The sequence below is a fragment of the Traorella sp. mt218 genome (assembly GCF_055420025.1).
This window is the reverse complement of record NZ_JBVAYM010000007.1, coordinates 57,514-103,260: the sequence shown is the minus strand read 5'-3', so window position 1 is coordinate 103,260 and position 45,747 is coordinate 57,514. Positions and strand designations below refer to the sequence as shown.

47 protein-coding genes, 6 tRNA genes and 1 riboswitch (1 of these 54 only partly in view) are annotated in these 45,747 nt (G+C 39.6%); of the genes, 39 read left to right on the top strand and 14 right to left on the bottom strand.

The window, feature by feature from the left end; all coding sequences use genetic code 11:
• The 5 genes from ACZYT3_RS05375 to ACZYT3_RS05355 form a co-directional block, all read left to right on the top strand.
• On the top strand, positions 1-323 hold a 323-nt coding region (locus ACZYT3_RS05375; RefSeq protein WP_464087950.1), incomplete at its 5' end, for a hypothetical protein.
• 8 nt (positions 324-331) lie between these two features.
• Positions 332-1,609 carry a PTS sugar transporter subunit IIC gene (locus ACZYT3_RS05370; RefSeq protein ID WP_464087949.1) on the top strand — a complete coding sequence of 426 codons (1,278 nt, stop codon included), beginning with the start codon at positions 332-334 and terminating at the stop codon, positions 1,607-1,609.
• Positions 1,610-1,667: 58 nt separating this feature from the next.
• A complete protein-coding gene (locus ACZYT3_RS05365; protein ID WP_273400919.1) occupies positions 1,668-3,107 on the top strand; it encodes a 6-phospho-beta-glucosidase in 1,440 nt (479 codons plus the stop codon).
• A gap of 70 nt (positions 3,108-3,177) precedes the next feature.
• Positions 3,178-4,392 carry a lactonase family protein gene (locus tag ACZYT3_RS05360; RefSeq protein WP_281627879.1) on the top strand — a complete coding sequence of 405 codons (1,215 nt, stop codon included), beginning with the start codon at positions 3,178-3,180 and terminating at the stop codon, positions 4,390-4,392.
• A 192-nt stretch (positions 4,393-4,584) separates the two neighbouring features.
• Positions 4,585-5,745 carry an MFS transporter gene (locus ACZYT3_RS05355; RefSeq protein ID WP_464087948.1) on the top strand — a complete coding sequence of 387 codons (1,161 nt, stop codon included), beginning with the start codon at positions 4,585-4,587 and terminating at the stop codon, positions 5,743-5,745.
• 182 nt (positions 5,746-5,927) lie between these two features.
• Here ACZYT3_RS05355 and ACZYT3_RS05350 read toward each other — a convergent pair whose 3' ends face one another.
• Genes ACZYT3_RS05350 through ACZYT3_RS05335 form a run of 4 tightly spaced genes read right to left on the bottom strand, consistent with a single transcriptional unit; the run spans position 5,928 to position 9,104 of the window.
• Positions 5,928-6,380: an N-acetyltransferase family protein gene (locus tag ACZYT3_RS05350; protein ID WP_464087947.1), complete on the bottom strand. Its 453-nt coding sequence runs from the start codon at positions 6,378-6,380 to the stop codon at positions 5,928-5,930.
• The gene (locus tag ACZYT3_RS05345; RefSeq protein WP_464087946.1) at positions 6,352-7,146 is read right to left on the bottom strand and encodes an alpha/beta hydrolase; all 795 of its coding nucleotides are present in this window, start codon (positions 7,144-7,146) and stop codon (positions 6,352-6,354) included. Before ACZYT3_RS05345 ends, ACZYT3_RS05350 begins: the two co-directional genes overlap by 29 nt.
• Position 7,147: 1 nt before the next feature.
• A complete protein-coding gene (locus tag ACZYT3_RS05340; RefSeq protein ID WP_464087945.1) occupies positions 7,148-7,900 on the bottom strand; it encodes an esterase family protein in 753 nt (250 codons plus the stop codon).
• 1 nt (position 7,901) lies between these two features.
• Positions 7,902-9,104, bottom strand: coding sequence for an ATP-grasp domain-containing protein (locus tag ACZYT3_RS05335; RefSeq protein WP_464087944.1), 1,203 nt, complete (start codon positions 9,102-9,104; stop codon positions 7,902-7,904).
• A 124-nt stretch (positions 9,105-9,228) separates the two neighbouring features.
• Here ACZYT3_RS05335 and ACZYT3_RS05330 point away from each other — a divergent pair, with 124 nt between their 5' ends.
• The gene (locus tag ACZYT3_RS05330; protein ID WP_464087943.1) at positions 9,229-9,930 is read left to right on the top strand and encodes a copper homeostasis protein CutC; all 702 of its coding nucleotides are present in this window, start codon (positions 9,229-9,231) and stop codon (positions 9,928-9,930) included.
• A 17-nt stretch (positions 9,931-9,947) separates the two neighbouring features.
• On the opposite strand, the gene alr is transcribed toward ACZYT3_RS05330, so the two are convergent.
• On the bottom strand, positions 9,948-11,063 hold the full coding sequence (alr, locus tag ACZYT3_RS05325) for an alanine racemase (RefSeq protein WP_464087942.1): 1,116 nt from the start codon (positions 11,061-11,063) through the stop codon (positions 9,948-9,950).
• Positions 11,064-11,480 (bottom strand): hypothetical protein, encoded by a 417-nt coding sequence (locus tag ACZYT3_RS05320; RefSeq protein ID WP_464087941.1) that lies wholly within the window; start codon positions 11,478-11,480, stop codon positions 11,064-11,066.
• A 206-nt stretch (positions 11,481-11,686) separates the two neighbouring features.
• On the opposite strand from ACZYT3_RS05320, the gene ACZYT3_RS05315 reads away from it, so the two are divergent.
• From ACZYT3_RS05315 to ACZYT3_RS05290, 6 genes are all read left to right on the top strand, one after another.
• Positions 11,687-11,762, top strand: a tRNA-Val gene (locus ACZYT3_RS05315).
• A gap of 7 nt (positions 11,763-11,769) precedes the next feature.
• A tRNA-Thr gene (locus ACZYT3_RS05310) sits at positions 11,770-11,845 on the top strand.
• A 13-nt stretch (positions 11,846-11,858) separates the two neighbouring features.
• Positions 11,859-11,943: transfer RNA gene (locus ACZYT3_RS05305), tRNA-Tyr, on the top strand.
• 9 nt (positions 11,944-11,952) lie between these two features.
• A tRNA-Gln gene (locus ACZYT3_RS05300) sits at positions 11,953-12,028 on the top strand.
• A 16-nt stretch (positions 12,029-12,044) separates the two neighbouring features.
• Positions 12,045-12,120 (top strand) — tRNA-Lys (locus ACZYT3_RS05295).
• 6 nt (positions 12,121-12,126) lie between these two features.
• Positions 12,127-12,200, top strand: a tRNA-Gly gene (locus tag ACZYT3_RS05290).
• Positions 12,201-12,661: 461 nt separating this feature from the next.
• On the opposite strand, the gene ACZYT3_RS05285 is transcribed toward ACZYT3_RS05290, so the two are convergent.
• Positions 12,662-12,856 (bottom strand): hypothetical protein, encoded by a 195-nt coding sequence (locus tag ACZYT3_RS05285; protein WP_464087940.1) that lies wholly within the window; start codon positions 12,854-12,856, stop codon positions 12,662-12,664.
• A 493-nt stretch (positions 12,857-13,349) separates the two neighbouring features.
• On the opposite strand from ACZYT3_RS05285, the gene ACZYT3_RS05280 reads away from it, so the two are divergent.
• Positions 13,350-13,739, top strand: a complete 390-nt coding sequence (locus tag ACZYT3_RS05280; protein WP_464087939.1) for a hypothetical protein — start codon at positions 13,350-13,352, stop codon at positions 13,737-13,739.
• An 86-nt stretch (positions 13,740-13,825) separates the two neighbouring features.
• Here ACZYT3_RS05280 and ACZYT3_RS05275 read toward each other — a convergent pair whose 3' ends face one another.
• A complete protein-coding gene (locus tag ACZYT3_RS05275; protein ID WP_464087938.1) occupies positions 13,826-14,626 on the bottom strand; it encodes a glycerophosphodiester phosphodiesterase family protein in 801 nt (266 codons plus the stop codon).
• The gene (locus ACZYT3_RS05270) at positions 14,623-15,876 is read right to left on the bottom strand and encodes an MFS transporter (RefSeq protein ID WP_464087937.1); all 1,254 of its coding nucleotides are present in this window, start codon (positions 15,874-15,876) and stop codon (positions 14,623-14,625) included. Before ACZYT3_RS05270 ends, ACZYT3_RS05275 begins: the two co-directional genes overlap by 4 nt.
• A 299-nt stretch (positions 15,877-16,175) precedes the next feature.
• On the opposite strand from ACZYT3_RS05270, the gene ACZYT3_RS05265 reads away from it, so the two are divergent.
• Genes ACZYT3_RS05265 through pyrE form a run of 3 tightly spaced genes read left to right on the top strand, consistent with a single transcriptional unit; the run spans position 16,176 to position 18,892 of the window.
• Complete coding sequence (locus ACZYT3_RS05265) at positions 16,176-17,528, top strand: dicarboxylate/amino acid:cation symporter (protein WP_464087936.1); 1,353 nt, start codon at positions 16,176-16,178, stop codon at positions 17,526-17,528.
• A 30-nt stretch (positions 17,529-17,558) separates the two neighbouring features.
• The gene (gene pyrF, locus ACZYT3_RS05260) at positions 17,559-18,266 is read left to right on the top strand and encodes an orotidine-5'-phosphate decarboxylase (protein WP_464087935.1); all 708 of its coding nucleotides are present in this window, start codon (positions 17,559-17,561) and stop codon (positions 18,264-18,266) included.
• Positions 18,263-18,892, top strand: a complete 630-nt coding sequence (gene pyrE, locus ACZYT3_RS05255; protein ID WP_464087934.1) for an orotate phosphoribosyltransferase — start codon at positions 18,263-18,265, stop codon at positions 18,890-18,892. Before pyrF ends, pyrE begins: the two co-directional genes overlap by 4 nt.
• 9 nt (positions 18,893-18,901) lie before the next feature.
• On the opposite strand, the gene ACZYT3_RS05250 is transcribed toward pyrE, so the two are convergent.
• Positions 18,902-19,375, bottom strand: coding sequence for an N-acetyltransferase family protein (locus ACZYT3_RS05250; protein ID WP_464087933.1), 474 nt, complete (start codon positions 19,373-19,375; stop codon positions 18,902-18,904).
• A 143-nt stretch (positions 19,376-19,518) separates the two neighbouring features.
• Between ACZYT3_RS05250 and ACZYT3_RS05245 the strand changes: the two genes are divergently transcribed.
• From ACZYT3_RS05245 to ACZYT3_RS05205, 9 genes are all read left to right on the top strand, one after another.
• Positions 19,519-21,150, top strand: coding sequence for a putative manganese-dependent inorganic diphosphatase (locus ACZYT3_RS05245; protein WP_294561677.1), 1,632 nt, complete (start codon positions 19,519-19,521; stop codon positions 21,148-21,150).
• Between the two features lie 21 nt (positions 21,151-21,171).
• Positions 21,172-21,630, top strand: coding sequence for a ribose 5-phosphate isomerase B (gene rpiB / locus ACZYT3_RS05240; protein WP_464087932.1), 459 nt, complete (start codon positions 21,172-21,174; stop codon positions 21,628-21,630).
• A 36-nt stretch (positions 21,631-21,666) separates the two neighbouring features.
• Complete coding sequence (locus tag ACZYT3_RS05235) at positions 21,667-22,104, top strand: hypothetical protein (RefSeq protein WP_464087931.1); 438 nt, start codon at positions 21,667-21,669, stop codon at positions 22,102-22,104.
• Positions 22,105-22,200: 96 nt separating this feature from the next.
• Complete coding sequence (locus ACZYT3_RS05230; RefSeq protein WP_464087930.1) at positions 22,201-22,863, top strand: TVP38/TMEM64 family protein; 663 nt, start codon at positions 22,201-22,203, stop codon at positions 22,861-22,863.
• A gap of 27 nt (positions 22,864-22,890) precedes the next feature.
• Positions 22,891-23,595, top strand: a complete 705-nt coding sequence (locus ACZYT3_RS05225) for a response regulator transcription factor (RefSeq protein WP_464087929.1) — start codon at positions 22,891-22,893, stop codon at positions 23,593-23,595.
• 7 nt (positions 23,596-23,602) lie between these two features.
• Positions 23,603-25,705 (top strand): sensor histidine kinase, encoded by a 2,103-nt coding sequence (locus tag ACZYT3_RS05220; protein ID WP_464087928.1) that lies wholly within the window; start codon positions 23,603-23,605, stop codon positions 25,703-25,705.
• Positions 25,698-25,868 carry a hypothetical protein gene (locus ACZYT3_RS05215; RefSeq protein WP_294561671.1) on the top strand — a complete coding sequence of 57 codons (171 nt, stop codon included), beginning with the start codon at positions 25,698-25,700 and terminating at the stop codon, positions 25,866-25,868. The genes ACZYT3_RS05220 and ACZYT3_RS05215 overlap by 8 nt, the downstream gene beginning before the upstream one ends.
• 62 nt (positions 25,869-25,930) lie before the next feature.
• Entirely contained in the window at positions 25,931-26,608 is a 678-nt protein-coding gene (locus ACZYT3_RS05210) for a TIGR00266 family protein (protein ID WP_464087927.1), read from the top strand.
• A gap of 77 nt (positions 26,609-26,685) precedes the next feature.
• Positions 26,686-27,849 carry a cation diffusion facilitator family transporter gene (locus ACZYT3_RS05205; protein WP_464087926.1) on the top strand — a complete coding sequence of 388 codons (1,164 nt, stop codon included), beginning with the start codon at positions 26,686-26,688 and terminating at the stop codon, positions 27,847-27,849.
• Here ACZYT3_RS05205 and ACZYT3_RS05200 read toward each other — a convergent pair.
• From ACZYT3_RS05200 to gdhA, 3 genes are all read right to left on the bottom strand, one after another.
• Positions 27,837-28,322, bottom strand: coding sequence for a hypothetical protein (locus tag ACZYT3_RS05200; RefSeq protein WP_294561668.1), 486 nt, complete (start codon positions 28,320-28,322; stop codon positions 27,837-27,839). The genes ACZYT3_RS05205 and ACZYT3_RS05200 overlap by 13 nt on opposite strands.
• Before the next feature lie 18 nt (positions 28,323-28,340).
• The gene (locus ACZYT3_RS05195; protein WP_464087925.1) at positions 28,341-29,267 is read right to left on the bottom strand and encodes an AI-2E family transporter; all 927 of its coding nucleotides are present in this window, start codon (positions 29,265-29,267) and stop codon (positions 28,341-28,343) included.
• Between the two features lie 90 nt (positions 29,268-29,357).
• Entirely contained in the window at positions 29,358-30,692 is a 1,335-nt protein-coding gene (gene gdhA, locus ACZYT3_RS05190) for an NADP-specific glutamate dehydrogenase (RefSeq protein WP_464087924.1), read from the bottom strand.
• A 316-nt stretch (positions 30,693-31,008) separates the two neighbouring features.
• Between gdhA and ACZYT3_RS05185 the strand changes: the two genes are divergently transcribed.
• From ACZYT3_RS05185 to ACZYT3_RS05150, 8 genes are all read left to right on the top strand, one after another.
• A complete protein-coding gene (locus tag ACZYT3_RS05185) occupies positions 31,009-31,749 on the top strand; it encodes a class I SAM-dependent methyltransferase (protein WP_464087923.1) in 741 nt (246 codons plus the stop codon).
• 158 nt (positions 31,750-31,907) lie between these two features.
• Positions 31,908-32,459, top strand: a complete 552-nt coding sequence (gene infC / locus ACZYT3_RS05180) for a translation initiation factor IF-3 (RefSeq protein WP_294561664.1) — start codon at positions 31,908-31,910, stop codon at positions 32,457-32,459.
• 12 nt (positions 32,460-32,471) lie between these two features.
• Positions 32,472-32,666 (top strand): 50S ribosomal protein L35, encoded by a 195-nt coding sequence (rpmI, locus tag ACZYT3_RS05175; RefSeq protein ID WP_071440653.1) that lies wholly within the window; start codon positions 32,472-32,474, stop codon positions 32,664-32,666.
• 11 nt (positions 32,667-32,677) lie between these two features.
• Positions 32,678-33,037 carry a 50S ribosomal protein L20 gene (gene rplT / locus ACZYT3_RS05170; RefSeq protein WP_071440652.1) on the top strand — a complete coding sequence of 120 codons (360 nt, stop codon included), beginning with the start codon at positions 32,678-32,680 and terminating at the stop codon, positions 33,035-33,037.
• Positions 33,038-33,223: 186 nt separating this feature from the next.
• Positions 33,224-33,388: riboswitch (Lysine riboswitch) on the top strand.
• Between the two features lie 61 nt (positions 33,389-33,449).
• Positions 33,450-34,283 (top strand): transporter substrate-binding domain-containing protein, encoded by an 834-nt coding sequence (locus ACZYT3_RS05165; RefSeq protein WP_464087922.1) that lies wholly within the window; start codon positions 33,450-33,452, stop codon positions 34,281-34,283.
• 2 nt (positions 34,284-34,285) lie between these two features.
• Complete coding sequence (locus ACZYT3_RS05160; protein ID WP_294561663.1) at positions 34,286-35,044, top strand: amino acid ABC transporter permease; 759 nt, start codon at positions 34,286-34,288, stop codon at positions 35,042-35,044.
• A 1-nt stretch (position 35,045) separates the two neighbouring features.
• Positions 35,046-35,783: an amino acid ABC transporter ATP-binding protein gene (locus ACZYT3_RS05155; protein WP_294561662.1), complete on the top strand. Its 738-nt coding sequence runs from the start codon at positions 35,046-35,048 to the stop codon at positions 35,781-35,783.
• A gap of 65 nt (positions 35,784-35,848) precedes the next feature.
• Positions 35,849-36,709, top strand: a complete 861-nt coding sequence (locus tag ACZYT3_RS05150) for a tyrosine-type recombinase/integrase (protein ID WP_464087921.1) — start codon at positions 35,849-35,851, stop codon at positions 36,707-36,709.
• Here the strand turns inward: ACZYT3_RS05150 and trhA are convergent.
• Positions 36,706-37,404 carry a PAQR family membrane homeostasis protein TrhA gene (trhA, locus tag ACZYT3_RS05145; protein WP_294561660.1) on the bottom strand — a complete coding sequence of 233 codons (699 nt, stop codon included), beginning with the start codon at positions 37,402-37,404 and terminating at the stop codon, positions 36,706-36,708. The two genes, ACZYT3_RS05150 and trhA, sit on opposite strands and share 4 nt — an antisense overlap.
• Before the next feature lie 288 nt (positions 37,405-37,692).
• Here trhA and ACZYT3_RS05140 point away from each other — a divergent pair, with 288 nt between their 5' ends.
• The 6 genes from ACZYT3_RS05140 to lepA form a co-directional block, all read left to right on the top strand.
• Entirely contained in the window at positions 37,693-40,623 is a 2,931-nt protein-coding gene (locus tag ACZYT3_RS05140) for a chromosome segregation protein SMC (RefSeq protein ID WP_464087920.1), read from the top strand.
• Complete coding sequence (ftsY, locus tag ACZYT3_RS05135) at positions 40,623-41,600, top strand: signal recognition particle-docking protein FtsY (protein ID WP_464087919.1); 978 nt, start codon at positions 40,623-40,625, stop codon at positions 41,598-41,600. The genes ACZYT3_RS05140 and ftsY overlap by 1 nt, the downstream gene beginning before the upstream one ends.
• Positions 41,587-41,898, top strand: coding sequence for a YlxM family DNA-binding protein (ylxM, locus tag ACZYT3_RS05130; RefSeq protein WP_294561657.1), 312 nt, complete (start codon positions 41,587-41,589; stop codon positions 41,896-41,898). The genes ftsY and ylxM overlap by 14 nt, the downstream gene beginning before the upstream one ends.
• 12 nt (positions 41,899-41,910) lie before the next feature.
• Positions 41,911-43,107, top strand: a complete 1,197-nt coding sequence (locus ACZYT3_RS05125) for an acetate kinase (protein ID WP_294561656.1) — start codon at positions 41,911-41,913, stop codon at positions 43,105-43,107.
• A 1-nt stretch (position 43,108) separates the two neighbouring features.
• Entirely contained in the window at positions 43,109-44,038 is a 930-nt protein-coding gene (locus ACZYT3_RS05120) for a DHH family phosphoesterase (RefSeq protein WP_464087918.1), read from the top strand.
• 252 nt (positions 44,039-44,290) lie between these two features.
• A protein-coding gene (gene lepA / locus ACZYT3_RS05115) for a translation elongation factor 4 (protein ID WP_464087917.1) crosses the window boundary here: on the top strand, positions 44,291-45,747 show its 5' portion. The gene runs 346 nt beyond the window's last position; the window shows 1,457 of its 1,803 coding nt (coding positions 1-1,457); its start codon is at positions 44,291-44,293; its stop codon lies off the right edge, out of view.

Sequence of the window (45,747 nt, the reverse complement as noted above, 5' to 3'; positions counted from 1 at the left end):
ATGAAAAAATGTTAAATATTGTTCTGCTTTGCGCCTATGGAGCTAGCACAGGCATGCTCTGTGACAAGATAATAGATGCGGCAAAAAATATGAATATTGATTGTTCGGTCAATGCATATAGTTATGATGATGCTGATAAAGTAGTACCCCTTGCAGATATTGTTCTGTTGGGACCGCAGATGCGAATGAAATTAAGAGAATGTCAGGCTAAATTTGGAAATCAAGGTATTCCATTCATGGTTATAGATATTAAAGATTATGGAAGAATGAATGGTGCTAATGTATTAAAAGCTGCTTTAGCAGAATTAGAAAATAAAAAGTGAGGGAGTATATGAAAAGGAAAGAATATTTTGATAAATTCGAAAATGCTTTAATGTCACTTGGTGATAAAATGTCCAGGTCTAAAGTTTTTTCATCCATCAGTTCAGCTATGCAGGTTGCAATGACTGCTATTATTGTAGGATCATTTGCCTTATTAATACCATCAATCGAAATTGGGAAATGGCAAGAAATTGTTTATAGTATACCTTATCTCGCTGATATTTGCTGGAGATTATTTGATGTAACCGTTGGGTTAGTTTCACTTTATGTTGTGTTTGTACTTGCTTATGTTTACTCGGGAAAAATTGAATTAAAAGAACAAGTCGGTGTAGCTGTATTTTCACTTGTTGTATTCTATATCATTACTCCGTTTGAAGATGGAACAATTCCAATGACTTGGATAGGAACTAAAGGGATGATTGCAGCTATTCTGATTGGAATTTTAGTACCTTTAGCTATTAAATTTTTAGTATCACACAATATTGTAATTAAACTTCCGAATAGTGTGCCAAAGTTTGTACAAGATTCATTTATTTTATTGGTTCCGGCAATTATTATTTTTTCAGTTGTCTGTTTATTAAGCTTAATCGTAGCAAATACTTCATATGGAGATATCCATAATATGATATTTACATTAATTCAAACACCTTTGAAATCAATTGGATTGTCATTGCCTGGTATTTTATTAATTAATATCTTAGTTTCATTGGTATGGTGGTGTGGCATTCATGGCGATGTTGCGGTAAATGCATTAGGTGGACTTCTATCTGTAGCCGAGCTTGAAAATTTAGCAGCAACCCAAGCAGGAACCGAATTACCAAATATTGTTACTTCGACATTTTTCAATTCAGCTAATCCTGGCGGGTATGGACAATTGTTGATTCCAGCAATTATTGCAGTATTATTTTGTAAAAGCAAAGAAATAAAAGCGATTGGAAAATCAGCAATCATTCCAGCTATTTTTACAATTGGTGAGCCGGTACTATTTGGTATGCCGATTATGTTTAATCCATTCTTATTAATTCCAATGTTGATTACAACGTCATTTAATATTATTTATTGGTATGTTTTAATTTCACTTGGTATTGTTGGCCGCTTTGCCGGTTATGGAATTTCTTGGACTTGTCCTCCTATCTTGATGCAACTATTAGGAAGTTCAACTCCAATTAGAGCTGCGATTGCTGCGGCAATTATGATTGTAATTGATATTTTTGTTTGGCTGCCATTCATGAAAGCTGAGGATAAGCAGAAACTTAGTATTGAGCAAGCAGCAACAGAAGAAGAATAGATGTGTTCAGAAAACTGCTTATTTTGAGGTTTATAAAAAATTGAGAGGGAGTGCTTAAATGGGATTGAAGAAAGATTTTTTATGGGGAGGTGCTACAGCTGCTAACCAATGTGAAGGAGCATATAATGTTGATGGAAGAGGATTAGCCAATGTTGATGTAATTCCATTTGGAAAAGATCGACAAATGGTAACTAAAGGGATAAAACATATTTTAGAAATAGATCATGAACATTATTTTCCGGCTCTTAAGGGTATCGATCACTATCACAGATTTAAAGAAGACATTGCTTTATTTAGTGAAATGGGATTTAAAACGTATCGGTTAAGTATTGCTTGGACACGCATTTTTCCTAATGGAGATGAGGAAAAGCCAAATGAAGCCGGTTTAAAATATTATGAAGAATTATTTAAAGAATGTCGTAAATATGATATTGAACCTTTAGTGACTCTTACTCATTTTGACTGTCCGATTTATTTGATAAAAAAATACGGTGGATGGAAAAATCGAATTTTAATTGATTTCTATAAAAAGTTTGCAAAGGTTGTGTTCACACGTTATAAAGGATTAGTTAAATATTGGTTAACATTTAATGAAATTAATATGATTTTACATTTGCCTTTCTTAGGGGCAGGTATACTATTTGAAGAAGATGACCATAAAGAGCAAATTCTTTATCAGTCGGCTCATCATGAATTGGTAGCAAGTGCTTATGCAATTAAAATAGCACATGAAATAGATCCTGACAATATGATCGGATGTATGATGATGGGAGATGCAATATATCCACATACCTGTAATCCTGAGGATGTATTTAAAACCTTAGAAACCAATCGTGATGAATATCTATTTATCGATGTACAAGCCCGTGGATATTATCCGTCCTATGCACTGAAAAAATTTGAGCGAGAAGGAATAAATATTAATATGACAGATGAGGATTCTCGAATTTTGAAAGAAAATCTCGTTGATTTTATTAGTTTTTCTTACTACTCATCTTATGTAGAGAGTGCAAATACAGAAATTTATGACAAGGCTGAAGGAAATTCATCTGGAAAAATGAATAATCCATATCTGAAAAGAAGTGATTGGGGTTGGTCAATTGATCCACTTGGTTTACGCATTAAATTAAATGAATTATATGATCGTTATCAGAAACCTTTATTTATCGTAGAGAACGGTTTCGGAGGAAAAGATGAAATAATAGATGATGGTAATGGATCGTATACAGTTAATGATGACTATCGTATTAATTATTTAAGAGAACATATTAAAGCAATGAAAGATGCTGTAGAAATCGATGGTGTTGATTTAATTGGTTATACATCATGGGGATGTATTGATCTTGTAAGTGCTGGGTCAGGTCAAATGTCGAAACGTTATGGCTACATCTATGTTGATTTAGATGATAGTGGTAATGGTACGATGAATCGATATAAAAAGAAGTCGTTTTATTGGTATAAAAATGTGATCTCAAGTAATGGAGAAAATTTAGATTGATCGAATTTAAATATAAAAATTGTTTAACTGTTATGAAATTATGAAATATTAAAGAAAGGAAATAATAAATATGAAAAAAACAATGGCATTATTTGGAAGCTGGGGATGGTATGGAGAGAATTCAAAACCTGGTATCAATGTGTGTGAATATGATGATGGAAAATTTAAATCAATTAAAGGCTACTATGAAGGAGTGGTTGTAGGATCACCTGTAGTTATTTCTGATAAGGGAATATTATATTTTATCAACGAAACCAGGGATACTGCCGATTTAGCTCGTGAAGGTGGATATGCATATGCAGCTAGATTATGTGGAAAAGAAATCATTCCAATAAATCAGATCAAAACATATTCAACGAATCCTTGTTATTGCGTACTAGATTCAACGCAGCAATATTTAGTGATTGTCCATCATGCTTCTGGTCAAGATTATGCCAGTAAGATTTATAGAGATGAAAATGGCAAAGTTAGAAGTAAAGTTGAATATGATGACGCCGCTGTTGAATTAGTTAAAATTAATGAAGATGGAAGTTTAGGAGAAATTTTAGATTTTCATTATCATGATCCAGCATTTCCGGGAAAGAGATCATTTTTACATGGAGTTTTTAGAATTCCTGACACAGATATTTTTATGGTTGTTGATAAGGGATTGAATAGTGTGTATACATATACTATTAATTATAATCTCGGAAGATTGGTTCTATTAGATGAAGTAGAATTAAAGTATAATGCCGCACCAAAATATTTAACATTCGTACCTGGAAAAAAACTAGCCTATGTTTGTTACGAATTGGATCCATCTGTTGCGATTGTTAAATATGATGATGTAAGTGGTAAACTAGAACATTTAGGTGACTTTCCACTGCAAATTGAAGATCGAATTATGTGTGGCCAGCAGGATTTTGCTTATTCTCCAGTCAAAGATATTATGTATATCATTATGTATGAAATGGGGGAAAATGCCGTTAAAGCAAATGCTGATGTAAAGAAATTGAATAATAGCTGGAGTAATTTTTCTCATAATTGGGGAAAATCAGATACTATAATTGGTGTTTATGATATATCTGATAGTCTAAATCCAAAATTGATCCAATATGTTTCTACTGAAAGACAGGGATGCAGAAGAATGAATCTAACACCTGATAATAAATACATTCTTGCGTTTAATACTTCTTCTAATGAAATTAGTCGATTAAGAATAGAAGAAGATGGTAAATTAACTCTTTTGGATCATCAGGACTGGCATGCTCCTGAAAATGTTACATACTTTGAGTTGGAAGAATAAATAATTGAAAATTTCAGTCTTATTATTAATCTAACATAAAGGCAATGTATTAACATGCATATTATATAATAAAAAATGTTAAACGTTATAACCCTGTAAATGAAATTGGCTGATTTTATCTTATTTTTAGCTGATTATTTACAGGGTATATTTTATTTTTTTAAACTATTCGATATATTAGGAGGTATGTTGATGAAAGAATCACTTTGGACTAAAGATTATATATCAGCTATAATGATTCTAATGCTCTGTCATGTCGGGCCTTATTTATTATTATCTGTAATTACTGTTATTGGCAAGCAACTTACGGGTTCAGATACATATGCAGGTATGCTTGCATCTGTATTCTCACTATTCAGTATGCCAGCATCTTTCATTGGCGTTTGGCTTCTTGATAGAATTGGCTATAAGAAATCGATGTTATTATCAATTTTAATTTTAGTAATTGTTTCGGCTGGATTTATAGTATCGAATTCTTATTGGATATTATTTTTTTTAAGAGGTTTTCAAGGGTTTGGATATGGTATGGCGACAACAATAATTAATACCTATATCGTAAGTTTGGTACATAAAGAAAAATTGGTAGAAGGCGTTGGATATGCATCCTTGACGAATTCTTTAGGTGGAATTATAGGACCGAGCTTAGCTTATACAATTCTTGGTAATCAATATAATAGTTTCTATGAATTATTTATTGTTTTACTTTTGATAGAGTTGGTAACTTTTTTAATGGTATTGTTTACAAAAAATATCGATAATATGAATATGCGTAAAAGAGAAATCAGTTTAAAATCTCATGTTGATTTTTCGATATTGCCAATTATGATTCCTGTTATAGTAGCTTTTTTAAATAGTATGGCGAGTAGCTCTTTATCCTCTTTTTTAACACTTTATGTCGTTGAAATGGGAATTGGTGAAATTGGTTTATATTTTACAATCAATGCTATAGGTTTATTTGTATCTAGGTTTACGATGAAAGCATTAAACGATAAATTAGGTCCGGATAATATTATAAAAATATGTTGTATCATTTTATTTGTATGTATATATGTCATTTCCATTGTTGATACATTATGGCAAATATTAGCTGTTGCTTTTCCAATTGGTTTTGCGACAGGTACAATAGCACCAATTATCAATGTTGATATCATCAATCAAATGCCTGATTCGAAAAGTGGTTTAGCTAATGCTTTATTTTCTTCTTTTGTGGGATTAGGATTTGTATTTGGAGCAACTTTTTGGGGAATGATATCGAATATTTTGTCATATTCATATATGTTTAAATTATCTTCGTTTATATATCTTATTGTTTTAGTACTAATCGGTACTCAAAAAAAGCTTTTTAAATCCTAAAATAAATTATATAATCATATTTTTATATTTATAATTGTTGTGTTTAAAAATAGTTTAATACCACATGCATAAAAAAGAAGTGAATCTTATCTGCTTGCACTTGTAAAAGAAGAAAAGGCAGATGAGATACAATTATTAATGGAAAACTACTTAGAAAAAAATGGATAGCGCTTAGCTGTCCATTATATTTTTTTTCCATAATTATAGCTTTGTATCTCCATGCCATAAGATTCATAAAGATGACGGGCCTCCTCATTAAAACTCCAAACCATCAGCTGCATCCGTTTGGCATCTAAGCGTTTGGCCCGACAGACGGACTCGTCTAATAATGCCTTGGCAACACCTTGATGACGGGCATGCTGGCATACGAACAGATCGCTGATATGTAAGGTCTTATCCTTAAATGCCGGATTTTCAAAGACATTAGCCAGACAATAACCTAAGACATTTTTTTCTTCTTCAGCAATCAGTGCAATTCGGGAATCACCGATACAATTTAAAAATTCTTCATATGAATAAGGATGTTCGGTATTTTTGAAAACATCACCCATCTGTTCTACATGGAGTTTTTGAAGCTCCATGGCCATTTTATCTATAACAGGATAATCACTTTCTTTTATATTCCGTATTTTCATCTTGTTTTCTCCTTTGAATTCCCAGATCATGTAAGAAATTTGGAATTTCTTTTTCCCAGCTGGCTTCATTATGATAACCAAACTCATAACAATGCATATAACATTTTGCACCCTTTTCCGTTAAGATGCGCATGACGCTCAGATTCTCTTCGACTCCTCTTGAAAGAGCCCGTTTCGTACGCCATTCATGGCGTCCAAAGCTGATATAAAAGATGGAATCCTCCAAGTCATCAAGCTTTCTCAAGTCACAGAGCAGACGATCTAAGACATGCTCATAATAAGGGGAAAGGCAAGCGCTTCTTGAATAAATATCGGCATGCATCGCACCTCCGTAAACAGCCATCAAGCCGCCCATCGAGCTGCCTCCAAGATAGGTGTGCTCACGATCACAAAGCGTAGGATAATGAGTATCTATATATTGTTTCAGATCTGTTGTCATCCACTCCAAAAATAGCTTGCCGCTTGCCTTGACATTTCCCCATTCATCATCATTAAAGCTGTAAGGAGAAAACTCACGCAAACGATGGTTGCCTGTATGATTACATTCGATACCGACCACGATACAGCGGACATGATGCTTCGTAAAGTATTGAAGAAGACCCCAGCTCTTTCCATAAGTAGCATCTTCATCTAAAAACAGATTATGTCCGTCAAACATATAAAATACCGGCAGACGTTCATCTTTGTTCAAATGATCCGGAACATAGATGTGCAAGGTACGCATTTTCTTCAGATAAGGAATGAAAATCTCTTCTTTTTTCAACATGTCAGACAAGCCTTTCTACAAAATAAGGAAACTGGATCAACCACCATGGCCAGTCATGATTGACATCTTCTCCCCATAAATCAACCCATGCATCTACCTGCAGGCGTTCAAACTGTTCCTTTAAGATTCGTGCATCTTCTTTCGCCTCATCTTCCCATGCGCCCTGACCACAGCAGATGATGATCTCTCCTTGACGATACTGCTCCACCAAAGGATGATAAGGATGCAAGTGCGGCAGATAATCTACTGGAGAATTATAATAGATCGTTTCATCATTGTAGTTAGGGAAAAAGTAACCGGCATGGAAAAGACCGCTCAAAGACAAACAGCCTCCAAAGATATCCGGTCTTCTCAGATAGAAATTAACCGCATGATAGCCGCCCATGCTGGCACCGCTTAAGATCGGTTTGCCGATATGATCCTCATGGGATAATTCATGATGAATCTGATACATACGAGGAATAAATTCATCACAGATGTAGCTGAACCACTGCTCATGCCACATGATCCGTCCATGATAGTCACCATCAGCACTCCATGTTTCCTCATCAATACTGGACACACAGAAAAGCATGGCTCTGCCACTTTCAATCTTATCGGCAATCGTATCGATCATGCCATTATTTTCAAAATCATAAAATTTGCCATTCTGGCATGGAAAAATAATAAAGGGACGGCCGCTATGTCCATAGACCTTAAATTCCATGTCACGATCTAATTTATATGAATACTCTTTAAAATATTGAATATGCATCTTATATAACCTTCTTTTCTTTCTCTAACGTATAATGTGCAAAAGCAATGGCTTCTTCCTCCGTTACAAAACGTGCCATAAAGGCATCATTTCCCATTGCATTCGTAAAAATTTCCGGCATCCGCTCATACATGACGATATGATCACGGTAACGTTCAAAGATCATCTCATTGGAATGAGCATAGTGATGGGCATCTCGTTTAGCGGCATATACACAGACATAGGGACGCTGATCCGGATCAAAAAAGCCTTTATCATAGCATACCATATCGGCCCAGATCTGATATACGTTGATATCATTGGCATAATTCATCATATCCGGCGTATATCCTCCCGGCGGACGCATATTTACTTCTAAGCCGATGATATCATTTTTCTTTCCCAGACCCTTTTTATCTTCATTTAATCGGAAAAATTCACAATGAAAGAAACGGGAATTAGAATCAAAGGCCTTAATGACCCTTCTTCCGGCATCCTTTAAATCTTCAGGAATGACTTTTTTAGAATAATACCAGGTATCCAGCTGGTCATTGACCAGATTCATGACAGGATCGGGAAAATAATGACTCGTTTCAAAAACGATATCCTTCTTTGAATTACAGATGCCATCATAGGATACGATCGTACCATTCACAAATTCTTCCATGATATAGGGAACAGAAGGAAGCTTATCATAAAAATCTTCCAATTCTTCATCATTTGTCAGTTTATAGGTCGCATAAGCGCCGACACCATTATCGGGCTTTACAACGACCGGATATCCCACTTCTTTGATGAAAGCTTTTGCTTTCTCTAATGTAGAAACCATATGATAACGAGCAACAGGCACCTTTGCCTTTGCATAAAATTCTTTCATCTTGCTTTTAAATTTAATACCATCAATACGATCATTTTTCAAACCGGTATTGATATTGAAATCCTCTCTTAGCTGTGCATCTCTTAAAAGCCAGTATTCATTATTGCTTTCAAGCCAATCAATCTTTCCGTACTTAAAAGAAAAATAGGCACAAGCCCTGAATACCTCATCATAATTTTCTAAACTGTTGACCTTGTAATATTCACATAATGATTGTTTACAAGCATCACTGAGCTGATCATAAGGAGCATCCCCGATTCCAAGGGTAGTGACACCATTATTTCTTAAGCATTGTGTAAAGTTATAATAGGTCTTTGGAAAATTAGGCGATAAAAAAACAAAATTCATGTCGAATCCCCCTTTTGTCATATTTTATCATTAAATAGGAAGTGATTCAATTTCATTTTCATGATATGCGATAAAAGAAAAAAAATAGGGATATTTATAGTATAATAAATAAGGAGGTATCATAATGATTCATGGAATAAAGATAGAAATATGTTGCGGAACGATAGAAGACTGTATCTGTGCAAATGAATTTGAGGTCGATCGTCTTGAATTAAATTGTGCTTTGGAGCTTGGAGGACTGACACCGACAGTAACGACTTTGAAAATGGCAAAGAAGCTGACAAATTTACCCATCTGCTGCATGGTGCGTCCACGTACGGCAGGCTTTGTATATACAGAGCTTCAAATAGAAAATATGATGCAGGATGCGAAAGAGCTTTTATGTGCCCAAGCGGATGGCATTGTATTCGGTTTTTTAAATAAAGATCATACGATCGATATCGAGCATACAAAAAAGATGGTCGAGCTGATCCATTCCTTCCATCGTGAAGCTGTTTTTCATAAAGCTTTTGATGAATGCGAGGACTTAGACAAAGCCCTCCAGACACTGATCAGCTGTGGTGTGGACCGCATATTAAGCGGTGGCGGTAAATGTACGATCGAAGAGGGCAGTCAGATCATTGGTCAGTTATATCAGAAATATAAAGGGAAGATCGAATTGCTTGTCGGCGGTGGCATTACCCCTTCCAATATAAAAGATATTGCGGCAAATGCCCAAAGCGGACAGCTTCATATGACTGCGAAACAAACCTATTATGATGACGGCAATTATGTGGCAGTTGACAGAGAAACATTAAGAAAAGCGTTAAAACAATTAAAGGGATAATAAAAAGGCTTCATGAATCAAAACTCATGAAGCCGGTTGTTTATGACAGCCACCTCTTGCTGGTGATAATAGATTTTTCGTGGAATGCGATCGCTCAAAATACAAAGGATCTCATAAGGTATCGTATGCAGATCTTCAGCCATTTCGCAAATCGGACAATGAGAAGAAATAATTTCAACAGGTGTACCTGCCGGAAAAAAGTGAGGAAGCCTGACCATGCACTGATCCATACAGACTCTGCCCACTACTTCGACCCATTCATTTTCACAATAAAGAAAACGGCCTTGATTCGCTCTTAAAAAGCCATCGGCATAACCAATCGGCAAGGTGCCGATGAAACAGTCCTCATCTGCCTGATAAGTAGCTCCATAACCGACATGTTCACCTTTTTTGATTTTCTTGACACATGTCAGATGTGAAATCAGAGAAAGAGCAGGCTTTAAATCCAGATCAGTCGCAACAGGAGAGATGCCATACATGACAAGTCCGCAGCGGGCTGCATTGGTCAATGTATCTTCATACGTTAAGATGGCTGCACTGTTTTCAGCATGGATCCATTTAAAAGGATAGTTACATGATGTTACGATCTGTTTGAACTTATCAAACTGCCGCTCACACATTTCTTTCGAATCACTGTCGGCACAGGCATAATGTGTAAAAATACCTTCTGCGATACCATGGTGTCTTTGAATCAAATCAACAGCTTCAACGACTTCACCGATATTCCTTAATCCAATACGATTCATACCGGTATCGACCTTGATATGAAAGATAAGATGTTTGAGATTGGGATGAAGAGCAACTACTTCCTTCAGCCATTCACTTGAGATCACCGATACGCTAACACGGTGCTCGATCGCTATTGAAATATCCTTTGGACGGATGTGTCCTAAGATGAGTATCTGATCATAGAAACCCTGCCTTCGCAAAGCTAAGGCTTCATCCAAGGAGCTGACAGCCACCATGCAGCATCCCGATTCTATGGCCGTTTTTGCTGCCCAGTAATCATTATGCCCATAGGCATTGGCTTTTAAAACGGCTATGAGAGCATGAGAGGTCTTTTTTTTCAGCAAAGAAAGATTGTGAGCAATGGCATCACAATCAATTTTCGCATAAGTATCCCGATAATACATTTAAATGACTCTCGACTTTCCATAAGCTAAGGTGACGGCTCCTACCTTAATGATCAGTGACAACAATGAATTGATCGAAACATCAGCATAGCTTCTGATAACGGTAATAAGAGCTTCAAGCGGAAATGAAAAAGTAAGGGTTCCATATATAACAAACATATCCGACAATAAAATCACGATGATCGTACATACGACCGCAAGAACAGAGAACTTTATTTGAACCCCATGTCCTGTTTCCAAAATCAGCCAGCTCAAAAAGTAAGCGGCGGCCAGATAAAACAGGGACGAGCGCAGATGAATCATACGCTGGATAAGGACACAAACGATGATACTGAGAATCGTTCCGCCAATGGCAAACAGTAATGCCCGATTCCATCGTTGGCGCTGATTTAAAATCTTTGTATTAAAAATATCCATAAGATCACTCCTCGAGAAAGATTATAACACAAAAGATATCATCTTTATAGACAAGGATAAGTAAAAGAAAACCTATTTCCGTGTTCATAAAATAAAGACTTTTACCAATATTCACAAATTTTGAAAAAAATAGATTTTTTTGTTGACATCACATATTCTCAATGGTATTATATTAAAGCACCTAGGCAACTAGGTTAAATATACATGGAGGTTTAGCTCAGTTGGGAGAGCGTCTGCCTTACAAGCAGAGGGTCAGCGGTTCGAGCCCGTTAACCTCCACCATTTTTCTGCCGACTTAGCTCAACTGGTAGAGCAACTGACTTGTAATCAGTAGGTTGGGGGTTCAAGTCCTCTAGTCGGCACCAGTTTTATTGAACTGGGGGGATAGCGAAGTGGCTAAACGCGGCTGACTGTAACTCAGTTCCTTAACGGTTCGGCAGTTCGAATCTGCCTCCCCCCACCATTTTTTTGTTGGGGCATAGCCAAGCGGTAAGGCACTAGACTTTGACTCTAGCATTTCACTGGTTCGAATCCAGTTGCCCCAGCCAAATAAAAAACATTCTTGACTCGTTAGCTCAGTTGGTAGAGCATTTGACTTTTAATCAAAGGGTCTGGAGTTCGAATCTCCAACGAGTCACCATCTTTTGCGGGTGTAGTTCAATGGTAGAACTTCAGCCTTCCAAGCTGACTACGTGGGTTCGATTCCCATCACCCGCTCCATTTGAACACAACTTACGGACTGTAAAAAGCTCGTAAGTTTTTATTTTATATAAAAGCAATGTCCTCTTTTCAGGAAGGAGGACATTTTTTATGCTTGAATTTAAGACTATTCAGAATTTAAAACCGAATCCGGAAATACTTAAAGTTATTAAAGATTATAAGTATAAAATTAAATCAAATTATAGCACCTATAAAATACTATAATTACATATCCTATTATTCTTACAAACAAAAATACAAAGTTTATCCGGTAAGCTATTTTATATTAAAGAGCATAAACAAAAATATAATCTCAAAGTATTAAACAAATTTTAAATAATTTAAAGTTTAGAGAATACTCTTCTTTTTTGTATTATTATATCCTTTAATTCCAACATTTCCACCGTATTTCATACCGCTATCTGAAATAAAATCTTCGCACTTGATTTTAACATTCATATAAGTTGTAATTTTATGATTCTTTATTGTTTTTTATCTTTATTTCGATGAGTAGATGATAAGCATAAGAATGATGATCCTAAACATAAAAACACTACTGCAGTATTAGTATTCTTATCAATAAAATTCATGACAGATACGATATAAAAACTTATTGACGCAACTAGAAAACATATAAAGTTTATCTTTTCTTTGTTGTCTTTTTGTTCATTTTTCATTTTTACCTCCTCAACAAATTACTATTTAACGATTTGCTCGTTTGGTTTTAATATATAATATTTCTGGAAAGAGAACGTAGTTTGTGATATCCGGAATTATTTACAAATATCACTCACTGATTCAATTTTATCATAGACCTCATTGCATTTAAAGAGTATATATTCATTACATTTTTAGTTATTATATAAGTGAAAAGAATAAAGGGAAAAGTCTTATGTAAGAGGTAGTGAAATTGATCATATTCATTTCTTATAGCCGGTACTGACATTTTCTTATCATAATTATTCACTCAAAGGCTGAGTGGAAACCATCAAATCGATATCTATGGTGTTTTATTGTTTTATTAAAAAAAGAATCCTCAGTGGCATTTAGACAGATAATCAATGGTATGAGCTAAACAGATTTGAATATCAAAAGATACAAGAACAATGCTTTGATCAGAGATAAAGTGTTTATGAAAATAAAAACATATAAAATAAAGAGGAGAAATTTATGAAATCATTAAAATTTTGGTTATGGTGCATCATTATTTTCTGGTCAGTCTTTGTAATGGCCTGTGGGGCTGTCGGCATAAGCAATCTTGATTTTCGAATAGGAAGTCTTGGGATCATCGCAATGGTGTATATGATCTTATGTATTTATATGGAAATGCGATCACATCCTGACGGATTATACAAATTAGCAGGAAGCATGATTATTATCGTTGTGACATTATTTTTAGGCTATTTTACGTATTGGGTGTCATTAACGATGAATTCAAGCTTGATTTCGCTTGCGGAAAAACAAGAAATTGCCCTTTTTCATACTTTATTTGTAATTAATTTATTCTTATTTGCCTATATGATTTCGTTGTTGATCACAAATAGGAATCATAATGACTAAGATTGAAAAAAGATGATCCCATCAGATCATCTTTTTAGTCAGAGATATCTTTAAGATTTTGAATCCCGGGGTGAAAAAACCTGAATTTATTTAGGCAGAAAGTTTTCGAAGATGATGATATCATAATCATTTCTTACTTTCTTAAATTCATCTTCACTTTTACATGTCCACCCAACGCTGCAAATAAACCTTTTCAACAGCTGAAAGCTCAATTCATGGGCATCTTTGATATCATAAGCAATAAAATCCGGCCGGGAGAGAAAATTTGCACATAAGTGCTTAAATAGAAAGCCCATGAGAGGATGAACCTCTTTGTTTTTAGAAAAATCACTGCTTAATTGTCCTCGTATGACATGTGAGCGATGTTTCATATACCAGTGCATGGCCAGAGGATTAAAGGATTCAACTACATAGTTGTCATGATATGCATCCAGTAATCGTGCTGTCAGCTCACAGGTCTTACAATCAATGCTTTTTTGTTTGATTTCAACGATGATGGGAACCTGATGATCGATCAGCTCTAAGACAGATTTGAGCGTAGGAATCGTATATTCAGTATTGAAAAGGCGATATTGACACAGCTCTTCATAAGTACAGGTATCGATTTCCTTATCAATGCCGCAGACTCTTTTTAAATTAAAATCGTGACATATGACAACGACATCATCCTTGGTAAGCTGTACATCCAATTCAATGCCATAATTGTGCTTTATCGCATTTTCAAAGGCCTTCAGACTGTTTTCGGGATATTTTTCATTATGTAGTCCACGATGGGCATAATCAACTGATTGATACCTTAAGAGTTCCTTTTTCTTTGAAAAACGGGGAAATATCAGAAAAAGATAGAAAAACAGCAATAAGAATAAAAAAATCACTAACCAGATCATGCATCCATCTCCTCAAACGCTTCGATTCCTTTTGCACCGGCACATTTTTCATCGCCATGTGCTACCTGTGTAAATGTGATAAAGGCCAATAAGGTACAGATAAAGGCATAAGGAAATAAGGAGCCATAGCCTGTCAGATCGATAAAGAGGCCGGAAAGGATCGGGGTGATGATCTGTGCAGACATGGAGAAGGTATAATAGATGCCGGTATATTTTCCTGTATCGCCTTCACTTGCCATTGCCACGACCATCGGGTAGCTGTTGACATTGATGCTGGCCCAGGCGATACCGACGCAGGCAAAGATAAGATAAGCGAGCGGTGACAGACTTGTGAACCAGCCGCCGACAAGAAAGCTGAAGCTTAATAAGATGATACCGAACTGAATCATTTTTTTGCGGCCGAATCTTGCGGATAACTGTCCGATAGGAAGGTAGGCAATCGTTGCGGCAGCCGTGGCGATCAGCATCAGGGTAGCACTTGAGCCGGCTCCTTTATCCCATATGGCAGCAGCATAGCGGGAAAAGGCGGTGGTAACTGCATTATAGCCCATGAACCAAAAGGCAATGGAAAATAAAAGAAAGGATAAGGAACGCTTTACATCTTTAGGCAACTGCTTATGTGACTGTATGAGCGGTTCATCCCTGCTGCTTTCAATCGTTTGCTTCTTTTCTTTGACAGTGATGAACAGCAATGCTGCGCTTACCAGCATGATAGCAGCAAGAGAAATAAATAAAGGAAGATAATTTTCAACACCTTCGGGTACGAAGAGGCTGATCAGGATCAGTGCCAGCATTCCGCCAATGGCTCCCATTAAATTGATGATGGCATTGGCTTTTGAAAGCAAAGGCTTGGGTGTTAAGTCGGGCATGAGCGCAACTGAGGGTGATCGATAGGACTGCATGGCAATCAAGGTCAAGGCCAGGGCGATGATGAAAAGAGCGATTGATTTCATATTGGCGGCAATCGGTATCAGGATCAAAAAGACTGCGGCAGTGAAGGAGCCTGTCAGAATAAAGGGCATTCTTTTTCCTAAACGGGTATCGATCTTGTCTGAAAGACTTCCGAAAAATGGCAGCATGAACAAAGCCAGGATATTATCAAATGACATGATGATACCGATCAGCGTCGCATTCAGATGAAAGGTATGATCCAGCATCAAGGGAATGATTTGATCATAGAGCTGCCAGAAGGCACAGATAGACATAAAGGCAAGTCCGATAAAAAATGTTTGTTTTGTATTTAGTTTCATCATATACTCCTTTTTTATGTTTCTATTGTAGCATTCTTTCTTTCATAACAAAATATAAAAAGGTGGTTTATTTATATTATTTAATTTGATTTTATATATTTTTTACTAAAAAATGACAAAATTCATAATTGACATTTCTTTCTTTTTTCCTATAATAGATACGGACAACCTTTAATATAGTACGAGAGACTATGAAGGATGACAGACAACATTTTTTTAGCTGTATCCAGGCTATTTCTGTTTATATGATTTCCTCATAAGTCTCGACTTATGAGGTTTTTTTATAAGGAGAGAGAGTTATGTCAAAAAAGTCTACAACAAAATTGGCCGCAAAAATGATGCTTGCTTTATTATTCGGGCTTATTTGCGGAGTTGCCATGATCGCATTGCGTGAAAATCTGAATGCTAATGGCAATGCAGAACTGTGGAATCAGATCAATTCATTATTATTTGCTGATATTACCGCACAGGGCAATGAAAGTGCCTTGGGAATATTTTATATTCTCGGACAGCTGTTTATTCGCGGCTTGCAGGTGGTCATCATTCCGATGGTATTTACGAGCATCGTCTTGGCGATGATTCAGATCACCGATACTAAAAAATTGGGCCGTATTTCTTCAAAAACGCTTATATGCTTCCTGTTTACAACAACAGTGGCATTGATTCTTGCCGCGATTGCCGGCTATGTGACGTATCAGATGGGCTTTTTCAGCAATACATCCCTGGCAGGACTTGAAACATCCACCAGTACAACAGGAAGCAATCCTCTGAATATCTTATTAGAAGCAATGCCAAATAATGTTACTTCGGCTTTTTCAAATAACAGTGGCGTGCTGGCTGTACTGGTCATGGCGATCGGCATCGGACTGGCGATGAATTCAAGTAAGAAAAAGATGGAAACCTTCCAAAAGCTTTGTGAAGAAATCAGTGATATCATTACGATCATCTTAGGCTTCATCATTCATAAATTTGGTCCTCTGGCAATCTTCGTGCTGATTACGAGAACCTTTGCGGTCTATGGCATCAATTATTTGAAGCCGGCCTTAGCCTATGTGATCTTGACCGTTGTCTTGCTGCTGGCCGTGCTGATCTTCGGTTATGCGCTGTTCGTGTGGATCGCAGCCGGCGTCAATCCGAGGCAGTTTGTCAAGAAGGTCAGCAAGGTAGCCCTGTTTGGCTTTTCTACCTCTTCAAGTGCAGCGACATTGCCTTTGAATTTGAAAACGGCAACGAAGGAGCTGGGCGTTCATGAAGAAATTGCTTCATTCGTGCTTCCTTTGGGAATGACGATCAATATGGATGGAACAGCGATCATGCAGATGATTGCAACGATCTTTATTGCCAGCTGCGGCGGTTATGAGATTACTTTTCAAGCCTTGTTGGTGGTAGGTATTTTGGCACTGGTGGCTTCGATCGGAACACCGGCCGCACCGGGAGCAGGGGCTGTCATTCTCTTTACGATCCTTTCCGGCATGGGATATGGCAATGATATGGCGTTGATGGCTTATACGCTGATTTTGGCAATCAATCGTCCGATCGAGATGCTGTGTACGGCCTTAAATGTCGTAGGTGATACCGCATGCTCGATGGTGGTTGCCAAGAGTGAAAAATTATTGGATGAAGACGCTTATTATGCGGAAAGCAAAGAATAAGCTGAAATGATTTAAAAAGGGAGGTACACAATGAAAAGAGAGGTCATAATTGCCTGTGATTTTTCAAGTCAGCAGGAAACATTAGAATTTTTGGAGCGGTTCACGGAAGAAAAGCCGTTCGTTAAAATTGGCATGGAGCTGTTTTATGCGGAAGGGCCTGCAATCGTTCGTGAGATCAAAAAAAGAGGCCATAAGATCTTTTTGGATCTAAAGCTTCATGATATTCCCAATACCGTATATAAAGCAATGATGAATCTGGCTAAGCTGGATGTCGATATGATCAATGTTCATGCAGGCGGTACGATCGAAATGATGAAAGCAGCCAAAGATGCCTTGGTAAAGATGCATTCAAAGGCAATATTGCTGGCTGTGACGCAGCTGACCAGCACCAGTGAAGAGAGGATGCATGAAGAGCTGTGGATCGATCATGGCATGGAGGAAACGGTACAGCATTATGCATATAACGCAAAACTTGCCGGCTGTGACGGGGTTATCTGTTCACCCTTGGAGGTTGCGGCAGTAAGTACAAGGTGCGGCAAAGATTTTGTGACGGTAACACCGGGCATTCGTTTTGCCAGTGATTCTAAGGGTGATCAGAAGCGTGTGACAACACCTGCCAAGGCACATCAATTGGGGTCACATTATATCGTTGTCGGCCGTTCGATTACCGGAAGCAGTGATCCACTCGCTGCTTATCGCAAGGCAAGCCGGGAGTTTGAAAGCGGGGATGAAGCATGAAAAGATTGATTGCGAAAGATTTATTATCTATTCAGGCTGTCTTTTTACGTCCCCAAGAGCCTTTTGTATGGGCCAGCGGTATCAAAAGTCCGATCTATTGTGACAATCGTTTGACCTTATCGGATGTCAGGGTACGCAATGATGTCGAGCATGCCCTTGCGAAGATCATTGAAACGCATTATCCTGAATGTGAAGCAGTCATGGGAACAAGTACGGCGGGAATTGCTCATGCAGCCATCGTTGCGACCATTCTCAACAAACCTATGGGCTATGTGCGTGCCAGTGCCAAGGATCATGGCCGGAATAATCGTATCGAAGGAAAATGTGAACCGCATACGAAGGTCGTCGTTATTGAAGATCTGATATCTACGGCAGGAAGCTGCATCGAAGTCGTAGAAGCTTTGCGGGAAGCAAAAGCAGAGGTTTTGGGCATTGCCAGCATCTTTACCTATGGCATGAAAAAAGCGGCCCAGCGGCTTGAAGAGCACCATGTTCAAAATATATCCGCAAGTGACTATGATACCCTTTTAGAGGTTGCGGCTGAAGAAGGCTACATAAAAAAAGATCAGATCGAAAATCTGATCCGATTCAGAGATAATCCCAATGATGAAAGCTGGATGAAATGATCCGGCTTTTTATTTTAAGATCATTTCCATACCGATCTTTTGTGGCTTGAGTCCTAATGATTCATAAAATTTCATGGCTTTTTCATTGAGACACCAGACATTCAGGGTCACATTGTAACACTTCTTCTTTTTCGCAAAATCAACGACATAATGATAAAGAGCTGTACCGATGTGCTGTCCCCGGTATTTTTCATCAACACATAAATCATCGATATAAAGCGTTTTGATATCGGTCATGATCGGGTGAGCGACATATTGTTGGAAGATGCAGAAGGCATATCCCATGACCTCATCGTTATCATCCACAGCTACAAAGACAGGTCGTTTTTCATCATGAAGCATCTTTTTCAGATCCTCATCGCTGTATTTTCTGCCGCCTGCCTTAAACAGATCCTTTCTTCCTTCATGATGGATCTGATTCACCTGTATCAAAAGGGCATTGATTCGCTTGACATCTTTTTCTTCAGCTTTTCTTATATGCATAAAAACCTCCTTTTTTTCTTATTTTATCATATTTCATATGAGTTTGAAATCTTATGTAATCCTGAAGCAGAAAATGCTCATGTTCAATGAATTTGGTTGAAAAAAAAGTATATTTCGTTTATCATAAAAGCAGGTGGTAAAAAGTGAATAAAACAATTTTTGTAACAGGACATAAAAATCCTGATTCAGATTCCATATGCAGTGCATTGGCATATGCAAATCTAAAGCAGCTTTTAGGAGAAAGCGCCATCGCTGTACGTTTAGGAGCATTAAATGACGAATCAAAATATATCCTCAAACGTTTCAATGTAGAAGGACCTTTTCTTTTAAAAGATGCCAGAAGCCAGTTAAGGGATATCGCCATGGATGAGCCGACCTTGATCCCGATGAATATGACGATGGCCAAGGCATGGCAAAAGCTCTATACGGTAAAAAACAAATCCTTATTCGTCGTAGATGAACATTCTAAGCTGCAAGGCATCATATCGACTTCCAATCTTTCCAGTACGAGGGGAATGAGCGATGAACAGCTCAACTCCCTGATGTCAAAGGCCTCTGTCAAACAGATTGCCGATACGATCCAGGGTAAGATCATCATCGAACCGGACCATTATGAAAGTGATGGAAGCATATATATCGTCACGCTGATCAACGGATCACATTATTCAGAAGAATTCAAAGACAGCATCGTTATCTTAAGCGATGGAGATGAAAAACAGCGTCAGCTGATCGAATGTGGCGTCAAATGTCTGATCATTACCTGCAAGGAGCAGGTATCGGAGGAAAACCGTCTGCTGGCCTTGAAAAAAGGCTGTGCAATCATTCAGACCGATCTGGATACGATGAAGGTGGCCAAGGTGATCACAGAGTCAATACCGGTGGAATATGTGATGACACGCAATGTGGTTACCTGTCTGGATACCGAATATGTCAATGATGTTTCCCAGCGGCTTTCACATACCCGTTATCGTTCTTATCCGGTCATCAATCAGTTTGGAAATATCGTAGGAGCGATCTCTCGTTATCATTTAAGCAATTATGAACGGCGCAGGTTCATTCTGGTCGATCACAGCGCTAAGAATCAGACCATCAATAATATTGATGAAGCGATCATAGAAGAAATCATCGATCATCATCATATCGGAGATATCCAGACGACATATCCGATCTATTATCGCAATATGCGCTGCGGCTGTACCTCAAGCATCATCGCACAGATATATCAGGAAAACGGGATTACGCCTGAAAAAGAGTTTGCGGGACTGATGCTGGGTGCCATCATCAGTGATACGATGTATTTTAAATCGAAGACAACGACAGAATTTGATAAACGAATGGCACGATGGCTTGCCGATCTGGCACAGGTTGATCTCAATGAATTTGCCTTAGGTGTATTAAGTGCTTCGATCTCACTGAAAAAGAGCACTCCTGAAAATATCTTGAACCGTGACCTGAAAACTTATGAAATCGGTAAATATAAGATAGCAATCGGGCAGACTAATTTTGAACATATGGAAGATATCCAATCGATCCTTCCTTCGTTTAAGGAATATATCGAAAAGGAACAGAGTGAGAAAAATTATGATCTGGTGATCATGATGTTCTCAAATATCATGGCTGAAGGAAGCATGTTCGTTTACAGCGGTCCACTTAAAAATATCATGAAGGATCTCATTGAAACGGAAATTGATGAAATGAGCGGTTATGACAGTGAGATCATCTCCCGTAAGCAGCAATTAGTACCAAAGCTTTCTAATTTACTTAAGATGATGTAAGATCATAGAAATGGAGAAAATATGAAAATAGGAATCGGAAATGATCATTCGGCAGTAGAGATGAAAAAAGAAATCTCGGCATATTTGCAGGCGAAAGGATATGAGATCATCAATTATGGTACAGACAGCACAGAAAGTTATCCATATCCCAAAGCAGCAGTGGCGGTGGCACATGCAGTCGTCGATAAAGAAGTAGATTGCGGCATCCTTATCTGCGGTACAGGGATCGGCATCGGTATTGCCGCCAATAAGGTGAAGGGCATTCGTTGTGCGACCTGCTCGGAGCCGTATAGTGCCAAATTATCAAAAATGCATAATAATTCCAATATTCTTTCATTTGGGGCACGTGTCGTGGGTATTGAGCTGGCGAAGATGATCGTTGACAGCTGGCTGGAAGCTGAATTTGAAGAAGGACGTCATGCCCAGCGTGTAAAGATGATCGAAGAAATTGAAAATAATGAAGGTTTGATGAATAAATAAACAAATTCCTCCCATAGTAGCTATGGGAGGAATTTTATGAAACTTATATATATATTATGTTTATCAATGCTGCTAAGCGGATGCAGCTGGTTTGGCCAGAATGAAGTAACACAGGAAGATCCGTCGGCAAATCAGCCTGTCAAAACAAGTGAAATGAAGGATATGTTTTCTTATTTTGATCAACAGGGTCTGGAATATGATAATGCCAAGGATATGGAAGTCGTCGATATCAATGCCCATGAAGGAAAAGCCTTTGAATATCAGGGAAATCCGGTCTATTTGTATCGGATGAACATGCAGGATGAAAAAATATCCAGCTGGATGAAAGAAATCAAAAACAGCGGTAAGGTAACGATCAATCAGAATGGAACGGATGAAAGCTATGATGCGCTTATCAATGGGGAGTATCTGATGGTAACCAAACAGGGTACGGATCTTAATAAGTTATCTGAAGCTTTTAAGAAATACGAATAGAAGCACTGCTTCTATTTTTTTTAGAAAAATTTAAGAATTTCCTCTGTTTTCTTTTTATAAGTATTGCTTAGAATGATCGTGTTAGGAGAATCAGATATGAAAATGTCAACGAAAAATAAAATGATCCTTGTATCATGTGTCATTGTCTTAGCTATAATTACAGTGGTAAGTTTATTGAATTTTGATATGAATAAGATTCTTGAAACTGTTGAAGCTATGCCAATAGGACTTAAGGTCTTATCCATGATCGGACTGATCGCTGCCCAGATCTTTCTTGCCTTTCTTCCGGGAGAACCCCTGGAGCTGGCCAGCGGTTATTTATTTGGTGCATGGAATGGTACGCTGATCTGTCTGATCGGCTCATTTCTCGGGACCCTGCTTGTGTATGGCCTGGTGCGCATCTTCCGTCATAAGATCATTGATGTCATGTTTGCTTCCGACAAAGTAAAAGAAGCAGAAGCGCTGATCGCATCTAAAAAAAGCATGTTCTGGATCTTTGTCTTATTTCTGATACCCGGATCGCCCAAGGATGTCATGACCTATCTTGTCAGTCTAGGAAATATCCGTTTGGTGAAATGGCTGGCATTGACGACGATCGGACGTATCCCCAGCATCATCACATCGACCTTTTTGTCAGCTTCTTTTAAGAGCGGGGATCTTGTCATGACGACCATGATCGCACTCATTACGCTGCTTCTAGTGATCGGCGGAGCCATTTATTATAAAAGAGTCATTCAAAAAAATGATAAAATCGTATAAAATGGAAAAGGCGAGGGGGAGTGAGATATGAAACATACGATACTTGTAGTAGAAGATGAAAAGGGGATCCGGGAAACGGTGGCTGTTTTCCTGAAGAATCAGGGCTATGAGGTCATAGAGACCGTTGATGGCATGGAAGGATTGGAGAAGATGAAGGAGCATAAGATCCATCTGGTTATCGCAGATGTGATGATGCCGAAGATGGATGGATTGACGATGGTCATGAGGCTTAGAGAAACAGATGATGTTCCCGTTATCTTTTTAAGTGCAAAAAGCGAAGATATCGATAAGATCACCGGTTTAAATTTAGGGGCTGATGATTATGTGACCAAGCCCTTTGAGCCTATGGAGCTGATTGCCCGAGTGAATTCCAATATTCGCCGTTATGACCAGATCTTAAAGCTGAAAGGCGGCAATGTTGAAGAAAACAGCCATAAGCTGATCGTTGGCGGATTGGAATTAGATACGTTTACAAAGGAAGTCAGCGTCAATGGAAGGACGATTCGTCTGACAGCGAAGGAATTTGCGATCCTCCAGCTTCTGATGGAATATCCGGGACGCGTCTATTCGGCAGAGGAAATTTATGAAGCGGTGTGGAAGGAAGAGGCGGTCAATACGGAAACGATCATGGTCCATGTACGAAAGCTTAGAGAAAAGATCGAAGTGAATCCAAAGCATCCCGAATACTTAAAGGTCGTTTGGGGCATTGGCTATAAGATAGAAAGAAAGTAGGAAGATTATGAGAAAAAAGAAAAATATCTTTATGATCGTATTTACCCTTTTATTGCTTGTTATGAGCTCAAGCTTTGTCTTTTTGTCAGGCAAGGCCCATACAAGCGTAAAAGAAAATATACAGGTTCATCCGGTGCTGGAAAGAGAAATGAAGCTGTTTGTGCTTTCGATCGTACAAGAGGTCGATGAAAGCTATCAATTGCTTTCCTTTGATGAAAGCTTCAGCGATGAAGACAAAAAACAGATCGGGGAAATGATGGATCAGATCATCAATGATATCCGGTATAAATTTGATGATGATGCGGATTTTGTCTATCAGGTCACACAGACAATGACCAAAACACAGCTTTCCAATCATTATGAGCGCATTCATGAAGGCGATGATATCAATGATTATTATTTTTATGATCTTTTACGATTTGATGGAGATGGAAAGATCATCAATGAAGGAGATCTTCATATTGAAGAAGCGAGTGATTTCAATCTGTTTGATCTGATCATACCTTATTATGATGATTATCAGAATACCGCTTATTTCATGGGCAATGAATTTCCTTCTTTAGAAGGGGTATCGATCAATATGCCAAAAAATATTGAGATCAGGATGATCGTACCCTCAAGTTTGACATCTTTCGGCTATGTTACCTATATGCTGGATAATTGGGAAAATAATAACGGTTTTGCGGTCATATCACTGCTTCTTTTCTCAGCGGTATTGATCTTATTTTTCCTGATCTATCCGATATCCATCGTTGAGCAGGCACCTGTTTTCAGAAGCATCATCAAACAGAAGGGTGAAATCATGTTTTCCGTTCTTTGCATTCTGATCAGCATCGGATGCACCGCCTGTCTTTTTATCAGCTATTATTCTCTGAATGATTCTTTTGGACGTCTTTTAAACATCTATCAGATCGCATATCCTCAATATATCGTACCTTTTGTCAATGGTTTGATATGGTTCATCACTCTTTTTATGATCTCATTGGGGTTATATTATATCAAATATATGTTTGCCCATGGTTTTGGACGGTATGTAAGAGAAGATACGTTTATCGGGGCATTCTGTAAATGGATCAAAAGGAAAATGAATCAGCTTGCGGAAGTAGACCTCAGTCAGCCTGTAAATCGGCCATTGATGCAGTTTATGCTGATCCAGCTTGTCATTATCTTATTGCTTGTCTGGGGACCTTTTGGTTATGTGTTTGCGATCCTTTATGTCTTGGGATTATTTTTCTGGCTTTTGAATAAGGTCAAGAAGATACAAAAGGATTATCAGAAGCTGTTAAAGGCTGCCGAAGAATTAAGCAAAGGAAATTTTGATCAGGAAATGAGCGAGGATGTTGGTGTCTTTAATGCATTGAATGAGGAATTTGCCCATATCAAGAGCGGCTTTGAAAAAGCAGTCGAGGATGAGATCAAATCTTCCAATATGAAGACCGAGCTGATCAGCGATGTATCCCATGATCTGAAAACTCCTCTGACCTGCATCAAAAACTATATCGTATTGCTTCAGGATGAATCCATCAGCGATGAAACACGTCAGGAATATCTAAAAAATCTGGCTTATTATTCCAGCCGTCTGACGACATTGATCGAAGATCTCTTTGAGGTCAGCAAGGTCAACAGCGGCAATGTTCAGCTGGATTGCGTTGATTTGAATATCGTTGCTTTGATCGAGCAGATATGTGCGGAAAGCGAGGAGATGCTGCAGTCGAAAAATTTGAAGGTCATCAGTCATTATGATAAAAATGAGATCATGCTGTATCTGGATGGAGGCAAGACATGCCGCATCTTTGAAAATCCATTTACGAATATCGGTAAATATGCCATGCCGGAGAGCCGTGTCTATATCGATGTAAGGGATGAAAATGATGCGGTAAGAATTGAATTGAAAAATATGAGCGAAGCGGAGATGAATTTCACACCGGAAGAGATCGTTGAACGCTTTGTACGTGGTGATAAATCAAGGCATGAAAGCGGCAGCGGTCTTGGATTGGCTATTGCCCAAAGCTTTACGGAAATTCAAAACGGTGAATTTAAGATCGAGATTGACGGTGATCTGTTTAAAGTCATCATTCGTTTTTTCAGAAAGGAAAATATTGATGAATGAGCATATGCGCTATCTTATTCTGGGAATCATATTCTCTTTGATCGGTGCCATTGCGCTCATGGAAGGAATTGATATGAACGAGATGATCATGATTGCCGGAGGGATCGTTTGTCTGGTTTATGGAATGTATTGTTTTTTTACAGGAGGAAAGTTTTCAGAATAATTAAAAAATACGGTTTTTTCCAATTTATGTATGCTATACTATAATCAGATGGAGGAACTTGTATGAAATATGAAATCAAAGGAGGACAGCTTCCAATCGTTAGCTGTACCTTAGAAAAAAATGAAAGCATCGTAACGGAATCGGGAGGCATGTGCTGGATGGATGACTGCTTTGAGATGGAAACATCTACCCGCGGCGGAGCGATGAAAGGGCTGATGCGTGCCTTTAGCGGTGAATCTATTTTTATGACTTCTTACACCTGTACCAAGGATGGAGGAAACATTGCCTTCGGTTCTTCATTTCCGGGTAAGATCATGCCTGTGAAACTGGATGGAAGCAAGTCGATCATTGCCCAGAAGACAGCGTTTCTAGCGAGCGAAGAGGGAGTTGAGCTCAACATTCATTTTCGTAAGAAATTAGGAACCGGCTTTTTTGGCGGTGAAGGCTTTATCTTGCAGCGGCTCAGCGGCCGGGGAGTAGCTTTTCTGGAAATTGACGGGGATCTGGTAGAAAGAGATCTTGCCGCAGGGGAGAAAATCAAGGTAGATCAGGGATATGTGGCTTTTTTCGAAGAAACAGTGAAGTTTGATATCGACACTGTCAAAGGAATGAAAAATAAACTGTTTTCAGGTGAAGGTTTCTTTGTCGCAACCTTGGAAGGACCGGGAAAGGTCTGGCTGCAGACCATGCCATTTAGCGTTTTGGCAGATCGAATCATTGCCTTAGTTCCTAAAAAATAGACCATCTTCTTCTAAGAAGATGGCTTTCTTTATTGAAACTTTTCTTAAAAGTTGTATAATAGCAAAAAGGTGAGAATATGTTAAGTAAGTTTATATTGAAAAAAGCAAATGTGCAAGGAAAGGCGACGGCCCAGCAGCGTGAGCAGGTAGGACGGATGACCAGTTATGTAGGAATTATATTGAATATTTCTTTATCTTTGATGAAGATGATCTCCGGCATTGTCTTTCATTCTGTTTCCATTCTGGCAGATGGTGTCAATAACCTTTCTGATGCGGGCAATTCACTGATTCTTCTGATCAGCTTCAAGCTGAGCAGCAAGGAAGCAGATGCAGAGCATCCCTTCGGTCATGAAAGAATTGAATATCTGGCAAGCTGTATCGTAGCTTTATCGATCCTGCTTTTAGGTGTTGAGCTGTTCCGCTCTTCCTTAGACAAAATACTGCATCCGAGCGATATTGATTTTTCTGTCTTGCTGGTCGTTGTTTTATGTGCTTCAATTGTAGGAAAGCTTCTTTTGTATCAGTTTTATAAAAACTGCGCCAAAGGAATAGAATCAACGGTTCTTGAAGCAAGTGCTCAGGACAGCATCAATGATGTTTATTCGACCACAGCAGTATTAGCTGCGACCTTGCTGTATCGTTTCTTCAATTTGAATCTGGATGGCTACATGGGGGTCGGTGTCGCAATTTTAATTTTTATCAGTGGTATTTCCATCATGAAGGATGCCGCAAATAAGATCCTGGGAGAAGCACCGGATAAGGAATTTGTAGCTTCGATGGAAAAGAAGATCTGCAGTTATCCCGGTATTTACGGCATTCATGATCTCATGGTCCACAGCTATGGTCCTAACCGTTGCTTTGTCAGCGCTCATGCGGAGGTTGACAGTAAAGTCGATATTCTCGTATCCCATGATCTGATCGATCAAATTGAAAAGGATTTTTTAGAAGAAGGTATCCATCTGGTCATTCATCTGGATCCGATCGTTTTAGATAATCCATTGATCAATCAGCTTAAGGAAGAGGTATCTGCCTGTGTCCGGGAGCTTTCGGATGATCTGAAGATCCACGATTTCCGGGCGGTTTTGGGAAAGACCCATTCAAATTTGATTTTCGATTGTGTAATTCCTTATTCATGTCCTGTCAAAAAAGAGGAAATTGAAAAGCATCTTCAAGAGATGCTTTCGAAAAAGAAAGAAAAGTATTATTGTGTCATTACTTTTGAACGTCCTTATAACGGATAATTGAGAGGAAGATATTCTTCGTGAATCTTTACATAAGTCAAATGATGAATTTCATAACGAAATTCATTTTTATTTGCACTTGCATAAACAGCATAGATCTCTGAAAGCGAATAAGAATGTGAAACAGACAAGACGGTCTGTATCAATGTAGGAAGGCCGGCTTCTTTCAATGCAAGCAAGTCATCCTTAGAGTAGCTGTCTTTCAGATCGACATATTCTTGAATATTGAGGTCATATGCCTGATTTAATGTGGCAATCAGACAATCGCTTTGATCCGTGAAATCGACCTGTCCCAGCAAATAGCTTTGGTCAGCGATACAAGCGACAGGAAGTTTCATATTTTCCTCTAATACAAGAATCTGAATAGGATCAACAGCGGTATCAATGACATAATACTGTGAGGTTGGTGTATTGTATATTACACTTTGAACACTCGAAGAAGAGAAAAGCATCAGCATCAACAGATATTTCATAAGTTCACCCCTGTTATTCTAGCCCTTTTGTTTTTCTTTATACCATATAAGAAGCAAGACACAAAAAATAGGAGCATAGAAAAAACCGATCCATCCGAAAAGATGGGAACAGATAAACATCATGGTGAGATGAAGCAGCAAAGGAATATCGAGCTGCTTCGAAAGAATTTTCGGTTCGATGAAAAAACGAAGCCCCGTAATGATAAGATAAAGCAGCAAGAGAGAAAAAGCCTTATTGCTTTGAATAAGAAAGAGATAGATCGTATAGGGAAGCAGGATGAAGCCGATACCGATAAGGGGCATCGAATCAAATGCTGCAGCCAGCAATGATAAAAAAAGGGCATGGTCGATCTGTAAGATCAACAGTCCTAAAAAACAAAGACTGCCTGTGATCAAAAATAATTTGAAAGAAGAGATCAGCATGGAAAAGAAGGTCTGAAATAAGATGGCCTGAAGTGCCTGTGCCTGATGAAAAAGTAAAGGTGACAGGGTAAGAAGAATACGTCCGAGGGCATGGATGTCCAAAAGGAAAAGAAAGGTAAGAAGCATTGTCATAAAAAGAAAGGAAAGGATCTTTGGCAGCAAAATCAAAAAAGAAGAAACCAGCGGTAATATTTTTTGAAGCAAAGCGATCATTGGTTCATGAAGGAGCTGTAAAAGAAAATGATCATTATTCATGTAAGCAAGCAGTGCTTCGATAAAAGCAGGTAAATCAAAATAAACCTGCTTGATTTGCATATAAAAGAAAATGATCACAAAAAAGAGGGCCGAAAAAATAAAGAGCAGCAGAAGAAAATAAACGATGAAAGACGAGCCTTTAAAACGGGAAATCAGCTTTGCAAGCATAAAGCCGCAGATAAAAGGCGCTAAAACGAAAAAACAGTATTTAAAAAAAAGATAGATGGATAAGAAAATGATGATCCATCTTAATTTAGTACGATCCATGTTTCATTGTATGCCTGAAAAACAAGAAAATGATTGCAGTAAATTATTAGAAAACTGCTTTTTCCAATAAAAAAAGGCACCTGAAGTGCCTTATACGATTCCTTGAGCCTGCATGGCTTTCGCAACTTTTTCAAATCCGGCGATATTTGCACCAACTACAAAGTTATTTTCTGCACCATATTCCTTAGCTGTCTTAGAAACCGTTTCATAGATATTTTCCATGATTCCTTTTAATTTGCTGTCAACTTCCTCAAATGTCCAGCTTAAACGCTGTGAATTCTGTGACATTTCAAGTCCGCTGCAGGCAACTCCGCCGGCATTGCTGGCTTTTCCAGGAGCATAGAGTACATGATTTTGTTGGAGAACGTGAATTGCTTCAGGCGTTGTCGGCATATTTGCTCCTTCTGCAACAGCAATACAACCGTTTGCCACTAATGTTTTGGCGCTGTTCTCATCTAATTCATTTTGAGTGGCACATGGCAGGGCGATATCGCAAGGAATCGTCCAGATACCACTGCTGCCTTCATGATATTCAGCGTTTTTATGCGTTTCGCAGTATTCTTTGATACGTCCGCGTCTGACTTCCTTGATTTCTTTGACAAGATCAAGATCCACCCCATCAGCATCATAGATATAACCGTTTGAATCAGAAAGTGCTACGACCTTGGCACCTAACTGCATCGCCTTTTCAGCAGCATAGATGGCCACATTACCGCTGCCGCTGATGACCACTCTCTTGCCTTCAAACGTGTTTCCGTGATCCTTCAGCATCGCTTCTGTAAAGTAACAAAGACCATAGCCGGTAGCTTCCGTACGTGTCAAAGAACCGCCCCACGTAAGACCTTTGCCCGTCAATACACCTGTAAACTGATTGGCAATCTTTTTATATTGTCCAAACAGATAACCAACTTCACGTCCGCCGACACCGATATCACCGGCAGGAACATCGGTATCTGCACCGATATGACGATATAATTCATTCATGAAGCTTTGACAGAAACGCATGACCTCACCGTCGCTCTTGCCTTTCGGGTCAAAGTCACTGCCGCCTTTTCCACCGCCCAATGGCAGTGTTGTCAGCGAATTCTTGAACACCTGTTCAAATCCTAAGAATTTGATGATGCTTAAGTTAACGGAAGGGTGAAAACGAAGACCGCCCTTATAAGGTCCTAATGCGGAATTAAACTGTACACGATAACCGCGGTTGACCTGTACGTTTCCATCATCATCTACCCAGGGAACACGGAACATGATCACTCTTTCAGGTTCCACGATCCTTTCCAAAAGGTTATCTTTTAAGTATTCCGGATGCTTGCTTTCAACAAGCTTTAATGAATCCAGCACTTCATCCACGGCCTGAAGAAATTCAGGTTCATGAGGATTGCGCTTTAATAGTTTTTCTTTTACTGCATCAAATTGGTTCATAAAATGATTTCTCCTTTATAGATATATTATAGCCTTATTTCCAATATTTGAAAACAAGTTTAAAAAAATTTCATAAATTTTTCACAGATTTACATCCATGAATCAATCAGAAGCATCTGGGATACCGGAATGCATGTATTGATGAGAGTTATTCATCTGCCCTTAGAAAGAGAGTGCTGTTGTTTAAAAAGAAAGCTTTACCTTTGATTGCTTTGAACTTTGAACATTCACATCTCATAGAATCGCCTCAATTTGATTATAAGATAAGATATTGACTTCAATTATGATTTTCGTTTTAATATAGAGGGTGAGCTGAATGACAAATATATATGATGATGATTCTTTTTTTAAAGAATATGCAAATATGGAAAGAAGTCAGGGACTTGAAAAAGCAGGTGAGTGGTATCAGCTGAAAAATTTATTTCCCGATGTAAAGGACAAAAATGTCTTGGATCTTGGTTGCGGTTATGGATGGCATTGCAAAGAAGCTGTCAAGCGGGGTGCCGCGCATGTGTTAGGAATCGATATGAGCACAAAAATGATCCGTGAAGCTGAAGCAAGAAATGCCGATGAAAAAATTACGTATCGTATCTGTGGTATCGAGGAATATGAATATCCACTAAATACGTATGATCTTGTGATTTCAAATCTGGCCTTGCATTATATAGAAGATATCCAGGCTGTTTACCGGCATGTCTATCAGACATTAAAAGAATCGGGAATCTTTCTTTTCAATATCGAACATCCTGTTTTTACTTCCGGTGTCCGTGAAGAGTGGATCTATGATGATCAGGGAAAACCCCTTTATTGGCCGATCGATAACTATTTTTATCCGGGGAAAAGAGAAACGGTCTTTTTGGGAAAAAAGGTCATGAAATACCATCATACATTAACACAGATCTTACATGGTCTGTTGGAATGTGGCTTTGAGATCGAAGATGTGGAAGAAGCGATGCCGAGTGAAGAAGCACGTGTATGGATGAGTGATGAGATGCGTCGGCCGATGATGCTGATGGTGAAAGCAAAAAAGAGAGAAACTGTTGACAAAAGGCTTTAAATAGGGTATGATTACCCCGTTGAAGAAATGTGGAAAGAAGAAGCACCCCTTCTCACCCGACAGATAGTGTCTGTGGGTCAATGCGACATTGTACAAAAAGTGTTAAAGTACAGAGCATGGGTGCGGTTTGTGCCCATTTTTTCTTTTAAAAACAGGAGGTGTCGATTATTAACAAAAAAGTGATTCCAAATAATGTCAATGACGATTTGGTAAATGAAAAAATTCGTTTTAGAGAGGTTCTTGTGATAGGTCCAACGGGACAACAGCTGGGAATCAAATCTCGTCAAGAGGCATTAGAGATTGCGTATAGTCAGGATCTAGACTTATTGTGTGTTTCGCCGAATTCAAATCCGCCGGTATGCAAGATTTTGAATTACGGTCGCTATCATTTTGAACAGCAGAAAAAATCAAAGGAAGCTAAAAAGAAACAGCATGTTACAGAGGTAAAGCCATTACGCTTATCTCCTGTAATTGATACTCATGATTTTGAAACTAAATTACGTCAGGCACGTAAATGGGCAACAGATGGGATGAAGGTCAAGATCGATATGCGTTTTCGTGGACGCTTGATTACTCGTGTTGAGGTTGGCCGCAAGATCATGAATGAGTTTGTGGAAGCCATGAGCGATGTGGCCAATGTGGAAAAGAAGCCAAACCTTGAAGGCAATACGATGTCTTGTGTATTGGCACCAAAAAAGACTGGTAAATAGGAGGAAAAGATTATGCCAAAAATGAAAACACACAGTGGACTTGCAAAACGTGTGAAAAGAACTGGTTCAGGAAAATTAAAGAGAAGTCATGCTTATACTTCTCACCGTTTCCATGGGAAAACTAAAAAACAAAGACGTCAATTAGCAAAATCAGGACTGGTAAGCAGTTCAGATTACAAGAGAATCAAATTGATGTTACAGAAATAGGAGGATGAGTCATGGCTAGAGTAAAAGGCGGAACTGTTGCACGCAACAGAAGAAAGAAAGTATTAAAATTAGCTAAAGGATATTTTGGTTCCAAGCATTTGCTTTACAGAACTGCAAATGAGCAGGTAATGCGTTCATTGCGTTATGCTTATAGAGATAGAAAACAGTTAAAGCGTGAAATGCGTAAACTGTGGATCGCTCGTATCAATGCAGCTGCAAGAATGAATGGTTTAAGCTATTCCAAGCTGATGCATGGATTGAACCTTGCAAATATCACGATCAACAGAAAGATGCTTTCTGAAATTGCTATTCACGATGAAAAGGGATTTACTGCCATCTGTGATAAGGCAAAGAAAGCATTGGAAAAATAAAACGATAAAAGCTGTAAAACGTCTGATGAACATTGGATTGCTTACAGCCTTTTTTTATAAAGTCAGAAAACAGCTCTTTAGCTGATGTGGTAAAACAGATCTCAACATATTGATCATAGATAAGAATGAAAAAATGAAATTTACTATTGACAAATGAATGAAACAAGTTTAGGATAGTAGACAAATAAAACCGATAGAGGTAGCGGTGCAGATGAGTAACTCATGGAGTCGGCGGACTGTGAAGTGAGCGAAAGGCAACCATCGCCGAAAGAGCTGTTTGGCGAAGCAGTATCTTGGGGTCTTAGGAAATACCTATGACACTCCTACTGATGTAGAGGAGCTATTATATTGAGATGACAAAAGTCGTGCTTTATAATAGCACGGCTTTATTTTTATATGGAAGAGAGGAAATATGATGAGAAGATTAATGGCTGGCTTATGTGCAGCAACTCTGATTCTGGCAGGATGCTCGGCAAATGCGAATGAGGATGCCGGAACAGAAAAAGAAACCTTGCGTGTCGGCATGGAATGTAACTATGCGCCGTTTAACTGGACGGATGCAGAAGCAAATGAAACAAATGTCCCGTTAAGCTCAGGCGGTTATTGTGATGGTTATGATGTGGCCATTGCGAAAAGAATTGCCGATAGCTTGGGCATGGATCTGGAGATTGTGAAAATGGAATGGGATTCTTTAACGACAAGCATTAATTCCGGTATCATCGATCTGATCATTGCCGGTATGACAGACACACCTGAGCGACGTGAATCGATTGATTTTACGGATCCGTATTATGAATCAGATATGACGATCATCGTTCGTTCGGATTCACCTTATGCCAATGCGACTTCATTGGAGGATTTTTCAGGGGCAACGATTGCCGGACAGATGGGAACGCTTTATGATACTGTCATCGATCAGATACCAAATGTAAATCATGCGACAGCCATGGAAAATTATCCGCTGCTCGTACAGGCTCTGTTAAGCGGCGTCGTGGATGGTGTGACGGCTGAAACACCTGTTGGACAGGGAAATGTTGCGGCAAATGGTGATGCGCTGACACTGGTTGAATTTGAAAGTGGCAAAGGCTTTGATGTTGATCTGACGGATACTTCGGTATCGATCGGGATCAAGAAGAACAGTGAGCTGTTTGATGATGTGCAAAAGGCATTAGCTTCCATTACACAGGAAGAGCGTGATCAGATGATGAAGGATGCGGCTAGCAGACAGCCTGCAAATGAAGAATAAGTATGGTTGATTTTATTTCGACAATGATAGACCTTGTCACAAAATATCAAAGTCTTTTGTGGATGGGTATCTATCGGACATTGATACTTGGTATCGTAGGTACCGTCGTTGGACTTATCATCGGTTTGATCGTGGGTGCCTTACGAGTGATCTGTGTGAAGCATGAACCTTCTGAAAGCAGTGTCGTTCGTGTCATCAAATGGATCGTTAATGCAATCATGAATATCTATATTACGATATTCCGCGGAACGCCGATGATGGTACAGGCCATGATCATCTATTTCGGTGTCTTTGATATGGGATTGCAATGGGATCCTTTTGTTGCCGGATTGGTCGTAATTTCGATCAATACAGGTGCTTATATGGCAGAAATCATCCGTGCCGGCATTCAATCGATCGACGCCGGTCAGGAAGAAGCGGCCAGAAGCATCGGTATGAGCGGTATGCAGGCCATGCGTTATGTCGTGCTACCACAGGCAATACGTAATTCATTCCCTTCAATCGGAAATGAGCTGATCGTAAATATCAAGGATTGCTGTACCCTGAGTACGATCATGATCACGGAGCTTTTCTATCAGGCAAGAACGATTGCCGGTTCTACTTATAAAACGGTTCCGGCCTATATGATTGCGGCAATCATCTATCTGATATTGACAAGCCTGGCTTCCTTTATCATGAAGAAGCTTGAAAAACGTATCAATCACACGGAATCAAATTATTTTTCAAGCTCGACGGTCGTAGAAAACATGGAGAATCGATAAGATGGAAAAAGTCATTGAAATCAGACATCTGGCAAAAAGCTTTGGTGAACTGGAAGTTTTAAAAGATATTAATTTTACGGTTCATAAAGGAGAGGTGGTCAGCGTCATCGGCAGCAGCGGTTCAGGAAAGAGTACGATGCTGCGCTGTATCAATCTTTTGGAAATGCCGGATAGCGGAGAAATATTTATCAATGGAAAAAATGTGCTGGAAGGGGACATCAACCAGCATCGCAGGGAAGTGGGCATGGTCTTCCAGTCCTTCAATCTTTTCAATAACATGTCGGTGATTGACAACTGTCTGATCGCTCAGACGAAGGTCTTGAAAAGAAATAAAGCGGAGGCCTTGAAGATTGCTCATCAGAATCTAAAAAAAGTTGGCATGGATGCCTTTGCCGATAAGCCTTCGACGCAGCTTTCAGGGGGCCAGAAGCAGCGTGTGGCGATTGCCAGGGCACTGTGCATGGATTGTGAGGTCATGCTTTTTGATGAACCGACAAGTGCTTTGGATCCGGTGACTGTCGGTGAGGTATTGGATGTCATGAAAAAGCTGGCAGAGGAAGGCATGACCATGGTCGTCGTGACCCATGAAATGGCCTTTGCCAGAGATGTCAGCTCCCGTGTCGTCTTTATGGAAAAAGGTGTGATCGTTGAAGAGGGGGCACCACAGGATATTCTTGTATCACCGAAAAGCGAACAGCTGAAGAAATTTTTGGCACGTTTTACAAATCAGACAAATTAAGCATATCTTCAAGGGTATGCTTTTCTTATGTTACAATGATTTCATATTTTTTGGGAGGAAATCATATGAAATTAGAACGAAAGCATTTATGTAATTATTTAGAAGAATGTGAAAACAAACGGCTCAGCATGCATACGCTCAAGGCTTATCGCATTGATCTGAATCAATATTATGACTATATGGGCATGGAAAAGCTTGAAGATGATAAAGCAGGTCTTGTCAGCTATATACGCTTTCTGAATGAACGATATGAAGCCAAAACGGTGAAACGGAAACTGGCTTCTTTGCATGCATATTTTTGTTATGGTGAATATGAGGATCTGATCGATATCAATCCGCTTCGTAAGATCCGTTACCGTATTAAAGAAGAAAAAAGCCTTCCTAAAACGATTGCGACCGACCATTTGAAACAGCTGTTTGCATCCATCTCGTACAGCGGTAAAGAGCGTGATATCGCAATATTAGATATCCTGATATCGACGGGCATACGGGTATCGGAGCTGTGTTCCTTGAAAAAAGAAGATGTGGATCTGCATGAAGGCATGATCCGGGTTCATGGCAAAGGTAAAAAGGAATGGGTGATCTATTTGGGAGAAAAGGTCGTACATTCATTAAAAAATTATGAGAAAACACAAAAAAAGAGCGAATATTACTTCACCAATAAATATGATCAGAAAATGTCGGAGCAAAGCATTCGCAATCTTATTCATAAGGCAGGCGATCATGCGCAGATCAGCACGCCGATGACACCTCATATGTTTCGTCATACTTTTGCTTCCTTATTGCTTCAAGAAGAGGTAGATATTCGCAATATCCAATATATCTTGGGTCACAGCTCGATCACGACGACCCAAATCTATACCCATATCAGCAATAATCAGCAAAAAAAGATCCTGATAGATAAAAATCCCCGTAATTTGATCTAACGCAGAAAAAAGATGATGGCGATCATATGTGAAATAGCGCCTGCATTGATAAAGAAATGCCAGATCATATGATAATATTTTTTATTATATTGTTTTTTATAGAAAAGCGTTCCGATTGAATAGAAAATACCGCCTAAAACAATGAGCGCCAAAAAGATCGCACTGGCTTTTCTTAATAGAAGCGGAATAAACAAAACAGCGATCCAGCCCATGATCAGATAAATCGTGACGCTGATCTTTGGATAAGAACGACGGGCAATGGATTTATAAAGGACACCGGCCAAGACCATGGCCCATTGAAGGATCAAAATCAATAATCCCTGCCAGCCTTCGATGATGCATAATGCAATCGGCGTATAGCTTCCGGCAATGGCGACATAGATGAAACAGTGGTCAAGGATCCGAAAGATCGTTTTTTGGGGTGTTTCATATTTCATTGAGTGATAAAGGCAGGAAACTAAAAACATCATAAAAATCGATATGATAAAGATACTGGTTCCCGCTGCCTGTAAAGCACCGCCTTCCAGATATGCCTTGATGGCTGCGACAGGAAGCAGGAAAAGGCAGATGACGGCCATGACTCCATGAGTGATGGCATTTCCTACTTCTTCACCAAAACTGAGCTGGATCAGATTTTTCATGGAACCGCTGTGGTTCATTGCATCATCCGGACTGATCGTTTTTTTGTTTTCCATAAATAAAACCTCGCTTTTCAATATTATACACCAGATAGAAGATATTGTACCATACATTTACTTTATATTGTCTTAAAAAACATAAAATCTAGTATTATATACTAGATATATATAAAACCAGAAAGCAAGGATGATCTTCTTTTGTATATGGAATGACACGGATGATGTTCTGTTGGAGAGGGTTCATGCACATCACAGATGAAATTTATAGGATGAAAAGATGAAAGTGTACTTCTTTTATGGTCGAAATATGTTATAATTTTATAGTTAAGTCAAACGGAGGGATCTATGTTTCTAAAAAGGATAGAACTGCAGGGATTTAAATCATTTGCGGACAAGACGATTATTAACTTTGACAGTGAAGTGGTGGGAATCGTAGGTCCGAATGGCTGTGGTAAAAGTAATATTACAGATGCACTGAGGTGGGCATTGGGTGAACAATCGGTAAAAAGCTTGCGCGGTGAAAAAATGAGCGATGTGATCTTTAATGGGACAGATACGCGCAAACCGGTCAATGTAGCCGAGGTGACACTGGTTTTAGATAATTCGAAGCATTATCTTCATGTGGATTATGAAGAGGTGGAAATTACGCGTCGTCTGCATCGCAATACGGGTGAGGGTGAGTATTTCATCAATAAAACACCTTGCCGTTTAAAGGATGTGAGAGATCTGATTGCGGATACGGGATTAGGAAGGGATTCACTGAGCATCATATCTCAAGGAACGGTTTCTAATTTTGTGGAAAGCAAACCGGAGGACCGCCGGGGTCTTTTTGAAGAGGCGGCGGGCGTTTCGAAGTATAAGAAAAGAAAGAATGAGTCTTTAGGAAAACTGAATCGTACCCAGGAAAATCTGGATCGTCTGGAAGATATTTTGCTGGAGCTGGAAAGACAGGTCAATCCATTGAAACGGCAGGCCAAGAAGGCAGCTTTATATCTGGAGAAGAAAAAAGAGCTGGAGACGATCGAGATCAGTGTTTTGGTGGATGAGATCGAAACGCTGACACAGAAGATCGAGGAATTGAAGAAGCAGGCCTTTGAACTGGAATCAAGAAAAGCGATCCATGAAACGACGATTGGTGTGGGTGAGGCCAAGAATCTTGATCTGAAAAAAGAAATGAGCCAGCTGGATCAGGAGATCAACAAGCTGCAGGAAAGCTTTGTCAGTGTGATGAATGAGATCCAGCGGCTTGAGGCCAGCAAGACCGAAATTGATGAAAAGCGGAAATATGCCCTTCAGACAGCGACCAATGAGGATAAGCTGAAAGAAATCAAAGCGATGCTGGAAGAAGTGACGTATGAGTATGAGGATCGTCAGAAGCGTGTCAATGAATTGAAAGTAAATTTTGCGGCCAAGCAGGAACAGGATCGCGGCCTGCTGGAACAGTTGAATAAATACCGGGATAAGTTTCAGGAACAGAGTGCGTATCTAAACAGGTTGAAAAACCGTTCTTCGGTATTGGAAAATCTTGTTTCTTCGCCGTTTAATCATCAGCAGGGCGTACAGACGATCATGAGTGCCAAGGATTCCTTCATGGGCATCCTGGGTGTGGTTTCTTTAGTTTTGAAGCCCCATGATTCTTATGAACAGGCCATCAGCAGTGCAATTGCAGGAGCGATGTATCATATCGTTTGTGAGGATGAGATGAGTGCCCGTCATGCGATTACTTATCTTAAGAAAAATCAGTCGGGAAGAGCGACCTTTCTGCCGTTGAGCGTATGTCGTGAAAGGGTGCTCAATAAGGAGCATCAGATCATTTGTGAGAATATGAGTGGTTATTTAGGGGTTGCCAGTGAATTTGTGGACTGTGATCCGATCTATGAGATCTTAAACAGCTATTTATTGGGCAATGTGCTGGTATGTGACACGCTGGCCAATGCCAATGAGCTGGCGAAAGCCTTGCGCTATAAATATAAGATCGTTACGATGGATGGCGAAACGGTCAATCGTGACGGTTCGATGAGCGGCGGACGTTCGAGAAGCCAGTCATCACCGATGACGCTGAAAAAAGAATTGCATGATGTGAAAGAAAAGATAGAAAAGCAGCAGCATGAAGTCAGCGAGCTTGATTCCAAGATCACTTCTTTAAATTCAAAACGAGAAGCCATCTCCGGTGAGATCGTGCAGCTTCAGATCGACCTGGCGACCCTGACTCCGGTCGTTGACGCCAAAAAATCAAAGATGGATTCCTTACGTGTCCAGTATGAAGAATTGGCACCAAAGGGTGATACGATCGAGGTATCCCATGAGGATACGCTGATATCACAGCTGTCAGAAGCTTATAAGAAGCGTGATGAAATCACTTCACAGATCAAGATCAAGCGTGAAAGAAGGATGAAGGCCGGCAATGAGTCGGAAAGGATCGATATGCAGATCCGTCAAATCCGGCGGGAAAGCAATGTGATCAATACACAGCAGAAAGATGTGGAGGTTGAAAAGGCAAAAGCGGAGGCCAATCTGGAAAATGCCTTGCATCGATTAAGTACGCATTATGAGATGACCTATGAGTTTGCGAGAACGCAAAAGATCGACCAGGATACGTCAGAAGCGAAAAAGCGGGTGCTGGAGCTCAGAAATGAAATTGCGGCTTTAGGCAATATCAATCTTGAAGCACCGAGCCAATATGAAGAGGTTTCATCGCGTTATGAATTTTTGACACGTCAGAAGGAAGATCTTGTGAATGCGAAAAATAAGATCTTAGAAGCGATCGATGAGATGGATGAGATCATGATCAAGCAGTTTAAGGAAAGCTTTGATGCGATCAATGCCCAGCTCAATGATGAATTTAAGAAGCTGTTTGGCGGAGGAAGAGCTTCCTTGAAGCTGGTGGATCCGGATGATATCCTGAATACCGGTATCGATATCGATGTGCAGCCACCGGGCAAGAATATTCAGAATCTGACGCTTTTGAGCGGTGGTGAAAAGAGCCTGGTTGCCATTTGTGTGCTCTTTTCGATCCTTAGAGCCTGCGTGATGCCGCTTTGTGTCTTTGATGAGGTTGAGGCAGCATTGGATACGGCAAATGTAGAGCGTTTTGCGAAGTATATCTCTCAATTTAAAGAGGGCTCACAGTTTATCGTCGTAACGCATCGTCCGGGTACGATGGAGCAGTGTGATGCTTTATATGGGGTGACGATGAAGCAGAAGGGTGTCAGCTCCTTGCTGCGTGTTCAATTGAGCGAAGCTTTGGATTATATCGATGAAAAGGGAGGTCAATAATGGGATTTCTTTCAAAATTAAAAAATTCTTTTTCTTCAAAAAAGGATCATGACCGTTATTTAAGCGGTCTTGAGAAAAGCAGGAACAGCTTTTCGGAAAAGATCCGCAGGCTGTCCTTAAATTTTGCGGGTGTCAATGAAGAGTTTTTAGAGGAGCTGATGATGGTTCTTTTGGAGGCGGATCTGGGGATCCATACAGCCCAGAAAGTTGTTGATGAGGTTGAAAACAGGGCCTTGGATCAAAAATTGAAGAGCGCGGATCAGATCGAGGAATGTCTGATCGAGGTATTGAGCGATCTTTATACGCAGGAGGACGAGAAGCCGTTTAATGAAAATAAAGAGGGCGTAACGGTCATCATGATGGTCGGTGTGAACGGCAGCGGTAAGACGACAACGGCCGCCAAGCTGGCCAACTATTTTATGGCTCAGGATAAAAGCGTCTGTCTTGCTGCGGCGGATACCTTCCGTGCCGGAGCGGTCGATCAGCTGGCCCAATGGGCCGAGAGGTTAAATATTCCATGTGTCAAAGGCAGGGAAAATGCAGATCCTAGCAGTGTGCTTGTTGATGGCTGCCGCTATGCCAAAGAGCATCAGATGGATATTTTGATCTGTGATACGGCCGGAAGGCTTCAGAATAAGGTGAATCTGATGAATGAGCTGGCAAAGATGCGGCGGGTGGTCGGCAAGGAAATCGAAGGGGCACCTCATGAAACGTGGCTCGTGCTGGATGCGACTACCGGACAGAATGGCTTATCACAGGCCGAAATATTTAATGAAGCGGCAGATCTGAGCGGTGTCGTGCTGACAAAATTAGATGGTACCGCAAAGGGCGGTATCGTCATTGCGATCAAAGACCAGCTTCATCTTGGCGTGAAATTTATCGGACTTGGCGAACAATTGGAGGATTTAAAGCCATTTGATCTCGAAAGCTATCTTTATTCGATCGGCAAGGGATTTATCGACCATGAAGAAAACTGAGGAAATGAATGAATATCTTGACTGGTATGGCATTTTGTTAACGCAGAAGCAGCAGGATATCTGCGATCTCTATTTTAAAGAGGATCTTTCTTTATCAGAGATTTCTGAAAATTATGAAATCAGTCGGGCAGCAGTACTGGATACAATCAAAAGAAGTGAGAAAATGCTGATCGAATATGAAAAAAAGATGCATTTAATTGAGAAATATCATTCAAGAAAGCAAATTTATGATAAAATAAGAAAGCTGAATATCAAAGAAGTCAATCAGTATTTAGAAAAAATTGAAGATTTAGATTAGTAGGAGGATGACATGACAAAAATTATTTCAGTGAATGCAGGAAGCTCAAGCTTAAAGTTTCAGCTCTTCGACATGCCTTCAGAAACAGTTCTGACAAGCGGCAATGCCGAGAGGATCGGATTAGAAGAAGGTATCTTTACGATCAAGGTCAATGGGGAAAAGCATGTGCAGAATCTTCCGATTCCGGATCATGCGGTTGCAGTTGATCTGCTTTTAAAGGCTCTTGTGGATTACAAGGTCGTAGAAAGTCTGGATGAGATCAAGGGTGCAGGACATCGTATCGTCCAGGGTGGTGACTATTTTAAGGGAAGTGCTTTGGTTGATGAGGATGTTGTCAATAAGGTTGAAGAACTGGCACCTTTGGCACCGCTTCACAATCCGGCTCATTTGATCGGATATCGTGCGTTTAAGGCAGCATTGCCACAAATCTCTCACGTCTTTGTGTTTGATACGGCTTTCCATCAGACGATGAAGCCGGAAAGCTTCTTATATCCACTGCCATATGAATGGTACACGGATTACAAGGTAAGAAAATACGGAGCGCATGGAACGAGCCACCAGTATATTTCGCAGCGTACTGCCGAGCTGATGGGCAAGGATATCAAAGATACGAAGATCATTACCTGCCATTTAGGAAATGGTGCGTCAATCAGTGCTGTTGATGGTGGTGTCTGCGTGAATACTTCCATGGGTCTTACACCACTTGGAGGTATCATGATGGGTACACGCTGTGGTGATATCGACCCGGCCGTAGGTGTTTATATGGCACGTCAGGCAGGCATGACGCCGGATGAGCTGGATACGGCCTTCAATAAGAAATCGGGTATGTTAGGTATCAGCGGTATTTCCAGTGATGCCCGCGATATTGAAAAGGCATATCATGAAGGAAATGAAAGAGCGATTTTGACACTGAAGCTGTATGTAAACCGTGTCATCAATGTGATCGGTGGTTATGTGATGCAGTTAGGACATGTGGATGCGATTTCCTTTACTGCCGGTTTAGGTGAAAATGATTCCCATCTCAGAGGTTTGATCTTAGATGCACTGAAGGAAGGACTTGGCTTAAGCATCAATTCCGAGCTGAATGATCAGATTCATGGCAAAGAAGCAAAGATCAGCAACGATGACAGCAAGGTTGACGTTTATGTCGTTCCGACAAACGAAGAGCTTGTGATTGCAAGAGATACATACCGTATCTTAGGATTTTAATATGCTGGATCAAATCATAGAGCTTATTGAACAGTTTGATACGATCTGCATCTATCGCCATATCTTGCCGGATGGGGATGCCAAAGGAAGCCAGTTTGGCATGAAAAGCTGGATCAAAAATAAATGGCCGGATAAAAAAGTAGTTGCGATCGGCAAAGATACACCAAATTCTTTTTTCCCGGATTGTGATCAGGAAAGCATTGATTTTTCAAAAGCACTGGCCATCATTTGTGATACGTCAAATCGTGAAAGGATCGATGGTGAAGGCTGGGATCAATGTGCAAAGGTCATCAAGATCGATCATCATCCTGTGGTTGATAGCTACGGTGATCTGAATATCGTCGATGATACGACATGTGCCGCCTGTGAAGTGATTGCCCAGATGTTCATGGATCATCATGAAACACTGACATTAGAAACAGCGACTTATCTGTATTGCGGACTGTTGACAGATTCACAGAAATTTTCAATACCGACGGTCAGCGAGCGCTCATTAAAAGCTGCTTCATATCTGGTCAGCTTCGGAGTGGATATTCAAAAGTGCAACTTAAAGATGTTTTCGATCAATCTGAAGGAATATGGGTTTGAAAATTATCTTCGCAGCAAAGTGATCTATAAGGATTCACTTGCTTATATCGTTGTCAATAAAGCTGAATATGAAAAATATGGCATAACATACGAAAAAGCAAAAGAGAAGGTCAATGTCATGGCCAATGTCGATGAGATCGAATCTTATGTTTTATATACCGAACAGCCGGAAGGAAACTATGCGGCTTCCTTCAGATCGAAAAGAACGGTTTTAAATGATATTGCAGCTCATTTTGGCGGTGGTGGTCATAATTTTGCCAGCGGCGCTAAAAATCTTACGCTTGAAGATATTCAAAAAGCTAATCAGGAGCTGATCGATCGTATGCATGAAAGTCAGAAGTAATTCTGGCTTTTTTTATAAATAATAAAAAAATAATGCAAGAATATCTAGACATTATCGTTCATGCATGCAGCTTGTCTAATGAATATCTTTGATGTATAGAAGTATTATAAACGAATCGAAATAAAATGTCTGAAATGTCTGTCAATGTTTACTATTTTGTGAAAGGGGAGATTTGGTACCAACTCAAATCTCTTTTTTATTGCTTATTTCTTTTGTTTTCTTTATAATAGGTGAGTGAATTGGAGGGATTGAATGGATCAGAGTAAAATTCGTAATTTTTCTATTATTGCTCATATTGACCATGGAAAATCTACACTTGCGGATCGCATACTTGAAATGACAGATACAGTGGCTCTTCGTGAAATGAAGGATCAGCTGCTCGATACAATGGATCTTGAAAGGGAAAGAGGTATTACGATCAAATTAAATGCCGTTACGCTGAATTATAAGGCAGATGATGGCGAAACCTATACCTTTCATTTGATTGATACGCCCGGACATGTCGATTTTACTTATGAGGTATCTCGTTCACTGGCTGCCTGTGAGGGGGCTGTGCTGGTCGTTGATGCGGCACAGGGAATTGAAGCACAGACGCTGGCCAATGTTTATCTGGCATTAGATAATGATCTCGAGATCCTGCCGGTCATCAATAAGATCGATTTGCCGAGTGCGGATCCTGAACGTGTGATCGAAGAAATTGAAAATGTGATCGGACTGGATGCCCACAATGCTCCGTTGATCAGCGCTAAAAGCGGTTTGAATGTACATGAGGTGCTGGAACAGATCGTAAAGCTTGTGCCACCGCCTAAGGGGGATCGTCATAACCGTTTAAAAGCACTCGTATTTGATAGTGCTTATGATGCTTACCGAGGTGTCATCGTACAGGTTTGTATCAAGGAAGGTATGATCAAGGTCGGCGATACGATGAAGTTCATGGCAACCGGTGCTGAATATGAAGTGCTGGAATGCGGCATTCGCACACCTAAAGAAATCAAAAAGGATTGTCTGGTATGCGGAGAGGTTGGCTGGATCGCAGCTTCCATAAAAAATATCAAGGATGTACGTGTCGGTGATACGATCACATTAAAAGATGCCCCGGCCATTGAGCCGCTAGCAGGATACCGTGAGTTGAATCCGATGGTTTACTGTGGCTTATATCCGGTAGAAAGCAATCGCTATAATGATTTACGTGATGCTTTGGAGAAATTACAGCTTAATGATGCTTCCTTGCAGTTTGAGGCTGAAACCTCACAGGCCCTAGGCTTTGGATTTCGCTGCGGCTTTTTAGGCCTTTTGCACATGGATGTCATCCAGGAGCGTATCGAAAGAGAATTTAATATTGATATCATAGCTACGGCACCCAGCGTTGTTTACCATGTCAATCTGACAGATGGTACGCAGATACATATTGATAATCCTTCACAGCTTCCGGAAGTTCAACGAATCGAAAGTATCGAAGAACCTTTCGTAAAGGCCACGATCATGTGTCCAAAGGAATATATCGGAGCTGTCATGGAAGTTGCTCAGAATAAACGAGGTATCTATGAAGATATGATCTATTTGGATGACAGCCGGGTATCGATCATATACCAGCTGCCTTTGGGAGAAATCGTTTATGATTTCTTTGACCGTTTAAAATCCGTATCAAGAGGTTATGCTTCCTTTGACTATGAGCTCAGCGGCTATCGCGTCAGCAAATTGGCCAAGAT

Excerpts from the sequence above, each read along its gene's own strand:
- ACZYT3_RS05230 (WP_464087930.1), top strand. The coding sequence starts at position 22,201 with ATGAAAATGTCAACGAAAAATAAAATGATCCTTGTATCATGTGTCATT.
- ACZYT3_RS05320 (WP_464087941.1), bottom strand. The coding sequence starts at position 11,480 with ATGGATATTTTTAATACAAAGATTTTAAATCAGCGCCAACGATGGAAT.
- gdhA (WP_464087924.1), bottom strand. The coding sequence starts at position 30,692 with ATGAACCAATTTGATGCAGTAAAAGAAAAACTATTAAAGCGCAATCCT.
- ACZYT3_RS05185 (WP_464087923.1), top strand. The coding sequence starts at position 31,009 with ATGACAAATATATATGATGATGATTCTTTTTTTAAAGAATATGCAAAT.
- trhA (WP_294561660.1), bottom strand. The coding sequence starts at position 37,404 with ATGGAAAACAAAAAAACGATCAGTCCGGATGATGCAATGAACCACAGC.
- ACZYT3_RS05155 (WP_294561662.1), top strand. The coding sequence starts at position 35,046 with ATGGAAAAAGTCATTGAAATCAGACATCTGGCAAAAAGCTTTGGTGAA.
- ACZYT3_RS05265 (WP_464087936.1), top strand. The coding sequence starts at position 16,176 with ATGTCAAAAAAGTCTACAACAAAATTGGCCGCAAAAATGATGCTTGCT.
- ACZYT3_RS05140 (WP_464087920.1), top strand. The coding sequence starts at position 37,693 with ATGTTTCTAAAAAGGATAGAACTGCAGGGATTTAAATCATTTGCGGAC.
- ACZYT3_RS05125 (WP_294561656.1), top strand. The coding sequence starts at position 41,911 with ATGACAAAAATTATTTCAGTGAATGCAGGAAGCTCAAGCTTAAAGTTT.
- ACZYT3_RS05235 (WP_464087931.1), top strand. The coding sequence starts at position 21,667 with ATGAAACTTATATATATATTATGTTTATCAATGCTGCTAAGCGGATGC.
- ACZYT3_RS05345 (WP_464087946.1), bottom strand. The coding sequence starts at position 7,146 with ATGTTGAAAAAAGAAGAGATTTTCATTCCTTATCTGAAGAAAATGCGT.
- ACZYT3_RS05335 (WP_464087944.1), bottom strand. The coding sequence starts at position 9,104 with ATGAATTTTGTTTTTTTATCGCCTAATTTTCCAAAGACCTATTATAAC.
- ACZYT3_RS05250 (WP_464087933.1), bottom strand. The coding sequence starts at position 19,375 with ATGCATATAAGAAAAGCTGAAGAAAAAGATGTCAAGCGAATCAATGCC.
- ACZYT3_RS05120 (WP_464087918.1), top strand. The coding sequence starts at position 43,109 with ATGCTGGATCAAATCATAGAGCTTATTGAACAGTTTGATACGATCTGC.
- ACZYT3_RS05165 (WP_464087922.1), top strand. The coding sequence starts at position 33,450 with ATGATGAGAAGATTAATGGCTGGCTTATGTGCAGCAACTCTGATTCTG.
- ACZYT3_RS05350 (WP_464087947.1), bottom strand. The coding sequence starts at position 6,380 with ATGAAAATACGGAATATAAAAGAAAGTGATTATCCTGTTATAGATAAA.
- ACZYT3_RS05370 (WP_464087949.1), top strand. The coding sequence starts at position 332 with ATGAAAAGGAAAGAATATTTTGATAAATTCGAAAATGCTTTAATGTCA.
- ylxM (WP_294561657.1), top strand. The coding sequence starts at position 41,587 with ATGAAGAAAACTGAGGAAATGAATGAATATCTTGACTGGTATGGCATT.
- ACZYT3_RS05360 (WP_281627879.1), top strand. The coding sequence starts at position 3,178 with ATGAAAAAAACAATGGCATTATTTGGAAGCTGGGGATGGTATGGAGAG.
- alr (WP_464087942.1), bottom strand. The coding sequence starts at position 11,063 with ATGTATTATCGGGATACTTATGCGAAAATTGATTGTGATGCCATTGCT.
- ACZYT3_RS05270 (WP_464087937.1), bottom strand. The coding sequence starts at position 15,876 with ATGAAACTAAATACAAAACAAACATTTTTTATCGGACTTGCCTTTATG.
- ACZYT3_RS05195 (WP_464087925.1), bottom strand. The coding sequence starts at position 29,267 with ATGGATCGTACTAAATTAAGATGGATCATCATTTTCTTATCCATCTAT.
- rplT (WP_071440652.1), top strand. The coding sequence starts at position 32,678 with ATGGCTAGAGTAAAAGGCGGAACTGTTGCACGCAACAGAAGAAAGAAA.
- ACZYT3_RS05150 (WP_464087921.1), top strand. The coding sequence starts at position 35,849 with ATGAAATTAGAACGAAAGCATTTATGTAATTATTTAGAAGAATGTGAA.
- ftsY (WP_464087919.1), top strand. The coding sequence starts at position 40,623 with ATGGGATTTCTTTCAAAATTAAAAAATTCTTTTTCTTCAAAAAAGGAT.
- ACZYT3_RS05215 (WP_294561671.1), top strand. The coding sequence starts at position 25,698 with ATGAATGAGCATATGCGCTATCTTATTCTGGGAATCATATTCTCTTTG.
- ACZYT3_RS05210 (WP_464087927.1), top strand. The coding sequence starts at position 25,931 with ATGAAATATGAAATCAAAGGAGGACAGCTTCCAATCGTTAGCTGTACC.
- pyrF (WP_464087935.1), top strand. The coding sequence starts at position 17,559 with ATGAAAAGAGAGGTCATAATTGCCTGTGATTTTTCAAGTCAGCAGGAA.
- ACZYT3_RS05275 (WP_464087938.1), bottom strand. The coding sequence starts at position 14,626 with ATGATCTGGTTAGTGATTTTTTTATTCTTATTGCTGTTTTTCTATCTT.
- ACZYT3_RS05160 (WP_294561663.1), top strand. The coding sequence starts at position 34,286 with ATGGTTGATTTTATTTCGACAATGATAGACCTTGTCACAAAATATCAA.
- ACZYT3_RS05280 (WP_464087939.1), top strand. The coding sequence starts at position 13,350 with ATGAAATCATTAAAATTTTGGTTATGGTGCATCATTATTTTCTGGTCA.
- ACZYT3_RS05225 (WP_464087929.1), top strand. The coding sequence starts at position 22,891 with ATGAAACATACGATACTTGTAGTAGAAGATGAAAAGGGGATCCGGGAA.
- ACZYT3_RS05200 (WP_294561668.1), bottom strand. The coding sequence starts at position 28,322 with ATGAAATATCTGTTGATGCTGATGCTTTTCTCTTCTTCGAGTGTTCAA.
- ACZYT3_RS05355 (WP_464087948.1), top strand. The coding sequence starts at position 4,585 with ATGAAAGAATCACTTTGGACTAAAGATTATATATCAGCTATAATGATT.
- ACZYT3_RS05220 (WP_464087928.1), top strand. The coding sequence starts at position 23,603 with ATGAGAAAAAAGAAAAATATCTTTATGATCGTATTTACCCTTTTATTG.
- ACZYT3_RS05340 (WP_464087945.1), bottom strand. The coding sequence starts at position 7,900 with ATGCATATTCAATATTTTAAAGAGTATTCATATAAATTAGATCGTGAC.
- ACZYT3_RS05330 (WP_464087943.1), top strand. The coding sequence starts at position 9,229 with ATGATTCATGGAATAAAGATAGAAATATGTTGCGGAACGATAGAAGAC.
- ACZYT3_RS05365 (WP_273400919.1), top strand. The coding sequence starts at position 1,668 with ATGGGATTGAAGAAAGATTTTTTATGGGGAGGTGCTACAGCTGCTAAC.
- ACZYT3_RS05285 (WP_464087940.1), bottom strand. The coding sequence starts at position 12,856 with ATGAAAAATGAACAAAAAGACAACAAAGAAAAGATAAACTTTATATGT.
- rpiB (WP_464087932.1), top strand. The coding sequence starts at position 21,172 with ATGAAAATAGGAATCGGAAATGATCATTCGGCAGTAGAGATGAAAAAA.
- pyrE (WP_464087934.1), top strand. The coding sequence starts at position 18,263 with ATGAAAAGATTGATTGCGAAAGATTTATTATCTATTCAGGCTGTCTTT.
- ACZYT3_RS05205 (WP_464087926.1), top strand. The coding sequence starts at position 26,686 with ATGTTAAGTAAGTTTATATTGAAAAAAGCAAATGTGCAAGGAAAGGCG.
- rpmI (WP_071440653.1), top strand. The coding sequence starts at position 32,472 with ATGCCAAAAATGAAAACACACAGTGGACTTGCAAAACGTGTGAAAAGA.